Origin of the sequence: Aeromonas sp. 600282, assembly GCF_049175755.1 — a bacterium.
GTDB lineage: Bacteria > Pseudomonadota > Gammaproteobacteria > Enterobacterales > Aeromonadaceae > Aeromonas > Aeromonas veronii_A.
Map to the genome: position 1 here is coordinate 56534 of NZ_JAAKVR010000012.1, position 57671 is coordinate 114204.

Genomic DNA, 57671 nt, shown 5'->3' on the forward strand with positions numbered 1-57671 from the left:
AAGCCTGTTGCCCGGCCAGCATCCCTGCGCTGTCATCACAGCCCATCAAGAGTAAAGAAGAAGTACAGTCATGGACAAGGTGTTTATTCGCGGACTCGAAGTTTTGACCACCATAGGTGTATATGAATGGGAGAAGGGCATTCGCCAAAAGCTCCGTTTTGACCTCGAGATGGGGTTCGACAACCGCCCCGCGGCAGCAACCGACGACATCAATCTGGCACTGGATTATGCCGACCTCTCCAACAAGATTTGCGAGCATGTCAGCGGCAAGGTGGTCGAGCTGGTCGAGACCATGGCCGAGCAGGTCGCCATGCTGGTTCTGATCGACGAGCGGGTGCAGTGGGTCAAGGTGACTCTCACCAAGCCGGGCGCAGTGCCCAATGCCGCCGGGGTCGGCGTCGAGATCCTGCGTCATCGCACGCCGGCCGCGAGCAGCAACTGATGACCACCATCTATATCAGCCTGGGCTCCAACATCGAGCGGGATCGCCATATTCGCGCCGGGCTCGATGCCCTGCACGCCGAATTTGGCGAGCTGCGGGTCTCCCGGGTATTCGAGAGCGAGGCGGTCGGCTTCAACGGCCGCCCCTTCTACAACCTGGTAGCGGCTGCCGAGACCGACCTGCCGCTGGCCACCGTCTGCCAGCGACTGCGGGCCATGGAGTTCGCCCACGGCCGCGAGCCGGATGCCAAGAAGTTCGCCCCGCGCACCCTGGATCTCGACCTGCTGCTCTATGGCGATCTGGTCTGCGACACCCCGCTGGTGCTGCCGCGCGGTGAACTGCTCACCAACGCCTTCGTGCTGTGGCCGCTGGCCGAACTGGCCCCCAATCTGCACCACCCCGTCGATGGCCGCACCATGGGCGAGCTGTGGCAAGCCTATGACAAGGCCTCCCAGCAGCTGTGTCCCATTCCCTTTCACTGGGAAGCGTGCGAATTGCAGCATCACTGATCCGCAAGGGCGCCTCACGGCGCCCTTGTTGTTTCCACAGACAGGGTTGCTTATCACGGATAAGAAAGTGTCATTGGGCCTGACCCTGCGAGGCTGGCAGGATAACGCCCACTACAGGAGAACCCCATGCCACTCGATACCATTCACCATTTCAACTGCCAGCTACTGGCCGAACTGCCCCACCAGCGCTATGAGCATGAACCCATCCTCGACTACGCCACCGATGAAAAGGTCAAGGCCCGCCTCGGCTGGCAGGCGGAGTTCAGCAAGACCCTGTTTCTCAAGTTCAAGGATGGCCGCTTCGCCCTGCTGCTGACCCACAGGGATGGACGGCTCGACAACAAGGCGGTCAAGGCTGCGCTCGGTGCCAAGCCCTCCATCTGCACCGCCGAAGAGATGCAGACGGAGATCGGCTGCCTGCCGGGGGCGGTCTGCCCCTTCCTGCCCCGCGCCGATATTCCGCTACTGGTGGATCCGCAACTGCTCAACCACACCGCCTTCACCTGGACTCCGGGCCACCCGGAGCAGACCTTTCTGCTGGCTACCACCCATCTGGCCGAGGTGCTGGCGCAGCTCCCCTGCGAGGTCAGCTATCTGCCCGCGCCGACGGCGTAGCACCATCGCGCGCCAGCTGGGCGAAGATCAGCGCCGCCAGCATGGAGAGCAGCCCGACACAGAGGTAGGTAAGGTGGAACCCGGCCAGCCACTGGCCGTTGGCCGCTGAGGTGCCCGCCGAGAAGAGCCCGAGCAGGCTGGCGGCAATCGCCACCCCCAAACTCATGGAGAGTTGCATCACTACCGAGAGCAGACCGTTGCCACTGCTGGCTAGGATCGGGCTGAGATCTTGCAGCGTGAGAGTGTTCATGGCGGAGAACTGCAGCGAGTTGATGGCGCCGAAGATCGCCAGCCAGCCCAGCAAGACCCCGTAGGGGAGCTGGTTGTCGATAAAGTAGAAGCTGGCGATCATCGCCCCCAGCAACAGGGTGTTGCCGATCAGGATGCGGCGATAGCCCACCTTCGGAATAAGCTTGTTCACCAGCGTCTTGGTCAGCATGGCACCAATCACGGTGGGGATCATGGTCATCCCCGCCTTGCTTGGCGAGAAACCGAGCCCCAGTTGCAGAAACAGCGGGGTGAGGAAGGGCATGGCGCCGCTGCCGAGGCGGGCAAACAGGTTGCCCCAGATGCCGATGGCAAAGGTGGCGGTCTTGAACAGGTTCAGGCTAAAGAGCGGCTGCTGTGCATTGGCGGCATAGAGCCAGTAGCTCGCCATCGCCGCCAAGCCGAAGATCAGTGCAAACAGCGCCCAACCGGTAGAGATGCTGTGCTCCCCCAGACCCTGCAAGCCGACCGACACCAGCACCATGCCGACGCTGAACATCACAAAGCCCTGCCAGTCGAACCGGGCGGTCTGCTGCCGCAGCTCCGGCATAAAGTGCCAACTGGCGATAAAGCCGAGCAGCCCCACCGGCAGGTTGATGAGAAATACCCAGTGCCAACTCGCCACTTCCACCAGCCAGCCACCGAGCGCCGGCCCCATCAGCGGGCCAAGCAGCCCCGGAATGGTGACAAACGACATCACCCGCAGCAGCTCGTGCTTGTCATAGACCCGCAGCACCGCCAACCGTCCCACCGGCATCAGCAGCGCACCGCCAATCCCCTGAAGCACCCGGGCGGCAACCAGCATGGAGAGCGAATTGGAGGCGGCACAGGCGAGCGAGCCCAACGTGAACAGCGAGATGGCGGCCAGATAGATGCGACGGGTGCCGAATCTGTCAGCCAACCAGCCGGAGGCCGGGATCAGCAGCGCCACCGTCAGCATGTAGGCAATGATCACCGACTGCATCTGCAGCGGGCTCTCTCCCAAGGTCTCGGCCATGCTGGGCAGGGCGGTGTTGAGAATGGTGCCATCCAGCGCCTGCATAAAGAAACCGACCGCCGCCAGCAGGGGCAGCCATTTGCGCTGGGCATCTGTCACTGTGTGGCTCATTGCCACCTCCATTATTTTTGCGGGGGAGCGGCGGCGGTCAGGAAGAGATCGACACAACTCAGGGTCCAGGCATCCTGCTCGGCAGCGCTCTGGGTCAACGGCAGACCCAGCTCACGGAGCATGCGCTCCTTGCCCTGCCACATCAGCAACAGCTGCAAGGCGGCCTGTTCGCTGTCTTGATGGCACAGCAGGCCTTGCTGCTTCTGCTGCTCCAGCCAGTTGGACAGCATCTCGGTCACGTAGAGCGGGCCCGCCTCGAAAAAAAGGGTGGCCAGCTGGGCATCGTTGCAGCTGATGCAGGTGCGAAAGATATTGATGGCATCATCGCTCAGGATCAACTTGCGAAAGCTGCGACCAAAGGCAATCAGGCTCTCCCGCACATTGTTGCCACGCAGCAACACCTCCGGCATCAGCTCACTACTGACGCACTTGCTGCCCACCGCTTCGGCAAACAGCGACTCCTTGTTGGCAAAATGGCTGTAGACCGTCTGCTTGGAGACGCCCGCTTCACTGGCCACCATGTCCATGCTGACCAGATGCAGACCGTGCTGACAGAAGAGCCGCCCGGCAGCATCGAGGATCGCAGCCCGCTTCTGCTGACTACGGGGTGAAATGTTCATTTTTCCTCCACAATCAAACTGGACAGTCTAGTTTCGAAAAACTAGACTCACCGGTGTGATTTGATGTTATGTCAACCAGAGGATGATGTCATGACACTTTGCTTAATCCTGCTGGCGCTGTTACTGAGTGGCTGCAGCCCGGTCACAGAGTCAGAAGAAACACCCGCCCTGACCCGGGTGATCGCCCAGCCGCTGCAAGCCAGCGATCACTACCCGGTGCTGCACCGCTTCAATGGCCGGGTGATCGCCCCCGAGCACAGCCAGATAGGCTTCGAGCTGGCAGGGCGGATCGCCACTCTGCACAAGGGACGCGGAGAGCCGGTAGCGGCCGGTGAACTGCTCGCCACACTGGACACCCGGCTGCTGGCAGTGGAAGCCAAAGAGCTGGCCGCCCGGGCTTCCCAGAACGAGGCAGAACTGACCCTTGCCCGGCAGACGCTCGATCGACTCACCGCCCTGCGCCAGCAGCAGTTCAGCTCCCGTCAGGCGCTGGATGAACAGCAAGGCAAAGTCCGCATGCTGGAGGCAAGCGCCAACCAGCTGGCCGCCGCCCTCGAAGCCAACCGGGTCAAACAGGAGAAATCACAGCTGCGCGCCCCTTTCAACGGGATCGTAGTCAGCCGCGAGCAGGCATTGGGGGCCGTGGTGGCAGCAGGCCAGCCTCTCTTCTCCCTGACCCGCAGCGGCCAGTGGGAGGCCGATATCGGCGTGCCGGTGAAACAGGCCGAGTCCCTGATCGTCGGCCAACGCTACCCCCTGCAAAGCGGTGCGCAATCACTGGAGGGGCGCCTGCTTAATCTGGGGGTACAAGTGGACGGGCAGACCCACACCCGCACCGCCCGCTTCCAGCTGACCCGGGGCGGCGAACAGCTGGCAGAGGGGCAACTGATCACCCTGTTGCATCAGACCCGCGAGCCCACCCGCGCCTACGAGGTACCGCTCACCGCGCTGACCCAGGGATTGCGCGGCAGCTGGACCCTCTATCTGCTCAACGACGAAACGCCACCCCGGGTGGTCAGTCGGGACGTCACCCTGCTGCAGCAAGATGGCGAGCGGGCCTGGATCAGTGGTGCCCTGAATGGACAGGAACAGCTGGTGACCGATGGCCTGCATAAACTGGTGCCGGGCCAGCAGGTCACCCTGACAACCAGCGTGGATCATCAAACGGCGCATCCGGAGCCACAGTCATGATCCGCCCGTTTATCGAGAATGGCCGCCTGCTGCTGTTGACGGTCGCGCTGCTGCTGACGGCCGCCCTTGCGGCATTGCAGACCCTGCCCAGAACAGAAGATCCCCAGCTCACCAGCCGTTTTGCCAGCGTGGTTACCCACTTCCCCGGGGCCAGCGCCGAACGGGTGGAAGCGCTGGTGAGCGAGCCCATCGAGAACCGGCTGCGGGCCCAGAGCGAGATCAAGCTGATCGAGTCGAGCTCTCGCCCCGGCCTCTCCATCATCAATCTGGAGCTCAAGGATGAGGTCAGCGATGTCGAACCTGTCTGGTCCAGAGTCCGTGACCGGCTGGCAGATCTTGCCGCCGGGCTGCCAGCTGGCGCCAGTGCCCCCAAGCTGGATGACGAGAAGGGCTACCCCTTCACCCGGCTGGTCAATGTAGTCTGGCGCGGGCCGGGCCAGCCACAGCTGGATCGCCTCGCCCGCTACAGCGCCGAGCTGGAACGCCGGGCTCGCCAGCTACCGGGCACCGAATACGTCGAGCGGGTCGGGGCACCGCAGGAGGAGATCGAGGTGCGGTTCGATCCCCTCGCCCTCAGTGCCAGCGGCATGAGTGGCGAACAGCTTGCCCAGGCGCTGAGTGGTGCCGATGCCAAAGTGGCCGCCGGGGAGCTGCAGGGTAGCCACAATCGCTTTCAGGTGGAGATCCGCGGCGCCCTCGATACCCTGGAGCGGATCCGCCAGATCCCGCTGCGTACCGGCGAGCAGGGCCAGACCCTGCGCCTTGGCGATCTTGCCGAGGTAAGACGTACCCTGCACCAGCCGGAGAGCCAGCTGGCCTTTGCCAATGGTGAGCGAGCCGTGGTGGTCGGCCTGCGCATGGCACAGGATCACCGCATCGACCTCTGGTCGGCACGGGTCGACACCATGCTGGCCCAGCTGCAACAAGACTTGCCGGATAATATCGGCCTCGTCACCAGCTTCGATCAGCAGCGTTATACCGATCAGCGGCTCGACACCCTGCTCATCAACATTGTGCAGGGCTTCCTCATCATAGTGGCCGTGCTGCTGGTGACCTTGGGGGTCAAGGCCGCCATTATCGTAGCCCTGTCGCTGCCGCTTACCGTGGCGTTCTCATTCGCCTGCATGAACCTGATCAATCTGCCCATTCACCAGATGTCGGTCACCGGTCTGGTGGTGGCGCTCGGGATCATGGTGGACAACGCCATCGTCATGGCGGATCGGGTGCAGTATCAGCGCCGCCACGGCATGGCCATGAGTGCCGCCGCACTGGAAGCCATCGGCCACCTCTGGCTGCCACTGCTGGGCTCCACCCTCACCACCATGCTCGCCTTTATGCCGATCATTCTGATGCCGGGCCCGGCGGGCGAGTTTGTCGGCGGCATCGCCTGGGCGGTGATCTGCTCGCTGCTGGGATCCTACCTCATCGCCCACACCCTGGTGGCTGGCCTCGCAGCCCGCTGGATTGGCCGTGATCAGGGGGGACGCTGGTATCAGGATGGCTTGCACCTGCCCCGGGTGAGCGCCCGTTTCCAGCAGAGCATCGCCATGGCGCTGGCTCACCCCTGGCGCACCCTGCTGCTGGTCAGTCTGCTGCCCCTGCTCGGTTTCTGGGTGGCGGGCCGCCTCACCGAACAGTTCTTTCCCCCTGCCGATCGGGACATGATCCACATCGAGGCCAGCCTCTCCCCACAGGCGAGCCTGGCGCACACCCGCGAGCTGGCACTGGGGATCTCCGCCGAGCTGGACAACCTCCCCGAGCTGGTTCGTCAGGACTGGGTGGTGGGCGACAACGCCCCCAGCTTCTACTACAACCTGGTGCCCAGAAAACAGGGGCGGGCCGATTACGCCCAGGGGATGATCACTCTGCAGGATGCCGATGCTGCCGAGCGGCTCATTCCACAACTGCAGCAGCGGCTCGATGCAAAATTTCCCGAAGCGCAGATCCTGGTGCGCAAGCTGGAACAGGGGCCGCCCTTCAATGCCCCGGTCGAGCTGCGGCTGTTTGGCCCCGACCTTGAACAACTACACCGTCTGGGAGAGGAGCTTCGCAGTCTGCTCGCCAATACCCCGGCAGTGGTGCAGACCCGCGCCACCTTGCAGGCCGGGGCCCCCAAACTCTGGTTGCAGGTCGATGAGGAGGCCGCCCGACTGGCAGGCATGAGTCTGACCGATGTTGCCTCCCGGCTGGCGGGCGCACTGGATGGCAGGTTGGGCGGCACTGTGCTGGAAGGCACCGAGTCAATACCGGTACGGGTACGGCTGGCCGAGCCCTTGCGTCAGGATCCGGATGCGCCGCTCAATGTGCCGCTATCGCTCACCGGCACCGGCCAGCAAGAGGCAGCCACTCTCACCTTGCGGGCACTGGCCACTCCCGAGCTGCTGCCAAGTTGGGGGGAGATCAGCCGTCGGGATGGTGAGCGGGTCAATGTGCTGGAGGCCTATCTGGCGGTCGGCGTACTGCCGCAAACCGTGCTGGAGCAGGTCAAAGAGAGGCTGGCCGCCAAGGCGCTGGCGTTGCCGCCGGGCTATCGACTGGAGTTTGGCGGGGAAGCCGCCAAGCGGGATGAATCGGTGGGCAATCTGATGGCCCATGTCAGCCTGGTCGCCGTGCTGCTGGTGGCCGTGCTGGTGCTCAGCTTCAACTCGTTCCGGCTGGCAGGCATCGTCACCCTGGTGGCGATCCAGTCGGCGGGGCTCGGCCTGCTGTGGGTCTGGCTACTGGGCTACCCCTTCGGGTTTACGGTGATCATCGCCCTGCTGGGACTGATGGGGCTGGCCATCAACGCCGCCATCGTCATTCTGGCCGAGCTGAAGGCAGACCCACAGGCACAGCAGGGCAATCTGCCGCAGATCCGCGATCTGGTGGCCGGTTGCAGCCGCCACATCGTCTCGACCACCATCACCACGGTGGGCGGCTTCATCCCGCTATTGCTGGGGGGCGGCGGCTTCTGGCCACCCTTTGCCATCGCCATCGCCGGTGGCACAGCGCTGGCGACCCTGCTCTCGTTCTACTTTGTGCCGGTGGCGTTCGTGCTGTTCAACCGTCGCCGTCCTGACCCGGTGCAGGAGAGCTGCAACGCGCAAGATCAGTTGTCGGGCTGACCCAGCATGGCTTTGAGCCGCTCTTCCAGAGTGGGCTCGGGGGCCTTGAGGGTCGCCATAAAGAGCTGCTCGATACCGGCCTTGTCCTGACTTTTCACGATAAACACCAGTCGGGACTGGGCCTTGCCCTCCGGCCACTCACCCAGTGCCTGCAGCGGATAGAGCTGACCGTGGACGCCGTGGATCACCACCGGCTGGCTCTCCCCTTCCAGCTGCAAGATCCCCTTGAGGCGCAGCAGGGCATCGCCGTATTGGGCCTGCACCGCATCGATGGCGGCCAGCAGACGAGAGGGTTTGAGCGGCTCGCCGATGCGCAGGGAGAAACTCTCGATGTTGCCGTGCTCGAAGTGGGTGGGCGCAGCTGTGCCCACCTTGGCGGCGAACGGCTGCATCTTCGGCTGCATGGGTGACGCCAGCCCCTGCTTGGGGGATTCGGTGCGCAGCCAGGCCAGCAGCTGGCGCACATCGCGCCCCGCCGCTTCGTTGTAGGCACCGAGCTTCTCCAGCACCGCTGGCGACAGTTCGCCATTGGTCACCTGCTGGATCGGGGCCGCCGGATTGAGTGCAGTCAGCTGGGCTTCGACCCGTGCCAGCTGCTCGTCCTCCACCAAATCCCCCTTGCTCACCACCAGCAGATCCGCCAGCGCCACCTGTTTCACCGCCTCATACTGGGCCGCCAACTGCTGCTCGATATGACCGGCGTCCACCACGGTGACAGTGCCATCGAAGCGGTAGCGCTGGGCGATAAAGCCCTCTTCGCGCAGGGTAAATAGCACGGGGGCAGGATCTGCCAGACCGGTGGTCTCGATAATCAGCCGCTTGAACGGTTTGATCTTGCGCTGGATGGCCTTCATAAAGAGCCCCTGCAGCGCCTCCACCAAAGAGCCCTGCACCGAGCAGCAGATGCAGCCGGAGTCGAGCAGCATCACCTGCTCATCCACCTGTTGCACCAGATGGTGATCCAGCCCCACCGAGCCGAACTCGTTGATCAGCACGGCGCACTCACCGAGCTCCGGCTGCTTGACCCAGTGGTTGAGCAAGGTGGTCTTGCCGCTGCCGAGAAAGCCGGTCAGCAGAGTCACTGGGATACGGGTATCTTGCATATCGGTCATGTCAGATCCTTACCGGTTGGCAAACAGGTCGCTGAGCCAGCGGTTTTCAAAGCGGCCGTGGGGGTCGAGCTCGGCTTTCAACGCCACAAAGTCGTTCCAGCGCGGCAGCAGGGCCGGGAAGTCATACAGATCCATCGCCAGATGCTTGCCGAAGTGGGGAATGCCGCCAAGGGGCGCCAGCAGTTGCTGCAACTCGCGCATCTGCTCCATGGAGCCGTTGACGAAGGTGCCGTCCGCCGCCAGATAGACCAGAAAACCGATCCAGCAGACCGGCTGGCCGTAGGCGGCACTGAGCCAGGCCTCGGAAGAGCCGGTGCAACGCAGGATAAAGGGGTAGTGCAACACGCCTGGGTTGGCCTGCTGCCAGGCCTGCAGGGTCTCCAGTGCCTCGTTCATGCGATTAAGCGGCACCGCCACTTCGCAGTTGATCTGGGGCGCAGGGATCCCCTTGCAGAGAATTTGGTAGACGTTGCCCACCAGATCGGAGGCATCCTTGAAGCGGCGCACCGTCTCGAAGTGCTCACCCGCCAGCGCCTCATCCTTGGTGTCCTTCGCCATCTTCTGCAGGGTGGCGTCGATGGTGGCGTTCATGCGGGCGTCGATATCGCCATCCAGCAGCAGCGGCTCGCTGCCACCGGCACGATAGCGGGCCACCTCTTCATCAGAGGCGGGATCCACCAACCAGATGTGGCTCTCGCCGGTCCAGGCAAACCACCAGCTCTTCACAAAGCCGTGCTCACGATTGAGCCGCTCGTTGTGCTCCAAGAGGAAGGGGTAATCGGTGGTGAACTTGGTGCAGCGCATGATGCGGTTGGGCACGGTGCGCAGGGTGACGTCGAGCAGGATGCCGAGCATCCCCATCCCCATCACGAAGGCACCGAAGCGCGGATCGGTGCGATCCACCCGGATGATGTCGCCATTGGCCAGCATCACCGTCATCGCCTCCACCGCATCGCAGAGGGCTGACTGGTGCAGCCCCTGACCGTGGGTGCCGGTGCTGAGGGCGCCGCCCAGGGTCTGGATGCCGATAACGCCCGGGGATGCGGGCAGCATCCGCTCCATGGCGATCAGCTCGGCATAAACGGTATCGAGTGGCGTCCCCGCCTGATAGGTCACGGTATCGGCAGTTTTCGCCAGCTGGCCGCGCAGGTGGTGCAAGTCCACCAGCAGCGCCTGACTGCCTTCGGCATAGACGCTGTGGATGGGTTCGAAAGAGAGGCCGGAGCCGATAAGGCGCAGCTTGCGCTCGGGGTGTTCCCGCAGCAGAGCTTGCAGCTCGTCGCGGGTTTTCGGGCGCCACACCTGATCCAGCGCCCCGAGGGGATTGGTTCTCGACCAGTTGAACAGCACCTCCCGATTACCGATCGCCTTGATGCTGTGAAATGCCTGGAACTGAACCGTCATACCGCGCCTCATCTTTTACTGACGTCAAAATGAGCGCTGATTCTACCGAAAAGCGAGCCGCAAGGCATGAAAAACAAGCCCCTGCACTCGAGGGGGGATAGGGAGAGAGCACTTCCCTACCCTGCCAGACGGGAGCTTGTCCGCCCGTCTGTCACCGATAGATCAGGTGGCGTTCGGGATGCCTCGCACCCCATCTGGCTGGCGGGTCTGTGCCTCTTCCGGCAGCAGCTCCTCGCAGAACTGGCGCAGCGGCATGGGGCGGGCAAACAGATACCCCTGCAGATAATCGACCCCTTTGGCCCTGAGGTAGTCAGCCTGACGCTCGCTCTCCACCCCTTCCGCCACCAGCGCCAGACCGAGCCGGGTCGCCAGGTCGATCACGTTGTCCACGATATGCTCCGAGAGCGACTCGGTACCGATGCGGGCAATAAAGGATTTGTCGATCTTGAGGTAATCCACATGAAACTGCTGCAGGTAAGCCAGGCTGGAGTGGCCGGTACCAAAGTCGTCGATGGCGAGTTTGACCCCCATCTCGTCCAGCTGGCGGAACAGGGAGAGGGTCTGGGGATCGGACATCAGCAGCTCCCGCTCGGTCAGCTCCAGCACCAGTACCACCTTGCCGGGGAGGAAGTGACCGAGAAAGGCGCGGCACTCGGCCAACAGGGCAAAATCGTGGCAATGGGCGGCGCTGATGTTGAAGCTGATATGAAACCCATCGGGCAACTGCTCCTGAGAGCGGTTCAACCGTGTCGCCACCTGCTTCATGATATGGGTGGTCATGGGGACGATCAGTCCCGACTCCTCTGCTTGCGGAATAAAGAGATCGGGCCGGATCACTCCTTCATTGACATGTTCCCAGCGCATCAGCACCTCGGCGCCCATCATCTTGCCGTCGTGGCTGGCAATCAGCGGCTGCAGATAGGGAACAAACTCCCTGGCCCGCAGGGCTCGTCGCAACTCATCTGTTGGCGAGCCGGGCCGCCCCAGCACCCACCACACCAGCCAGGCCAGCAAAAGCGAGGAAACCGCCAGCCACGACAGCGCCACATGCCGCGCGGCCCACAGCGACTTCCAGTAGACCGGCATGGCATAACCGGCATGGATGGTGAAAGGATAATGGGATGAGGTGAGGGCCTGGCTGATCCCGCGATGGAGGGTGGGCGCCTCGCTCAGATAGCGGCCCGACTCATTGAGCCAGGCAGACCCCACCTGCAGATAGAGCGCACTGGATTTTCCGCTCATGGAGAGCATGAAGCTGAGCTGGGTACTGTCGATGGCGCTCAAGGCGGCATCCTTGCCCTGCTCGGTGCGCACTACCAGCAGCGGGTGATTTTGCCGCACCCGGTTGCCACTCATCAGCAGCAGCTTGCGGCCGGTGTAAATGGAGCCGTCATCGGCATCATTGGCCTCACCAAACAGCGAGGTGCAATTGATGATGCCGTTTCGCACCAGATTGACCGAACGCAGGAAGGGCTCGATGGCGACCTTCTTGCGCAGCACCAGCAGGTTGTCGCGACAGGGAGCATTCACCAGAGGCAGCACGTAGCGGTTGGCCTGCTCCGCATGATCCAGCATCGACTCCATCAGGGTTCTGGCCTTGTGGGCCGAGGCGCTGGATTCCGCTTTCAGCTCCTGCACATAATTGCTGTGGATGAGCCAAGCTCCCACCAGCAGCGGCAGGGTAAAGACCAGCAAGGCACCGCCGAAGCGTAACCCGGTTCGGGAGAGATCGATCCTGAACAGAAACATAAAGAACCACGCCGCAATTCGTCAGGCCTGCCAACGCAAGCACCCAGTGAACAGATATCCACTTTCCCTCGATAACGATGCCTCATCATTACCGCACATAACCGAACAACATAACCCAAAGCGTTTATAAAACGAACCACCAAACAGGTGGTTGGATCTCTCTAGCAAGGATCGTGCAAACAATCTTCAAAAAAGACGGTGAATAACACACAAATAAATAATGCCGCGTAAATACGCGGCATTATTGGCTTCTTATCGCGCAAATCGCGCAAGAACTCCGTTAAACGGCTTGCTGCAGGATCACCGCATCGGCCTTCTTGGTGTAGGAGGCGATCTCGTTGAAGTTGAGGTAGCGGTAAGTATCTGCCGCAGTGGCATCGAGCGCCTTGGCGTACTGCAGGTACTCCGCCACAGTCGGGATCTTGCCGAGGATGGCGGCAACGGCGGCCAGCTCCGCAGAGGCCAGATAGACGTTGGCACCTTTACCCAGACGGTTCGGGAAGTTACGGGTGGAGGTGGAAACCACGGAGGCCCCTTCCGCTACCCGCGCCTGGTTGCCCATGCAGAGGGAGCAGCCCGGGATCTCGATGCGGGCACCGACGCGACCAAAGATGCCGTAGTAGCCCTCTTCGGTCAGCTGATCCTTGTCCATCTTGGTGGGCGGCGCGATCCACATGCGGGTAGGCAGCTCGCCCTGATACTTCTCGAGCAGTTTGCCGGCGGCACGGAAGTGACCGATGTTGGTCATGCACGAACCGATGAACACCTCGTCGATCTTGTCGCCAGCCACGTCGCTCAGCAGACGGGCATCGTCCGGATCGTTCGGCGCACACAGGATCGGCTCCTTGATGGTGGCCAGATCGATCTCGATGATTTCGGCGTACTCGGCATCCTTGTCCGCTTCCATCAGGGTCGGGTTGGCCAGCCACTCTTCCATCCCCTTGATGCGACGGGTGATGGTGCGTACGTCGCCGTAGCCTTCGGAGAGCATCCATTTCAGCATCACGATGTTGGACTTCAGATACTCGATGATCGGCTCTTTATCCAGCTTGATGGTGCAACCGGCTGCGGAACGCTCGGCGCTGGCATCAGCCAGTTCGAACGCCTGCTCCACCTTCAGGGTCGGCAGACCTTCGATCTCGAGGATACGGCCGGAGAAGATGTTCTTCTTGCCCGCTTTCTCGACGGTCAGCAGCCCTTTCTGGATGGCGGCATAGGGGATGGCATGGACCAGATCACGCAGAGTGATGCCCGGTTGCAGTTCGCCCTTGAAGCGCACCAGCACCGACTCCGGCATATCCAGCGGCATCACGCCGGTGGCGGCGGCGAAGGCCACCAGACCGGAGCCCGCCGGGAAGGAGATACCGATGGGGAAACGGGTGTGGGAGTCACCACCGGTACCCACGGTATCCGGCAGCAGCATGCGGTTCAGCCAGGAGTGGATGACGCCGTCACCCGGACGCAAGCTCACACCACCGCGGTTCATGATGAAGTCCGGCAGGGTGTGGTGAGTCTGTACGTCGATGGGCTTCGGATAGGCCGCGGTGTGGCAGAAGGACTGCATGGTCAGATCGGCGGAGAAGCCGAGGCAGGCCAGATCTTTTAGCTCGTCGCGGGTCATCGGGCCCGTGGTGTCCTGAGAGCCGACCGTGGTCATCTTGGGCTCGCAGTAAGTGCCCGGGCGAATGCCCTTCACGCCGCACGCCTTGCCCACCATCTTCTGGGCCAGGGTGAAGCCTTTACCGGTATCGGCCACCGGCTGCGGGCGACGGAATACGGTGGAGAACGGCAGACCCAGCGCTTCGCGGGCCTTGTCAGTGAGGCCGCGACCGATGATCAGCGGAATACGGCCACCGGCGCGCACTTCGTCGATCAGCACGTCGGTTTTCAGTTCAAACTGCGCCAGCACCTGTTCGGTGCCGTGTTTGCAGATCTTGCCGGCATAGGGGTAGATGTCGATCACATCGCCCATTTCCAGCTTGGAGACGTCCACTTCGATAGGCAGTGCGCCGGCATCTTCCATGGTGTTGAAGAAGATCGGGGCAATCTTGCCACCCAGACAGACACCGCCAGCGCGCTTGTTCGGCACGAACGGAATGTCGTCACCCATGAACCAGAGCACCGAGTTGGTGGCGGATTTACGGGAAGAACCGGTACCGACCACGTCACCCACATAAGCCAGCGGGAAGCCTTTCTCTTTCAGGGCATCGATGGTCTTGATGGGGCCGACGGCGCCATCCTTGTCCGGAGTAATGCCGGGACGGGCGTTTTTCAGCATCGCCAACGCGTGCAGCGGAATGTCCGGGCGGGACCAGGCGTCCGGTGCCGGCGAGAGGTCGTCGGTGTTGGTTTCGCCAGTCACCTTGAACACGGTGACGGTGATCTTCTCGGCCAACTCCGGGCGGGAGAGGAACCACTCGGCATCAGCCCAGGATTGCATCACCTGTTTGGCGTGGGCATTGCCCGCCTTGGCCTTCTCTTCCACGTCGTGGAAAGAGTCAAACATCAGCAGGGTGTGGGAGAGCCCCTTGGCGGCCAGCGGCGCCAGGGTGGCGTGATCCAGCAGGTCGATCAGCGGCTGAATGTTGTAACCACCCTGCATGGTGCCCAGCAGCTCGACAGCTTCGGCGGCAGTCAGGATGGGAGAGTGGGCTTCGCCCTTGGCGACGGCGGTGAGGAAGCCGGCTTTGACATAGGCCGCTTCATCAACACCGGGGGGAATACGGGAGGACAACAGCTCTTTCAGAAAGTCTTCTTCGCCAGCGGGCGGGTTCTTGAGCAGTTCAACCAGGGCGGCGACCTGCTCTGCATCCAGAGGTTTGGCGACCACGCCCTCGGCAGCACGTTCTGCGACGTGTTTACGGTATGTTTCAAGCACGACTAATTCCTCTTTGGTCTTTTTTTGGGGTTCGCCCAAGCTCGCGGCGATCGTCCTTGCGGGACACCCCGTAGGGTGCTCCCCACTATATAAGTTTTAACGACTAATTAAAATCCAAACCCTGTTTACTTATTCACCACAAAATCATAACCAATTAAACATGCTGGTATTTTTTGATAATTAATTGAACGTCATCAATCAGAGTTAACAAATTGGCATCATTTCGGCATTATTCGAACGTACTACCCAATTGCAGATAGAAGACGTCATTGCCCCCCTCCGCCATGCCGTAGCCGAGGAACACAGGGCCGAGGAAGCTCTCCACCCCGACATAAAGCGACCCGGCGGTAAACGAGCTCTCCAGACTGATATCCTCCCCCTTGTTCCAGACCCCGCCCTGCTCCAGAGATCCGCCCAGATAGAGCGGCATCTTGAGGGCACCGAAGTCATTGTCTGCCACCCGATAGATGTAACGCAGGCCACCAAACAGGCTGTAGCGACCGCTCAGCTGGTAGCGCTGGAAACCTGAGAGGCGGAACAGCCCGCCCAGATCCTGAATATGCAGTGGCACCACCTCTTCACTGCCCGAGCCACCCCCTTCGAGGATCAGGTTGAGGCTGTGCCTGTCCCATGACCAGGGCTTGATCATGGAGAGTTGATAATTCCAGCCTTCACTGCGGCCATCTGCCGACTCGAGTCCATCCACACTGACGTGGGAGTGGCCCAGTTTCATATCCCACTTCACCCCCTGATAGGGGAAATAGCGGCTATCCAGATTGTCGTGTTCAAAGCGGACATAGGGGCCCCACGCCGTGGCATCCCCTTGCAGCTCTTTGAAGTTTTTGATCTCGATACTGCCCGTCTGCCCTTCCAGCCCCATAGACAGGCGGCTCCAGGGCTGACGATTCCAGCCGACCGCCAGATCGGCGCTGAAGAAGGAGTACTCGGTATCGAGATAGGTAAATATAGGTTCGTCCGGATCCGGATTAAAGAGGCTTCTCTGGGTCTGGTCATAGGCCAGGCTCGCCTCGCCATAGAAGGTCTGGGAGGGCTCCAGCGGTGTATAGAAGTCGGTCTTGATATGTTTGGCCGTGCCCAGTGATGCCTCGGTCAACCACTCGGCCCCCCACTCGTTGACGTTGGTGAGGGTGTAGGACATGCCGACGTTGTAGTTGGAGGTATTCTCGAAGTCATCGGTGAAACCGAACTGGAAGTTGAGGTAACCAGGCCCCCAGTTCTTCTCGCTGGCATCCACTACCAGCACGTTCTCCCCATCGCGCTCCTCCACTTCATAGGTGATGCGGTCAAACGACTCCAGCGCATAGAGGCGGCGAATGCCAGCCTCCAGACTCTCGTTGGTCTGGATCTTGTCCGGCCGAACCTTCAGCATGGCGTGCACCGTCTCGTCGGAGAGGCGCGACTTGTTGATGATCTCCACCTTGTCGATGAAGTAGGCGGGTTGACCACTTCGCTCGGCACGGCGGCTCAGCTTCTGGTTGCGATAGGCGTTGTACTGCGCCTTGGTGAGCGACAGCTTATCGAGTTGCAGCGACGCCTTGTACGCCGCCGCCTCACCCATTTTGATCCCCTCCGGCATGCGGGCAAAGTCGGCGATCCCCATATCGCCAAACTCGGGAGCGATCAGTATGTCTTTCGGCCCCATCAGCGCCTTCTGCTTGTCGGTACCCACCTGGGTCATGTAGGTGGTGAGCTGGTCGATCATCGCCAACCCTGACTTGAGTGATTCACGGGTACGCAGCTTGGCACCGATATCCACCGCGATCACCACGTCGGCCCCCATTGCCTTGGCGACATCCACCGGCATGTTGTTGACGCTGCCGCCGTCCGCCAGGATGTGCCCCTCCCACTCCACCGGCTTGAGGGCACCGGGAATGGACATGGAGGCCTGCATTGCCTTGGCCAGGCTGCCGTGATCCAGCACAAAGGGGGTGACCGTCTCCATGTCGGTCGCCATGGCGCGGTAGGGAATGGGGAGATCGTCGAAGCTCTCCTGTACCGGCAGGTTGGAGGTGGCCCCCCGCAGCAGGCTGGCCATGGATTGGCCCTGGAAAAAACCGTCCGGCAGCTGGGTGGTGTCGCCATTCACCCCGATATCGGTGCGCAGCTGATACTGCTCGTTCTGCTGCTTTTTACGCAACGACAGCTCGTCGCGGCCCACCTTGTCCTGATAGCCCTTGTTCCAGTCGATGGCCAGGGTAGTGCGCTCCACCTCCTCGGCACTGAGCCCCATGGCGTACATCCCCGCCACATAAGAGCCCATGCTGGTGCCGACTATGATGTCGACCGGAATCCGTTTCTGCTCCAGCACCTTGAGGATGCCGATATGGGCCGATCCCTTGGCGCCGCCGCCGCTGAGCACCACCGCAATTTTCGGGCGCTCCCCCTGTGCCGCCACAGCCAGCAGTGGGCAGGCCGCCAGCATCACCAAAAGCAGACGGGTCCATCCCGCACCTAAGCTGCGCATCATATTTTCCATATTATTCAGAGGGTCAGTCACCAAGGATGGCCTCTACTATAAGGGGCCCGGCAGTTAGCGCAACCGTCAATCCGCATCCCGCCTGTGCTGCATGGCGAAGGGGCACGCCGCCGCCCCTGTGAGCGCAAACGTAATCCGCAAATAAAGGGCTGCAAGCCTCATGGGTAGCGCCGCGCTGCCGCTAATATGAGCGTCGTCAATCTCAACCTTTTGAGCACCTTTATGCTGGCAACCCTCACTCTTAAACAGAAAATACTGGCCACGGTCACCCTGGCCGTGGTCGTCTCCTGCCTGCTGGTAGGCTACTTCAGCCAACGCTCGGCCCAGCAACTGATCGAAAACCGGATGTTCGAGCAGGAGCTCCCCAACCTGACCCAGCGGATCAGCAAGGAGATTGAACAGGATCTCCACGGCATCGCCCAGGCCGCCCGCCAACTGGCCACCGACCGCTTCATCCTCGACTGGGTGGATCGGGGCATGCCCAAAGAGCAGGAGCCAATCCTCATCAACCAGCTCAAGGATGTGGCCAACCAGTATGGTCTGGTGACTGCCTCCTTCGCCGATCGCCAGAGTGCCGCCTACTACAACCAGGATGGCTTTCTGCGCAACCTGACCCCCACGCAAGATGCCTGGTTCTATGACTACACCAAGAGCCAGAAGGAGATGACCCTCAGCATCTTCCGCGAGAGCAACGGCGAGGTGAAGCTGTTCGTCAACTTCCAGCAGCTCAACGGGCGCGGGCTGGCCGGCTTTGCCAAATCCCTCGACACCATGGTGACCATGGTCTCCAACTTCCGGCTGGAAGAGAGCGGCATCGTCTTTATGGTCGATGGCAGCGGCAAGGTGAAGCTGCACCCCGAGGCCAACCGCATCGAGCGTGACACGCTTGGCAACATTGCCAGCGGTGATACCGGCAGCCTGCTGGCCAAACGTCCCTTTGCCGTTATCAACGCCGAAGTCAATGGCGAGCCCATGGTACTGGCCAGTAGCTATATCCCGCTGCTCGACTGGTATCTGGTGGCCCAGGTGCCAGAAGCCGAGATCTATGCCGAGCTGGATCAGACCCGCAACGAGATCCTGATGATCTCGCTGGTGATTGCGCTGGTCATGGGGCTGATGGGGATGCTGCTGGCAGGTTCGGTCAGCCGCCCGCTCAACGAGCTGGCCCGCCTGTTCAAGGAGCTGGGCAGCGGCGATGGGGATCTCACCCAGCGCCTCAAGGTGGAAGGACGTGACGAACTGAGTCAGGTCGCCACCGGCTTCAACAACTTCGTCGCCAAGATCCACGGCTCCATCGAGCAGGTGGCGGAGAACTCCCGCCAGCTCGCGGCCACCGCCAACGAGGTGGCCAACAAGGCGCAGCTGACCCAGCACAACTGTACTGCCCAGCGCGATCGCACCGTGCAGGTGGCCACCGCTATCCACGAAATGGGGGCCACGGTGAGCGAGATCGCCGGTAACGCTTCGCTGGCAGCCGAAGTAGCCAGACAGGCCAACGATCAGGCCGATGCAGGGGCAGTAGTGGTAGCGCAGGCGCGCCACGGCATCGTCGACCTCTCCGGCGAGATTGAGCAGGTGGCAGGGGTTATCGAGTCGCTGGCGAGCCAGACCGACTCCATCGGCAGCATCCTCGAAACCATCCGCAGCATCTCGGAGCAGACCAACCTGCTGGCATTGAACGCTGCTATCGAGGCCGCTCGTGCCGGTGAACAGGGTCGCGGTTTCGCCGTGGTAGCAGATGAAGTGCGTAACCTCGCCAACCGCTCCGCCGCCTCGACCGCCGAGATCCAGGGGATGATCAACCGCTTGCAGGAGCAGAGTGCCCGCGCGGTCAGCGCCATGGCGCAGGGGCGCAACCAGAGTCTGGAGGTAGTGAGCCAGGCCGATGAGGCCAACGCAGCCCTCGGACAGATCACCGCGCACATCACCCAGATCAACGACATGAATATCCAGGTCGCCACCGCCACCGAGGAGCAGTCCAGCGTGGTCGGCGAGATCAACCGCAACGTGGAAGATATCAACCAGCTCACCATGGAGACCGCCGATATCGCCCACCAGCTGACCGAATCGAGCCGCAGCCTGCAGCAGCTCTCCGGTCAGCTGGACAAGCTGGTTGGCAACTTCCGGTTGTAGTCTGCATCCCACTTATGAAGACTCACCAGAGGGCGCTGCGGCGCCCTCTGTCATAGCCACGGCAAACGGTGACGCACGGCCATTCAACCGCCGTTATGCGGCTCTCGAAATGCCTCATAATCAGGGAAATATGAGGAGGAGTTATGGGCAAACTGATAGTGATGGTGTTGCTGGGAGGAGTGCTCAGCGCCTGCAGCAACGGGCCGGTGCGGGTACACGGGGCGGATGTGAGCGTCGATGACACCCGCATTCGAGTCTCGGATGGCAGCAGTGGCGGCTATGGCACCTTCTGCCCGCCCGGTCAGGCCAAAAAGGGGCGTTGCTAACCTCTGCGCCAAATCCCAAAAACAAAAAGCCGCTCATTCGAGCGGCTCTTTCATGAAGCTGGCAGAAGATTACTTTTTCTTCTTGGCCTTGGCGTTCGGCAGGTCGGTGATGGAGCCTTCGAACACTTCGGCAGCCAGACCCACGGACTCGTGCAGAGTCGGGTGAGCGTGGATGGTCAGCGCGATGTCTTCGGCGTCCGCACCCATTTCGATGGCCAGACCGATTTCACCCAGCAGTTCACCGCCGTTGGTACCCACGATGGCACCACCGATGACGCGGCCGCTCTCCTTGTCGAAGATCAGCTTGGTCATGCCGTCGGAGCAGTCGGACGCAATGGCGCGGCCGGAAGCAGCCCACGGGAAGGTGGCGACTTCGAAGTTCAGACCCTGTTGCTTGGCTTCCTTCTCGGTCAGACCAACCCATGCCATCTCTGGCTCGGTATAGGCGATGGACGGGATCACTTTCGGGTCGAAGTAGTGCTTCTTGCCGGCGATCACTTCGGCGGCAACGTGACCTTCGTGAACACCTTTGTGTGCCAGCATCGGCTGACCCACGATGTCACCGATGGCGTGGATGTGGGCCACGTTGGTACGCAGCTGCTTGTCCACCTCGATGAAACCGCGCTCGGTCACGGCAACGCCTGCCTTCTCGGCATCCAGCATCTTGCCGTTCGGCACACGGCCTACGGCAACCAGCACGTTGTCGTAACGAACCGGCTCGGCCGGGGCGTGCTTGCCTTCGTAGGAGACGTACAGGCCGTCTTCGCGCGCTTCAACTGCGGTGACCTTGGTCTCCAGCATGATGTTGAATTTCTTGGCCACACGCTTGGTGTAGATCTTGACGATGTCTTTGTCGGCAGCCGGAACCAGCTGGTCGGCAAATTCCACCACGTCGATCTCGGAACCCAGAGAGGAGTAAACGGTACCCATCTCCAGACCGATGATGCCGCCACCGATAACCAGCAGTTTGCCAGGAACGGTTTTCAGCTCCAGCGCATCGGTAGAGTCCCATACGCGCGGGTCATCGTGGGGAATGAACGGCAGCTTCACCGGACGGGAACCGGCCGCGATGATGGCGTTGTCGAAGGTCACGGTAGTCTTGCCGTCGGCACCTTCAACTTCCAGGGTGTTCGGGCCGGTAAATTTACCCAAGCCGTTAACAACCTGAACTTTACGCATCTTGGCCATGCCAGCCAGACCGCCGGTCAGCTGGTTGATAACCTTCTCTTTCCACAGACGGATCTTGTCGATGTCGGTCTGCGGTGCACCGAAGACAATGCCGTGCTCGGCCAGCGCCTTGGCTTCTTCAATCACTTTGGCAACGTGCAGCAGCGCCTTGGAGGGGATGCAGCCCACGTTCAGGCAGACGCCACCCAGGGTGGAGTAACGCTCGACGATAATAGTATCCAGACCCAGATCGGCTGCACGGAAAGCAGCGGAATAACCGGCAGGGCCAGCACCCAGTACTACGACCTGGGTTTTGATTTCTTTACTCATCATGACCTCTTTGTCGTTCTTATATCCCCGGACAGCGCAGTCTTATACCGAAACGGGTGGCTGCAGCCGTGAAAAAAACGGGGCAAGTTTACGATCATGTTAATGAAATGAGAAGTAAAAAGGGCAGGCTCTGGGCCCGCCCTCTCACTTACAGGACCAGTCGACGAATGTCGGACAGCACGCCGTTCATGGTGGTGATGAAGCGAGCCCCATCGGCACCATCGATCACGCGGTGGTCGTAGCTCAGAGCCAGCGGCAGCATCAGGCGCGGCGCGAACTCTTTGCCGTTCCACTTCGGCTTCATCTCGGACTTGGAAACACCGAGGATGGCCACTTCCGGCGCGTTGACGATCGGGGTAAAGCTGGTACCGCCGATGCCACCCAGGCTGGATATGGTGAAGCAACCGCCCTGCATGTCGGCAGCGGTCAGCTTGCCGGCACGGGCCTTCTTGGAGATCTCGGCCAGATCGCGAGACAGCTCCATGATGCCCTTCTTGTTAACATCGCGCACCACGGGCACAACCAGACCGTTGGGGGTATCTACCGCCACACCGATGTGGATGTACTTCTTCATGATCAGCTTGCTGCCATCTTCGGACAGGGAGCTGCAGAAGCGCGGGTGAGCTTCCAGCGCCTTGGCGGCGGCTTTCAGGATGAACACCAGCGGGGTGATCTTCACGTCAGCCTTCTGCTTCTCGAGCATCGCGTTCTGCTCTTTGCGGAACGCTTCCAGCTCGGTGGTATCGGCTTCGTCGAACTGGGTGACATGAGGGATCATGACCCAGTTGCGGTGCAGGTTCGGACCGGAGATCTTCTGGATCCGAGTCAGCTCGACCTCTTCCACATCACCGAACTTGCTGAAGTCTACTTTCGGCCACGGCAGTACGCCCAGACCGTTGCCACCGGCTACGCCGGCAGAGGCAGGAGCGGACTCGGCACGCTTGATGGCATCCTTCACGTAGGCTTGCACGTCTTCTTTGACGATGCGGCCCTTGCGACCGGAGGCCTTCACCTTGGCCAGGTTGACGCCAAACTCGCGCGCCAGACGGCGTACCGCCGGAGAGGCGTGTACATAAGCGTCGTTGGCAACGAAATCGGTCGCAGCGGCAGCAGCCTGAGCAACCGGAGCCGGAGCAGCGGCAACAGGGGCTGCAGCGACCGGGGCGGCAGCTTGAGCAACCGGCGCGGCGGCAGGAGCAGCGCCAGCCACTTCGAATACCATGATCAGGGAACCGGTGGAGACCTTGTCACCCGCCTTCACCTTGATCTCTTTGACCACACCGGCGAACGGCGCAGGCACTTCCATGGAGGCCTTGTCACCTTCCACGGCGATCAGGGACTGGTCAGCTTCAACCTTGTCACCCACGGCAACCATGATCTCGGTGACTTCCACTTCGTCGCCACCGATATCCGGTACATTGACCTCTTTGGCAGCGGCGGCAACCGGGGCAGCAGCCACGGGCGCGGCAGCTTGAGCCGGAGCAGCAACGGCAGCAGGCGCAGCGCCAGCCACTTCAAATACCATCACCAGAGAACCGGTAGAGACCTTGGCACCAGCGGCAACCTTGATCTCGACCACGCGACCGGCAAACGGCGCTGGCACTTCCATGGAGGCCTTGTCACCTTCCACGGCAATGATGGACTGGTCGGCTTCAACCATGTCGCCCACGGCAACCATGATCTCGGTCACGTCCACTTCGTCGTCACCGATGTCCGGCACGTGCACATCTTTGCGCACGGCAGCGGCAGGAGCGGCGGCCGGAGCAGCGGCAGCCGGTGCAGCCACTTCAGCAGGGGCGGCAGCGCCTTCGGCTTCGAAGATCATGATCTGGGAACCGGTGGCAACCTTGTCGCCTACCTTGATCAGGATCTCTTTGACGATACCGGCAGACGGGGCCGGTACTTCCATGGAGGCCTTGTCGCCTTCTACCGCGATGATGGACTGGTCCAACTCGACCTTGTCACCCACGGCCACCATGATCTCGGTGACTTCAACTTCATCGGCGCCGATATCCGGCACCATAATCTGTTTGGACATTGTGCTTTATCCTCTTGCGTCGATCCGCGTGACTGGCTGATGCCGCCACGCACATCTCGCGTTAACCGTTTTAAATCCTGGCAGGGTCACGCCGCATGACGGCGCGACCCTTGATCCACTTACGCGTACAGCGGGTTGACCTTGTCGGCATCGATGCCGTACTTGGCGATGGCGTCGGCCACAACCTGCTTGTCTACCTCGCCGCGCTTGGCCAGTTCGGTCAGAGCAGCAACCACCACGTAGAACTCGTTCACTTCGAAGTGACGACGCAGGTTGGCACGGCTGTCGGAACGGCCGTAGCCGTCGGTACCCAGCACGCGGTAGTTCTCGGTCGGAACGAAGGCGCGAACCTGATCGGCGAAGGACTTCATGTAGTCGGTCGCAGCGATGGTGGCTTCGGAACCCAGTACCTGAGCGATGTAGGGAACACGCGCTTCAGAGGTCGGGTGCAGCATGTTCCAGCGATCCGCGTCCTGACCGTCACGGGCCAGCTCGTTGAAGGAGGTGACGCTGAACACGTCGGAACCGATGCCGTACTCGCTGGCCAGGATCTGGGCAGCCTTGCGCACGTGCCCCAGGATGGAACCACAACCCAGCAGCTGAACTTTCGCCTTGGCACCGGCGACGGATTCCAGCTTGTAGATACCCTTGCGGATGCCTTCCTCGGCGCCTTCCGGCATGGCCGGCATGGCGTAGTTCTCGTTCAGGGTGGTGATGTAGTAGAACACGTTCTCCGGGTTCTCACCGTACATGCGGCGCAGGCCGTCCTGTACTATCACCGCCACTTCATAGGCATAGGACGGGTCGTAGGAGATGCAGTTCGGGATGGTGTTCGCCAGGATGTGGCTGTGACCATCTTCGTGCTGCAGACCTTCGCCGTTCAGGGTAGTACGACCGGAGGTTGCACCCAGCAGGAAGCCACGGGCTTGCTGGTCACCGGCTGCCCACGCCATGTCGCCGATCCGCTGGAAGCCGAACATGGAGTAGTAGATGTAGAACGGGATCATCGGGCAATCGTTGGTGCTGTAAGAGGTCGCAGCAGCCAGCCAGGAGGACATGGCGCCCAGCTCATTGATACCGTCTTGCAGAACCTGACCCTGCTTGTCTTCCTTGTAGTAGGAGACGATGTCGCGGTCTTGCGGGGTGTACTGCTGACCGTGCGGGCTGTAGATACCGATCTGGCGGAACAGACCTTCCATACCGAAGGTACGGGCTTCGTCAGCGAGGATCGGAACGATGCGCTTGCCGATGGACTTGTCTTTCAGCATCACGTTCAGGGAACGCACGAACGCCATGGTGGTGGAGATTTCGCGCGCTTGCTCGCCCAACAGCGGGCCGAAGGCATCCAGCGCCGGGATTTCCAGCTTGGTGGTGCTTTCGCGCAGACGGGTCGGCAGATAGCCTTTCAGGGCTGCACGACGAGCATGCAGGTACTTGTGCTCTTCACTGCCCTCTTCGATCTTCAGGTACGGCAGATCGGCCAGCTGCTCGTCGGCCACCGGCAGGTTGAAGCGGTCACGCAGGTGACGCACGGAGTCCAGCTCCATCTTCTTGACCTGGTGAGCGATGTTCTTGCCTTCAGCCGCTTCACCCATGCCGTAACCCTTGATGGTCTTGGCCAGAATAACGGTCGGCTTGCCCTTGGTCTGGGTCGCCTTGTTGAATGCGGCGAACAGTTTGCGAGGATCGTGACCACCGCGGTTCAGAGCGAAGATCTCCTCGTCGGTCATGTCTTTGACCAGCGCGGCAGTTTCCGGATAACGGTTGAAGAAGTGCTCGCGGATGTAGCCACCGTCGCGGGACTTCATGGTCTGGTAGTCACCGTCCACGGTCTCGTTCATCAGCTGGATCAGCTTGCCAGAAGTATCCTTGCGCAGCAACTCATCCCACTTGCGACCCCAGATCACCTTGGTCACGTCCCAACCGGCGCCAGCGAACAGGCCTTCCAGCTCGTTGATGACCTTGCCGTTACCGACAACCGGACCATCCAGACGCTGCAGGTTGCAGTTAACCACAAACACCAGGTTGTCGAGCTTTTCACGCACGGCAACAGTCAGGGCACCTTTGGCTTCCGGCTCGTCCATCTCGCCGTCACCCAGGAAGGCGTAAACGGTCTGCTCGGAGCAATCCTTGATGCCACGGTCGGTCAGGTACTTCAGGAAGCGAGCCTGATAGATGGCGGCGATGGGGCCCAGACCCATGGAGACGGTCGGGAACTGCCAGAAGTCCGGCATCAGTTTCGGGTGCGGATAGGAAGGCAGACCCTTGCCGTCCACTTCCTGACGGAAGTTGTCCAGCTGCTCTTCGGTCAGACGACCCTCAGCAAAGGCGCGAGCATAGATGCCCGGGGAAATGTGACCCTGGAAGTAGACCAGATCGCCACCATCCTTCTCGTTGCGAGCACGGAAGAAGTGGTTGAAGCAGACATCATAGATGGTCGCAGAAGAAGCGAAGGAAGACATGTGACCACCCAGGTCCAGGTCTTTCTTGGACGCGCGCAGCACGATCATCATGGCGTTCCAGCGGATGATGGCGCGAATGCGGCGTTCCATCTCCAGGTCACCCGGGTAGTCCGGCTCATCGCTGGACGGGATGGTGTTGATGTAATCGCGATTTGCCTTGGCAGCCACGTCCACACCGCTTGCGCGGGCTTTCTCGGCCAACTGTTCAAGGATGAACTGAGCGCGTTGCGGACCCTCTTCACGCAGCAGGGATTCCAGAGAGGCAAGCCACTCCAGCGTTTCTATCGGGTCCACATCGTTCTTCAGGATATCAGACATGGCTGGTTCCTATGTTGTTGTGATTGCACGGCATTGCACGGCGAAGGGCGCAAGCATTCGACAATAAAGCCTTGTGGGATTAGTTTTCCTGCTGACGGATCCGACGCATGGATCGCTGGATCCGGCTGTCTTCCCTCTGCATATCCAACAAGGTGTCCTCGATAAAGGCCAGATGCTCATGACAAGCTGTTCTGGCCCGCTCCGGAGCCCCCGAAAGAATAGCCTCGATCAGATTCGCGCGATGGCGACGTATCTTGGCTACCACTCCCGGGCGGCGATTCAAAATCTCGTTATTCTGCAGAATGTTCTGTTCGAGCATCGGGCTCATGGCCCGCAGCAGGTGCAGCAGCACCACGTTGTGGGACGCCTCGGCCACCGCCAGATAGAACTGGGTCACGGCTGCCGATTCGGCCACCAGCGAGCCCAGCTGGCCCGCCTCTTCGATAGTGGTTTGCACCTGACGAATACGCTCGAAATCAGACCCGGTTCCCCGCAAGGCCGCGTAGTAGGCACAGATGCCTTCCAGCGCGTGGCGAAACTCCAGCAGGTCATACTGGGCTTCCGGGTGGGTACTGAGCAGTTCGAACAGAGGATCGGCGATCCCCTTGCTCAGGGCATTCTGCACATAAGTGCCGCCGCCCTGACGGCGATAAAGCAATCCGCGCGCTTCCAGTCGCTGGATGGCTTCGCGCAGGGAGGGGCGCGATACCTGAAACTGGATGGCGAGTTCCCGCTCGGGAGGCAATTTCTGTCCCGGCTGCAGGCTGCCTTCCAGAATCATCTGTTCCAGCTCGGCGACAATGGAGTCGGCCAACTTGGGTTGCGTAATCTTGCGATAGGGCATGAGGCTACTTTGTTAAATTGGTATTACCAATTTCATGGATGGGGCGAAAATTAGCAGAGGCCTTTTGAAAAGTCCACTCAAAAGATGATCTGAGTCAAGAATCAGCCCTGCCACTTAAGAGGTAAAGCAGGGGAAACATGATTTAGCTCATAGAAAATGGTCTGACCAATATTCTTGACTTCGCTCACAAATAACATTTGCGCAACCAGAGACAAAAATGGCCTGCCAGATAGGCAAGCCATTGATTTTAAAATCCAAACTAAATTTGAATGTTTACTTTAGCTGTTTAGTAGTTGCCGGTAGTAATCCCACTGGAAACTGGCTCCGGGATCCGTCTTGCGCCCTGGCGCGATATCGCAATGGCCGACAATTTTTTCGTGGGTGATGGCCGGATAGCGCTCCGAAATAGCTCGAGTGAGCCCTGCCAATGCCCGGTATTGAGCCTCGGTATAGGGGGTTTCGTCAGTCCCTTCCAGCTCGATGCCAATGGAGAAGTCATTGCATGCCTCCCTTCCCAGCCAGCTCGATACTCCCGCATGCCAGGCACGCTCGCCGAACGGCACATACTGCACCAGCTCGCCATCACGGCGGATCAGGCAATGAGCCGAGACCCGCAGCTGATGGATACCGGCAAAATAGGGGTGAGCCTCCGGGTCGAGTCGTCCCATAAAGAGATCGTCGATAAAGGGACCGCCAAACTCCCCAGGCGGCAGGCTGATGCCATGAACCACCAGCAGGGAGATGTCATCCGGCGCTGCCCGTTCGTTGTGATGGGGAGAAGGCACCCGGCGCGCCTGCTGGCACCAGCCTGCGGCATCGATAGAGAAACAAGGTTGCGAAGCGAGTTGAGTCATCGGCTACTCGAGTTGGCTGATAAATGGCGAGAAAACGAAGATACCTGATAGGCAACCCGGCACCAACTCACTGAATCAACGGGAAATGGTATGTTAGGCTGAGTCATCTTCCGCTCGATATGGATGGGGTATGCAGCACACGGCACGCTGGATGTGGTTACTGGCCTGGCTCTCTTTGATGGGCCTGCTGACCCTCTATTTTCACTCCCGCAACCAACCAAGTGTCACTGCCAGCGGCGAGCTGTTGCTGCGGGCCGACCAGAGCGGCCACTATCGTCTGGAGGGTGCCATCAACGGCCAGCCGGTGCAACTGCTGCTCGATACCGGCGCCACCCGTATCACCATCCCGCAGCAGGTTGCCGAGCGGCTCGGCCTGACCGCTCATGGCAGCAGCCAGGTCAATACCGCCGCGGGGCAGATCCGGGTCGGCAACGGCACCATCGAAACGCTGGCGATGGGGCCATTGACCTTGTACGATCTGGCCATCTTTATCAATCCGGCGGCAGACGGTGACGAAGTGCTGGTTGGCATGAACGCCCTCGGTCGGCTGGAGCTGGTTCAAAAGGAGCGGCAACTGCTGCTCAGACCCTTGCAGGAATAAGGCATGTTTCAACAGGATGTCAGCCGCGCCGTGCGCGCCGCACTACTCGAAGATCTGGGCGATGCCCTCACCACGCTGGACCAACCGGACGCCAGTGCCGATATCACCGCCCAGCTGATCCCGGCCAACCGGATGGCCAGCGCCCGGGTCATCACCCGCGAGGCCGGAGTGTTCTGCGGCCAGCCATGGGTGGATGAAGTGTTCGTACAACTCGGCGGCGACGTGAAGGTGGAGTGGAAGGTGCAGGATGGGGAAGTGCTCTCCCCCAATCAGGAGCTGTTTCGCCTCCACGGCCCTGCCCGCCTGCTGCTGACCGGCGAGCGCAATGCGCTGAACTTTGTCCAGACCCTCTCCGGCGTCGCCACCCTCACCGCTCGCTATGTGGCGGAGCTGGAGGGCACTGACTGCCGCCTGCTCGACACCCGCAAGACCATACCGGGGCTGCGCACCGCCCAGAAGTACGCGGTCGCCTGTGGCGGCGGCAAGAATCACCGCATCGGCCTCTATGACGCCTATCTCATTAAGGAGAACCATATCCTCGCCTGTGGCGGCATTGCCGAGGCGATTAATGAGGCTCGCCATCTCAATCCGGGCAAACCAGTAGAGGTGGAAGTGGAATCGCTGACCGAGCTGGAACAGGCGCTGGCGGCCAACGCCGATATCGTGATGCTGGACAACTTCGACGTGACCATGATGCGAGAAGCGGTCGCCATCAATCAGGGCCGCGCCAAGCTGGAGGTCTCCGGCAATGTGACCCTCGACACTCTGGCCGAGTTTGCCGCCACCGGCGTCGATTTTATCTCGGTCGGGGCACTGACCAAGCATGTGCGGGCACTCGATCTCTCCATGCGCTTTATCCAACCGTGAGACGCCCCCCACAGGCTTGAGCAAACACTCGATATAACCGGACAAACAACTTGCAAAAGGCGCCAGAGGCGCCTTTTCTTTATGCAGGATCCCTCGGCAAAGGAGTGTACAGACGGACCCTAATTCGGCCATAGAAAGAGTCATAGGAGGCCACTTCTTTTATGACACGCATCAAGTTTTTGCTAAATGAAAGAAGTGTGATTAACAAAATGGACAATCTCTGTTGCCACCCCTGACAGCTCGGATAAGATACTGACGTGCAGATGATTTTCCACCGGCACTTCCCAGGAACCAAGGATAAAAGGATATTTTCCATGAACAGCAAAATGAAGAAACAATCAGGCTTTACCCTTATTGAATTGATGATCGTGGTTGCGATCGTGGCCATCTTGGCCGCCGTCGCGCTGCCGGCATATCAGAACTACACCAAAAAAGCCAAAATGACTGAGGTTGCTTCTGCTACCGGTAAATACAAAACCTCTATTGAAGTCTGTGTGCAAACTAAAGGTACTGCTTGCGTCTTAGCCGACATTCAAAGTGGTGCTGTTGCGCAAGGAAATGTCACAACAACCGTGACTGGTGGAGGAACCTCTGCTTGGGTTGTAACTTCAGCACCAACAGCGAGCGCCGCAGCAGGCTCACTTGCACCTCTTGTCGTTGGAGACACTGCAATTTTGACAAGCTCAACCCCTTCCAATACAGACCCATTAACATGGACTCTTACTTGTGCAGCAGCGGCAGCAGATTATTGCCCAGCTAAATAATGACCTCTAGCCCTAATAGCGGCCTGGCGTTAAGCCTGGCCGCCTCTTCACTGATCAGTGAAGAGGATTCCCAGCGCTATCTGAGCCAGGCCAAGGCCCAGCGCAAACCCTTTGTGACCTTTCTGATAGAAAACGACATCCTCGACAGCAAAGCGCTCGCCGATTTTTGCGAGCTGGAGTATGGGGTGCCTCTGCTGGATCTTGCCGCCTTCGATTTGGCCGAGATCCCGCAGAAGTACCTCAATCAGAAACTGATTGAGAAGCACCACGTCCTGCCCATCTATACCCAGGGCCACACCCTCTATATCGCCATGTCGGATCCGACCAATGTCTCGGCCCTGGAGGACTTTGGCTTCAGTTTCGGCCTTCATACCGAGGCGCTGCTGGTGGAGGAGAACAAGCTCACCGCCGCCATCGGCAAGCTGCTGGAGAGCGAAAACGACGCCCTCGGCATGGAGGATATCGACGAGGCCGAGATCTCCGACCTCGAGGTAAGCGACGAGAGCAGCCGGCTCGACGAGAGCGTCAATACCGCCGATGACGATGCCCCCATCGTCAAGTACATCAACAAGATCCTGATGGATGCCATCAAGCGCGGCGCCTCCGACCTGCACTTCGAGCCTTACGAATTCAAGTATCGGGTGCGCTTTCGCATCGATGGTATTTTGCACGAAATCGCAACCCCGCCGGTCAATCTGGCCAACCGCTTCTCTGCCCGCCTCAAGGTGATGGCACGGCTCGATATCGCCGAGCGGCGGCTGCCGCAGGATGGCCGCATCAAATTGAAGCTGTCGCGCAACAAGTCGATGGATATGCGGGTCAATACCCTGCCCACCATGTGGGGGGAGAAGATCGTTATCCGTCTGCTCGACTCCTCGGCAGCCCGCCTCAATATCGAGCAGCTTGGCTTCGACGACCGCCAGAAGGCGCAGTACCTGCGTGCCCTCTCGAAACCGCAGGGGATGATACTGGTCACCGGCCCCACCGGCTCGGGCAAGACGGTATCGCTCTATACCGGCCTCAATATTCTTAACACCACCGAGGTGAATATCTCTACCGCTGAAGATCCGGTGGAGATCAACCTGCCGGGCGTCAATCAGGTGCAGGTCAACCCCAAGGCGGGGCTTACCTTCGCCAGCGCCCTGCGCTCCTTCTTGCGGCAAGATCCGGATGTGGTGATGGTGGGGGAGATACGGGATCTCGAAACCGCCGAGATCGCCATCAAGGCGGCCCAGACCGGCCACCTGGTGCTCTCGACCCTGCATACCAACTCGGCTGCCGAAACCCTGACCCGGATGATGAACATGGGGGTGCCCGCCTTCAATATCGCCTCTTCGGTCACCCTGATCATGGCCCAGCGGCTGGCCCGCAAGCTGTGTGACCACTGCAAGGCGCCGGAGGTGGTGCCGGAAGCCGAGCTGCTGGAGCTGGGTTTTACACCGCAGCAGCTGGCAGCCGGCTTGCGACTGTTCAAACCGGTTGGTTGCAAGGAGTGTTCCGGCGGCTACAAGGGGCGAGTCGGCATCTACGAAATCATGCTAATGTCGGAAAATATCGCAAAATTGATCATGCAGGGGGCCAACTCCCTGCAAATTGCGGCGATTGCCCAGAAAGAGGGCATGCGCACCCTGCGCACCTCGGGACTGGAGAAGGCACGGCTCGGTGTCACCAGCCTGGCCGAGGTCAACCGGGTCACCACCAATTAAACCTCGCCAAGATGCGAGCAAGATGATCTACCAGCAAGCGACCAGATGGTGCCAAGCCGTTTGAGGATATTTATCAGGTCAGATGGTTCAGGGGCTCCCTGACCATCCGCCCAATTGCAGGATGCAAAGATGGCAACCCTAACGAAAAAAAACACCCCCCCGAAAAAAGTCTTCGCCTTCCGCTGGCACGGGGTCAATCGCAAGGGGCAGAAGGTCTCCGGTGAGCTGCAGGCTGACAGCATCAATACCGTCAAGGCGGAGCTGCGCAAGCAGGGGGTAAACGTCACCAAGGTGGCCAAAAAATCCCAGGGGCTCTTCTCCAAGGGCGGCGCCAAGATCAAGCCGATGGATATCGCGATTATCTCCCGCCAGATCACCACCATGCTCTCCGCCGGCGTACCACTAGTACAGAGCCTGCAGATCATCGCCCGCAGCCACGAGAAAGCCGCCATGCGCGAGCTGATGGGTGAGATCGCCTCCGATGTTGAGACCGGAACCCCCATGTCGGAGGCGTTGCGCCGCCACCCTCGCCATTTTGACGATCTCTACTGCGATCTGGTTGAGGCGGGGGAGCAATCCGGTGCACTGGAGACCATCTACGACCGTATCGCCACCTATCGGGAAAAGTCGGAAGCGCTCAAGTCGAAGATCAAGAAGGCCATGTTCTATCCCACCATGGTTATTCTGGTGGCCATAGTGGTGACTTCCATCCTGCTGCTGTTCGTCATCCCCCAGTTCGAGGATATCTTCAAGAGCTTTGGCGCCGAGCTGCCGGTGTTCACCCAGTTTGTCATCGGCATCTCACGCTTTATGCAGAACTGGTGGTATGTCTTCTTCGGCGGAGCTGCGCTCGCCATCTTCCTCTATGTGCGCGCCTGGCGCGCCTCCCAGAAGGTAAGGGACAATACCGACAAGTTTGTGCTCACCATCCCGGTAGTCGGTATGATCCTGCACAAAGCGGCGATGGCCCGCTTTGCCCGCACACTCTCAACCACTTTCTCGGCCGGTATCCCGCTGGTGGATGCTCTCATCTCGGCGGCCGGAGCCTCCGGCAACTATGTCTATCGCACCGCCGTTATGGCCATTCGCAACGAGGTGGTGGCCGGTATGCAGATCAACGTGGCAATGCGCACCGTCGATCTCTTCCCGGACATGGTGATCCAGATGGTGATGATCGGCGAGGAGTCCGGTGCCATTGATGATATGCTCTCCAAGGTTGCCACCATCTTCGAGCAAGAGGTGGACGACCTGGTCGATGGCCTTACCAGCCTGCTGGAACCCCTCATCATGGTGGTGCTCGGGGTGCTGGTCGGCGGCATGGTTATCGCCATGTACCTGCCCATTTTCAAACTTGGCGACGTGGTGGGTTGATTCATCAGGGCATGGAGCCAAAGCCATGCCCTTCACTCATTCAATAACTGACGGTTTGTTATGACACTTCTTCTCGAGCTGGCTCACGGCTTGCCATGGATCTTTTTTTCGCTGGTTTTTATCTTTTCCCTGATGATCGGCAGTTTCCTCAACGTAGTGATCCACCGCCTGCCCATCATGCTGGAGCGAGAGTGGCAGGCCGAGTATCGCAGCTACTTCTCCCCCGACGAAGAGGCCATCGCACCAGAGCGCTACAACCTGATGGTACCGCGCTCCGCATGTCCTCACTGTGGTCACCCCATTACCGCCATCGAGAACATTCCGCTGCTGAGCTGGCTCTGGCTCAAGGGGCGTTGCCGCGACTGTCAGGCGCCCATCTCGGCCCGCTATCCGCTGGTAGAGCTGATAACAGCCCTGCTCTCGGTGGCCGTTGCCATGGTCATAACGCCGGGCTGGGGCACACTGGCCGCCCTGCTGCTGACTTGGGTATTGGTGGCCCTCACCTTTATCGATCTCGACAAGATGTTGCTGCCAGATCAGCTCACCCTGCCCCTGCTGTGGGGCGGTCTGCTGTTCAATCTGGCAGGTGGCTTCGTACCGCTGGCGGATGCCGTGATTGGCGCCATGGTCGGCTATCTGGTGCTCTGGAGCCTCTACTGGGCCTTCAAGCTGCTCACCGGCAAGGAGGGGATGGGCTATGGCGACTTCAAGCTGCTGGCGGCGCTGGGTGCCTGGCTCGGCTGGCAGGCGCTGCCGATCATATTGCTGCTCTCATCCCTGGTCGGCGCCGTGATCGGCATCAGCCTGATCGCCTTGCACAAACACCATCAGGGCAAGCCCATCCCCTTCGGCCCCTACCTCGCCATCGCGGGCTGGATTGCCCTGCTGTGGGGCGATACCATCACCAACTGGTATCTCTCTACCCTGCTTTGAGCAAGAGGCCCCCCATGTATGTAGTTGCTATTACCGGTGGTATCGGCAGTGGCAAGACCACCATCGCCAATCAGTTTGCCGAACTGGGTATCGAGGTGGTGGATGCCGATGTGATCGCCCGCGAGGTCGTAGAGCCGGGCACCCCGGCCCTTGCCACCATCGCCGACCATTTTGGCCCGGATGTGATTGAGCCGAGCGGTCAACTCGACCGTCGCACCCTGCGCGAGCGGGTATTCAGCGACCCGCAGGCCAAGGAGTGGCTCAATACACTGCTCCATCCGCTGATTCGCAGTGAAATGCTGCGCCAGTGTGCCGCAGCCAGTTCTCCTTACTGCCTGCTGGTGGTGCCGCTGCTGGTGGAGAACAAACTCACCGGCCTCGCCGACCGGGTGCTGGTGATCGATGTGGACGAAGCGACCCAGATTGAGCGCACCTGCCGTCGTGATGGCGTCAGCACCGAGCAGGCCAGAGCCATCATCGCAGCACAGGCCAGCCGGACAGAACGGCTAGCTGCGGCGGATGATGTCATCGAGAACGCCAATGGCAGCGAAATGGCGATAAAAACGCGGATTTTGGCACTGCACGAGACATATCTGGCATTTGCCTCTCAACAACCCCGTCAACAGTGAGTACACTAGGCCGGTTTATGGCTGGCCAGGATTAGGCATGATTTACGATTTTCCCCTCAATGAAAAAAGCCGGACCTACCTGCGTCTGGAGTCCCTGTTTTCCCAAATTCGCGACAATCTGGAGAGCGAGCAATCCTGGGCCCATATCGCCTTCTTCAAAGGGCTGTTCGATCTGCAGGAGCTGCTGGAGCGTGGTGACTTGCGCGCTGACCTTATCAAGGATCTGGAGCGTCTCGGCCAACGTCTGAGCCACTGGGCCAGCCTGCCCGACGTCGATCTGGAGCAGATCAAACAGATGCAGCAAGAGAGCAGCCAGCTCTCCCGCAACCTGCTCAACTCGCCACGCCCGGGAGCCCGCCTGAAAGAGGATCGTCTGCTCGGTTCCATTCGCCAGCGCTTCTCCATCCCGGGTGGCCTGTGTGCCTTCGACGTGCCCCAGCTGCACCACTGGCTCGGAACCCCGGCCATCACCCGTCACCAGCAGATGCAGGGCTGGCTTAGCGACATCACCCTGCTGATGAACGCCATCACCCTGTTGCTGCGTCTGTGGCGTGAATCGGGCAGCTTCAGCGAGCAGGTGGCGACCAACGGCTTCTTCCAGGACACCGCCGAAAGCGCCGAGCTGATCCGCATCAAGCTGCCGGGCAATCTGTTCTGCTACCCGACCCTGAGCGGCCACAAGAATCGTTTTGCCCTGCGCTTCCTGCCTACGGGCGAGCAGCAGATTGGCGATGTGCCATTCCAGCTCGCCTGCTGCTAAGGAGTACTTATGGTCACCAAGGTAAAGTGTCCGACCTGCCAGAGCGAAGTGGAGTGGGGCCCGCAGAGTCCGTTCCGACCTTTCTGCAGCAAACGCTGCCAGCTGATCGATCTCGGCGAGTGGGCCGATGAAGAGAAGCGGATCCCCGGGGAGATCAACCCGGATCTGCTGCCGGAGCCGGAAGAGGGCGATCAGTGGCTATAAGCCCCTGGTCACTCTCCGCTATAAAATAAAAAAGGGCCGATGGGCCCTTTTTTGATGCTTGTTGTTGCAACCGGTTCAAGCCAGCAGGCCTTGAAGCCGCGCGACAATCGGACCGTTGGCATCGGGAAAGTGGTAGTTGTGCAGCTCGGACACCGGCACCCATAGACACTCCTGCCCCTCTTTGCCGAACGGCTCGCCGCTGAAACGGGTCACCTTCCAGATATCCAGCAACACCTGCTTCTCGGGGTAGTCGTGCTGCAGCTCCATGAAAGGGGCACAATCCTGCACCCGGATGCCGATCTCTTCCCACAGCTCCCGATCCAGTGCGGTGAGAAGATCCTCGCCCGACTCGACCTTGCCACCTGGAAACTCCCAGCGATCCCCCTGATGGCGATCGGAGGAGCGTCTGGCGATAAAGATATCGCCCTGTTCATTCTCGATGACGCCAACCGCTACCCAGATCCGCTTTTTCTGTTCCATCTTGTTACCTTTGTACGCTATGGCTGACCAGGCCGTTCAATGTGCCCAACCTCCGGCTGGATGAACGGCCGATGATGCCTGATATCCGATAACCCTTGGTCAGATGGCGCCACCACAGTGACGTCGCCACCCTCTGACAAAAACAAGGCGGGCACCGGGCCCGCCTTGTCATAGCACTGCATCGATCAGGTCAACTGACCGTGGCAATGCTTGTATTTCTTGCCTGAACCGCACGGGCAGGGATCGTTGCGACCAACCTTCTGCTCATCGCGCACGAAGGTGGTGTGGCCCTCTTCACCTGCGGCCTGTTCATCGGCCAGCTGGCTCTCAGCCGCGGCATGGGTGTAGGTACGGGGAGCGGCTTCCGCCTGCTGGCGCTGCTGCTCTTCCATCGCTTCCACATCGCGCTCCTGCACCTGAACACGGCTCAGGATGCTGACCACGTCGCGCTTGAGGGTTTCCAGCATCTGGGTGAACAGATCGAAGGATTCGCGCTTGTACTCCTGCTTGGGGTTCTTCTGGGCGTAGCCGCGCAGATGGATGCCCTGACGCAGGTGATCCATGGCCGCCAGATGCTCTTTCCACAGACCATCCAGAGTTTGCAGCATCACTGCCTTCTCGAAGTTGCGTAGCACCTCTTTGCCAACCAGCTCCTCCTTGTGGGCATAGAGCTTGGTGGCTTCGTCCAGAATGCGCTCGCGCAGCTTCTCTTCATACAGCTTGTCATCTTCCGCCAGCCACTGCTGCAGCGGCAGATCCAGCGCGAAGTCTGCCTTCAGGCGCGCTTCCAGACCCGGCACATCCCACATCTCTTCCAGAGACTGGGGCGGGATGTACTCGTCAATCACGCTGCCGTAGACATCATCACGGATAACGTGGATGGTCTCGGAGATATCGTTGGTATCCAGCAACTCGTTACGCTGCTCGTACACTACCTTGCGCTGGTCGTTGGCCACGTCGTCAAACTCCAGCAAGCTCTTGCGGATGTCGAAGTTGCGACCTTCCACCTTGCGCTGGGCATTTTCGATCGCCTTGGTGACCCAGGGGTGTTCGATGGCTTCGCCCTCTTCCATGCCCAGCTTCTTCATCATGCCGGTGACGCGATCGGAGGCGAAGATCCGCATCAGAGTATCTTCCATGGAGAGGTAGAAACGGGAGGAGCCCGGGTCACCCTGACGACCGGAACGGCCGCGCAGCTGGTTATCGATACGGCGGGACTCGTGACGCTCGGTACCGATAATGTGCAGACCACCGGCGGCCAGCACCGCATCGTGACGCACCTGCCAGGCGGCTTTCAGCTCGGCAATCTGCTCGCTGGTCGGGTTCTCCAGCTTGGCAATCTCAGCCTGCCAGTTGCCGCCCAACACGATGTCGGTACCACGACCGGCCATGTTGGTGGCGATAGTGACCGCGCCAGTCTGACCGGCCTGGGCAACGATCTCCGCTTCCATGGCGTGGAACTTGGCGTTCAGCACCTTGTGCGGGATCTTCTCCTTGGTCAGGATGCCGGAGAGCAGCTCGGAGTTCTCGATAGAGACAGTACCAACCAGTACAGGCTGGCCCTTGGCCACGCACTGACGGATATCTTCGATGATGGCGGCATACTTCTCGTTGGCGGTCAGGTAGACCAGATCGCCCATGTCCTTGCGCACCATCGGCTTGTTGGTCGGGATAACCACGGTATCCAGGCCATAAATCTGCTGGAATTCAAAGGCTTCTGTATCCGCAGTACCTGTCATCCCCGCCAGCTTGTTGTAGAGACGGAAGTAGTTCTGGAAGGTGATGGAGGCCAGCGTCTGGTTCTCGTTCTGGATCTTCACCCCTTCCTTCGCTTCAACGGCCTGATGCAGACCATCAGACCAGCGACGACCCGGCATGGTACGACCGGTGTGCTCATCGACGATGACGATCTCGTCTTTCTGGACGATGTAGTCCACGTTGCGCTCGAACAGGGTATGAGCACGCAGACCGGCGTTCACGTGGTGCAACAGACTGATGTTGGAGGCGGAGAACAGGGAATCGTTCTCATCCAGCAGCCCCTCTTTCTTGAGCAGCTCTTCCACGAAGATCTGGCCGTTTTCGGTCAGCAGCGCCTGACGGTTCTTCTCGTCTACCGTGTAGTGACCGTCACCGGTGTACTCTTCGGTATCTTCCTTGTCCTGCTTGACCAGCAAGGGGATCAGCTTGTTGACACGAATATAGAGCTCGGAGCTGTCTTCGGCCGGGCCTGAGATAATCAGCGGGGTACGAGCTTCATCGATAAGCACCGAGTCAACCTCATCCACCAGCGCGTAGTTGAGCGGACGCTGTACCCGTTGCTCCGGCGAGAACGCCATGTTGTCGCGCAGGTAGTCGAAACCGAATTCGTTGTTGGTACCGTAGGTGATGTCGGCGGCGTAGGCGTCACGCTTCTGGGACGCATCCATGCCGGGCACATTGCACGCAACGGTCATGCCGAGGAAGGCGAACAGCGGGCGGTTCGCCTCCGCATCACGTTTGGCCAGGTAGTCGTTTACCGTCACCACGTGGACGCCACGACCGCTCAGGGCATTCAGGTAAGCTGGCAGGGTTGCGGTCAGGGTCTTACCTTCACCGGTTTTCATTTCCGCGATGCGGTTGGAGTTCAGCACCATGCCGCCGATCAGCTGCACATCGAAGTGACGCATGCCAAACACCCGCTTGGAGGCTTCACGCACGGTCGCGAACGCTTCCGGCAGCAACTGCTCCAGAGTCTCACCCTGCTCGATACGCTGACGATATTCAGCCGTTTTGGCCTGCAACTCAGCATCGGAGAGAGCCTCGAACTGCGGCTCCATGGCATTGATCTGTTTTACAATTTTGCGCAAAGCCTTGAGCGTTCTGTCGTTCCGGCTGCCGATAATCTTGGTAAGCAGTGTGCTAATCATGGGTACCAACTATTTCTGGTTATATAAAGCGTTCCGTCACTGGAACCTGAAGAAAAAAACCTAACCCCGGCTGGCACTGAGAAAGCGTGCGGGGTTGACCTGACGACCATCTTTCAACACTTCGTAATGCAAATGGACCCCGGTCGCGCGACCGGTGCGCCCCATCAAGGCAATTTTCTGCCCCTGATCAACCAGGGTGCCCACCTCGACCAGCAACCTGGAATTGTGGGCATAGCGGGTGACCAGACCATTGCCGTGATTAATCTCCACCATATTGCCAAATTCCGGATGACGGCCGGCCCAGCTGACAATGCCGGGCCCGGTGGCCAGAATCGGGGTTCCGGGTTTGCCACGGAAATCGACCCCTTTATGCATCTTGGCACGCCCATTGAACGGATCGACCCGTCCGCCAAAGCCGGATGAGACCCAAACTCGCTCTTGTTTGACTGGCGTGCCGGAAATAAAACCGGCATCGGTGATATGGTGATTCATGATGAAAGATTCAAGTACCGACAGCTGCTCTTCGCGGCTGCTGAGCTGCTGGCTGAGGTGTTTCATCGAAGCCTGCAGCTCGTTGAGGCTCACTTCCAGATCTTCATCGTAAGAGGGACCGCCCATGGGGGGCAGCTCTTTGAAATTGAACTCGTCGGGATCGAGGTCGGCCTGTTCGGTCAGTCGCTCGCCAAGGGCATTGATACGACCCAGCTGCCCCTGCATGGTGCCCACCTGAGCAGCCAACATGGCCAGCTGTTCGCGCGCTTCATCACCGCTCTGCTCGGCGGAGCGCTGTTCGGCCATGGCCAGCGCTACTTCCAGCGCCTCCATTTTCTGGTGCCAACTCTGCCAGAGCCAGCCACCACCAAGGGCCAACAGGGAGAAAACAATACCGCCGACCCATGCCAGACGTTGTTTGGGCAGGTGCAACTTGCGTCGCTGCTTGCCGTGGAGGATCAGGGTAATGCTCATAGAAATCAGTCTGCTCGGTCAGGTGCGGCCAGGAGCCTGCACGGGAAATAAAACCGGGAGATAATCGGTATTAAAGGATGGAGTAAACAAATGACGGAACGTCGGTGCGGAGAGAGGACCGACGTTCCGTTGCACAGCTATCAGGCCAGAACCAGACCGTTATCGTAGTAAGCGATAGGCGCTTTGTCGCCCTCACCCTCGAAGGTCACCAGTTCCCAAGCCTCCTGCTCGGCCAGCAAGGCACGCAGCAGCTTGTTGTTCAGGGCATGTCCGGTCTTGTAGGCACGGAACTCACCGATGATGCTGCGGTTACACATATAGAGGTCACCGATCGCGTCCAGCATCTTGTGCTTGACGAACTCGTCCTCATAACGCAAACCGTCTTCGTTCAGCACTCGATAATCGTCCAGTACCACGGCGTTTTCCAGGCTTCCGCCCAGCGCCAGGTTCTGGGAACGCAGGTACTCGATATCGCGCATGAACCCAAAGGTACGGGCACGGCTGATCTCTTTCACGAAGGAGGCACCGGAGAAGTCCAGTACGCAACGCTGATTGCGCCCTTCAAAGACCGGATGCTGGAAATCGATCTCGAGATCCATCTTGAAGCCGTTGCGATAGGGGTGGAATTCCGCCCACTTGTCGCCGTCTTCAACCCGGATGCTCTTCTTGATCCGCACAAACTGCTTGGCAGCATTCTGCTCACGGATCCCGACTTCCTGCAGCAGGTAGATAAAGGGATGCGCACTGCCGTCCATCACCGGGATCTCGGGCGCGTCAACCTCGACATAGAGGTTGTCGATCCCCATCCCGGCCAGCGCGGCGGAGAGGTGCTCAATGGTAGAGACACGGACACCGGCTTCGTTGACCAGAGCGGTACAGAGCACGGTATCGCGCACCTGATCGGCATTGGCTGGCAGCTCCACCACAGGATTCAGGTCGGTACGCAAGTAAACGATTCCTGTGTTCACAGGCGCCGGACGGAACGTCATGGTGACTTTCCGGCCCGAATGCAGGCCGACACCAGTCGCCTGAACACTCGTTTTCAAGGTTCTTTGTCTAATCATGGGTGTACCCTAAACAGCTTAAAATCCGGACCAGATGGTCGTTGGCAGGCCATCTTAGCACATTCCTTAAGCAACAGACAAACACGCCTCATAAGAGACTTAGTCTGCCTGCTTGCGCAGGAACGCCGGAATATCCAGATAATCCGGTTCACGACGGGCTTGCGGCTCGGCGTTAACCACCTTGGCCGGGGCTTCGTCCATCACGCGGCCTTGCATCATGTCGCTGACCAGCGGCTGACGTACCGGGCGCTCTTGCACCTGGCTGCTCTTGACTAGCGTGATGTCGGGCTTGCGCTCGGCACCGATACCGGTGGCAACCACGGTCACACGCAGTTCGTCGTGCATTTCCGGATCGATTACGGTACCCACTACTACAGTGGCGTTCTCGGAAGCGAAGGCCTTGACCGCGTTACCCACGGTTTCGAACTCTTCGATGGTCATGTCCATACCGGCGGTGATGTTAACCAGGATGCCACGGGCACCAGCCAGATCCACATCTTCCAACAGCGGGCTGGAGATGGCTTTCTCGGCCGCTTCCTCGGCACGGTCATCACCAGAGGCGGAACCGGTTCCCATCATGGCGGTACCCATTTCACGCATCACGGTACGCACGTCCGCAAAGTCGACGTTGATCAAACCCGGACGGGTGATCAGCTCGGCAATGCCCTGTACCGCGCCAAGCAGCACATCGTTGGCTGCCTTGAAGGCATCCAGCAGGGAGATACCGCGACCCAGCACCTTCAGCAACTTGTCGTTGGGGATGGTGATCAGGGAGTCGACGTTTTTGGAGAGCTCTTCGATACCGTGCGCAGCGAAGCCCATCCGCTTCTTACCTTCAAAGGAGAACGGCTTGGTCACCACAGCAACGGTCAGGATGCCCATCTCGCGTGCCACTTCAGCCACGATCGGCGCAGCACCGGTACCGGTACCACCGCCCATACCGGCGGCGATGAACACCATGTCGGAACCGGTCAGCAGCTCACGCAGTGCTTCGCGATCTTCCATGGCCGCATCACGACCCACTTCCGGATTGGCGCCGGCACCCAGACCCTTGGTGATGCCACCGCCGATCTGCAGGGTAGTGTTGGCGCTGGAGTTACGCAGTGCCTGGGCGTCGGTGTTGACGGTAATAAACTCAACACCCTCAATATTTTGACGAACCATGTGTTCGACAGCGTTACCGCCGCCGCCACCTACACCGATCACTTTAATGACGGCTTCGTCAGTGTGGCTATCCATAAATTCAAACATGTTGTCTCTCCGCTTTATTTGCCTGACTCAGCAAAATTCTTAGAACTCGCCACGCAGCCAGTTGCTAACCCGTTTGACCAGGCCACCGACGCTTGCCTTGGCGGCATATTCTTTGTTGCTACCTGTGGCTTGATGGGTGCGGCCATATTGCAGCAACCCGACCGCAGTCGAGTACACCGGTGCCTGCACGTAATCACTCAAACCACGTATGTTCATGGGCTCTCCCACCCGGACCTGGCTCTGGAAGATCTGCTCTGCACACTCCACAATACCTTCAATCTGGGCAGCGCCGCCGGTCAAGACCACACCGGCTGCCAGCTGATGCTTGACCCCCTGCGCTTTCAACTCGCTTTGTACCCGCACCAGCTCATCATTCACCATGGAGAGCAACTCGGTGTAACGGGGCTCAATCACTTCAGCCAGTGTCTGCCGTTGCAGGCTGCGCGCCGGGCGACCACCGACACTGGGTACTTCAATATTGTCTTCCTTGCTGACCAGACGACCGAGGGCGCAACCGTAACGCACCTTGATCGCTTCCGCGTCGAGCGGCGGCGTGCCGAAGGCGTAGGCGATGTCGCTGGTCACAGTGCTGCCAGCATACGGGATCACCTTGGTGTGGCGCAGGGCACCGCCGGTAAACAGCGACATATCCATGGTACCGCCACCGATATCCACCACGCAGACACCCAGCTCTTTCTCGTCTTCGGTCAATACGGCATAGCTGGAGGCCAGCGCGGAGAAGATCAGTTGATCCACGCGCAAACCGACCTTCTCCACACACTTCTCGATGTTGCGAGCCATGTCGTTGTGGCAGGTGATCAGGTGAACCTTGGCCGCCATCCGCACGCCGGAGAGGCCGACCGGATTCTTGATCCCTTCCTGATAGTCGATCGCAAACTCCTGGGGCAGCACGTGCAGCACACGCAGCTCGTCGGAGAGGCGAACCGACTTGGCGGTGTGGATCACGTTGTCCACATCCTCCTGGGTCACCTCCTCATCGGAGATGGGCACCATGCCGGTCTCGTTGCGGCAGTCGATATGCTTGCCGGACAAACCCAGATAAACCGAGCTGATCTGGCAGTCGGCCATCATCTCGGCCTCTTCCACCGCACGGCGCAATGACTTGACCACGGAGTCGAGATCGTTGACCCCACCCTTCTCCATCCCGCGGGAGGCGTGACTGCCCATACCGATGACGTTCAGCTCACCGTCCGGCAATACTTCCCCGACCAGAACCGCCACCTTGGTTGTGCCGATATCCAGTCCGACAATCAAATTCCTATCTGCGGTGTTGGTCATGCACTTTCTCTTCGCTCTTCTTCCAGCCAACTGCCACACCGGTATCGTATCGAAGATCCACATACGCAACCTGCGAACGGGGTTCGATAACCGGGAAGGCATCGATAAATCGCTGCAACCTGAGCGCTATGTCGTTGCGACCCAGAAACAGCTTGATATTGCCATCCAGGGTCAGCTCCCAGGCATGGCGGGGAGTCAGATTCACTCCCAGCAACTTGTATCCCTTGGCAGCCAGTTGCGACTCGTACTGCCGACTCTCTTTCAACACCATGGCGGCCTGGTCATCCGGCCCCGACAACTGCATCAGCGGCGTCTTGACCCGATCCGGGGCGCTGAACACCTTGCCCTTGGTGTTGACGAAGCGGTTGCCGTTCCAGCGCGCCGCTACGTCCTGTTCCGTCAGGTAGACCTTGATCTTGTTCGGCCACTTCTTGCGTACCGATACCGAGGCCACCCATGGCAAGGCATTGAGCCTTGCCTGCAATTCATTGACATCCAACTCGAAGAAGTTGCGTAATTCGGCACCATCCAGTACCGCTAACCGCAGCTCCTCCGTCTCCAGATACTGATGTTGCCCTTGCAGCAACAATTCGCTCATGGGCAACCGATTGGCATCCGTCAGCCAATCTTTAACATCCAGCGCAGTCCGGTAGCAGCCCCATATCACCAGCAGGAAAAACATCACCCCTGCGATGAAGCCACCCTTGGTGCGCCCCTGTGCCCTTGCCTCCACCCGTTCGATCCCCGTGTAACGCGCTAAACCGGCCTTTGACAGACCGGTTCGCCATTATATAGGCCCCGGCTTGGCGGTCAAAATACTCATTGGGCCCTCAGGCACCAGATTTCATGCTATCTATGCTCAATTTCATCTCGCCAAGACGACGGGCCAGTGCCCCGACGTTCCCGGCGCCTTGAGTCAGCACCAAATCCCCCTCGCCAATCAGGTCGGCCAGCACGGCTGGCACGTCATCCGGTGTAGCGACGAAGATGGGTTCCAGGTTGCCGCGCGAGCGAATGGAGCGGCACAGTGCCCGTCCATCAGCGCCCGGGATCGGCTCCTCACCGGCAGCATAAACCTCCAGCATCACCAGCACGTCTACCTTGGAGAGCACATCGGCGAAGTCCTCGTAGAGGTCGCGGGTGCGGGTATAACGGTGCGGCTGGAACACCATCACCAGACGCTTCTCGGGCCAACCGGCACGGGCGGCATTGATAGTGACCTTCACTTCGCTCGGGTGGTGGCCGTAATCGTCCACCAGCATCGCCTTGCCACGACCAGTTTCGAACTCGCCATACTGCTGGAAGCGACGGCCGACACCTTCAAACTTGGCCAGCGCAGAGATGATGGCCTCGTCGCTGACACCGTCTTCCGTCGCGACAGCAATCGCCGCGGCGGCGTTCAAGGCGTTGTGAATGCCCGGCAAATTAAGGGTGACCTGCAGTTCACCCGCCTCTTTGCGGCGCACCCGGAAGCGGCTGTGGTTGTTGGTCTGGACAAAATCCAGTACCTGCACGTCAGCGTCTTCAGAGAGACCGTAGGTCAGGGTCGGGCGGGCAATCTCCGGCAACATGCCACGGATCACCGGATCATCGATGCAGACCACCGCCAGTCCGTAGAAGGGCAGATTGTGCAGAAACTCGATGAAGGTGGCCTTCAGCCTGGAGAAGTCACCGCCGTAGGTGTCCATGTGATCCGCTTCGATGTTGGTCACGATAGAGACCATCGGTTGCAGATGCAGGAAAGAGGCGTCGCTCTCGTCCGCTTCGGCAATCAGGTAGCGGCTGCTTCCCAAGCGGGCATTGGTGCCGGCACTGTTGAGCAGGCCACCGATGACGAAGGTCGGGTCGCGATCGGCTTCGGCATAGATGCTCGCCACCAGACTGGTGGTGGTGGTCTTGCCGTGGGTACCGGCAATGGCGATACCGTGCCGGAAACGCATCAGCTCGGCCAGCATCTCAGCACGCCGTACTACCGGGATCCGCAGTTCGCGGGCAGCCAGCAACTCCGGGTTGTCCTGCTTGATGGCAGTAGAAACCACCACCACGCTGGCGCCGTTGACGTGCTCGGCGTTGTGGCCAGTAAAGATATGGGCGCCCAGAGCCTCAAGCCGCTCGGTCACCGCATTGCGAGCCAGATCAGAACCCGTTACCTGATACCCTTCGTTGGCAAGTACTTCGGCGATCCCGCCCATACCGGCACCACCGATACCGATAAAATGGATGCGACGCACGCGGCGCATTTCGGGGATCACAGTACGCAGTTTTGCCAGTTCAACCTTGGTCATAATCATCTCTTTAGTCTGCCGCAGGCCATGTACCGTCAAAGCTCGGCTGCACAGCGGCATCAATACATACAGGTACAAGGCTGCACGGAGTCACCACTGCAACCTTGCTCATTAATCTTTACCACTCTGCCCACTGGCGAGCCGCTTGCACTCATCAGCAACCCGCTCGGCCGCATCGGTAATGGCAACGCGACGGGCGGCCTGAGCCATGCTAAACAGGGTCTCCCTGCGGCCAGCCAGCCAGGAGAGGCGCGCCGCCAGCGAGGTGGTGGTCAGCTCGGACTGGGGCAGGAATTCGGCCGCACCACCGTCGACCAGAGTCAGAGCGTTACGGGTCTGGTGATCATCCACTGCATGGGGCAGCGGGACGAAAATGGCTGCCACCCCGGCGGCGGCCACCTCGGATACCGTCAGGGCTCCCGCCCGGCAGACAACCAGATCGGCCCAGGCATAGGCGCCGGCCATATCCTTGATAAATTCACTCACCTCGGCATTGATGCCGTGCTGGGCATAGGCAGCAGACACTGTCTCGGCATTGCCCTTGCCACACTGGTGACGCACCTCGATAGGCACACCAGCCGCCGCCACCGCAGCGGGTACCTGCTGGTTGAGCACCCGGGCACCCAGGCTGCCACCGACGATCAACAGATGCAGCGGCTCGGCTTCGCTGCGAAGCTGCGGATCCGGCAGGGCGACCACTTCGGGACGCACCGGATTGCCTACCACGGCGGTACGGCGGCTCGGCGCGAAGGCGCCCGGAAATGCCATCAGCACCCGCTTGGCAATACGCGCCAGCAGCTTGTTGGTCATGCCTGCAGCAGCATTCTGCTCATGGAGCAGCAACGGGATGCCGGAGAACCAGGCAGCCACTCCCCCCGGACCGGAGGCAAAGCCCCCCATACCGAGCACCACATCCGGGCGAACAGTCTTGAGCACCTGACGCGCCTGCAAGATTGATTTGACGATGCGATAGGGCGCCATCAGCAGTCGCTTGATGCCGTTGCCACGCACCCCCTGAATATCGATGAAGGAGATGGGATAACCATGGGCGGGCACCAGCTCCGCCTCCATCCGGTCCGCCGTCCCCAGCCAGTGGACAGTCCAGCCCTGCTCCCTCAGTCGATCGGCCACGGCCAGACCGGGAAAGACATGCCCCCCGGTACCACCTGCCATCACCAACAGCGTCTTGCTCACTAAACCTCCCGCACCCGCGCCTGGGCAGTCGCCTGACGCAACTCAAAATCGATTCGAATCAACATGCTCACCGCCACTGTCATGATGATGAGACTCGAGCCGCCGTAACTGACCAGCGGCAGGGTCAACCCCTTGGTCGGCATCATGCCGCTGGCTGCGCCAACGTTGACGAAAGTCTGGAAACTGAACCAGATGCCGATACCGATAGCCAGATAGCCATCATAGAGGCGGTCGGCTTGCAGGGCGCGATGCCCCAGCTTCAACGCCTTGATCGCCAACGCAAAGATGAGACACAGGGCGCCCAGTACCCCAACGTAACCCAGCTCTTCGCCGAGGATCGCAAACACGAAGTCGGTATGCGCTTCCGGCAGGTACTCCATCTTCTGGATGGAGTTGCCGAGCCCTTCGCCAAACCAGCTGCCACGGCCAAACGCCATCAGCGACTGGGTCAACTGGTAGCCACTGCCAAACGGATCGGCCCAGGGATCCATAAAAGAGGTCACCCGACGCATCCGGTATGGCTCGACGATGATCAGCATGATCACCCCACCAAGACCGCCACCGATAAGGATCATGAACTGCCACAGTTTGGCGCCAGCCAGAAACAGCATGCCGAACGAGGTGACGAACATCACCACGGTCGACCCCAGATCCGGTTGCAGCAGCAACAGGATCGCCAACACCCCGAATACTGCCAAGGGCTTCAGGAAGCCAAGCCAGGCTTCACGCACCTCGTTCTGACGCCGCACCAGATAACCGGCCAGATAGACGAATAGGGCCAGCTTGCCAAACTCGGCCGGCTGCAGGTTGAAGGGGCCCAGTGGCAGCCAGCGCACCGCACCGTTGACATTGCGCCCGACCACCAGCACCAGTACCAGCAGCAGAATGGCCAGCAACAGCATGGGTCCGTTGTACTCCTGCCAGCGCGCCATCGGCACCTGCAACACAAACCAGGAGATACCGAGCGCCATCACCAGAAACATGGCGTGACGCTTCACAAACATGAAGGGATCATCCCCCAGGGAGATCCCCTCCGGGATCGAGGCTGATGCCACGATCACCACCCCGACCGCCATCAGGGAGAGCGCCAGCAACACCAACTGCCGGTCATAGAGGCCGGCAGGGCGCGCCGGCAATAGCCAGCGCTGGAACAGACCTGCGGCTGCGCGAAGGGCATTCATAGCGCCATCACCATCTCGGTAAAGCGATCGCCACGCACCTCGAACGACTTGAACTGATCGAGGCTGGCACAGGCTGGCGCCAGCAGCACCCAGTCACCGGGCTTGGCATCGGCAGCCGCCTTGGCAACCGCAGCGGCCAGGTCGGCCACCCGTTCGGTCTGCTCACCCAGCGCCAGCAGCACCTCGGCATCCTGACCGAAGCAGTACATGTGATCGATCTGGTTGCCCAGCAGCGCCTGGATCGGGCCAAAATCCTGCCCCTTGCCCTGACCACCGGCCAGCAGCAACAGGCGCCCCTTGACCGACTCGCGCACACCGGCAACGGCAGCTAGCGTAGCTCCCACGTTGGTGGCTTTGGAGTCGTTGATCCAGCGCACCCCGTTCACTTCGCGCACGAAACGGGCACGGTGGGGCAAGCCTTCAAAGCGGCGCAGCACGGTGAGCTGGGCAGCGCGGGGAATACCGACCGCATCGCACAGCGCCATGGCGGCCAGCGCGTTGGCCTGATTGTGGGCACCGACGATCTTCATCTCGTCCACCGCCAGCAGCGGCTCGCCGTGCAGGGTCAACCAGTAGCGGCCATCCAGCAGGCAGCGGCCATAGCCATTGCAGTCAAGACCGAAGCTCTGCCACACCTGACCCACATCGGGCAAAGTCTGGGGATCGTCGCGATTGACCAGAATGTGTTTGGAGTGCTGATGGATCTCCATCTTGGCGGCACGGTAGTCGGCCATACCCTGATAGCGATCCATGTGATCTTCAGAGAGGTTCAGCACCACAGAGGCGGCAGCACGCAGGCTGTGAGTGGTCTCCAACTGGAAGCTGGATAGCTCCAGTACGCAGAGATCCATCGGCTGCTTGAGCAGCTCCAGCGCAGGCGTACCGATATTGCCGCCCACGCCCACCTTGAGCCCGGCTTCGGCAATCATCTCACCCACCAGGGTCGTGACAGTGCTCTTGCCATTGGAACCTGTGATGGCGATGACCGGTGTCTCGGTCTCGCGAACGAACAACTCGATATCGCCGACGATCTGCACACCACATTCGGCAGCCGCTTTCAATTCAGGGGTAGCCAGGGCAATGCCCGGGCTCGCGACGATCATATGCGCCTGTTTGAGTCGCTCACCATCCAGCCCGTAAATGAGTTCCACCTCGGCAGGTAGTTGATCCTTGCCGGGCGGGTTGGCGCGAGTGTCCATCACCAGTGGGGTGACACCACGGCCGAGGAAGTAGTCGACGCAGGAGAGTCCGGTTTTGCCGAGTCCGATAACGATGACCATGGCCTTACCTCACCTTCAGGGTGGCAAGACCCAGCAGCACCAGCACGAGGGTGATGATCCAGAAACGCACGATAACGCGCGGCTCCGGCCAGCCCTTCTTCTCGTAGTGGTGATGGATCGGCGCCATGCGGAAGATCCGCACGCCGCGCAGCTTGTAAGACCCCACCTGCAGGATCACCGAGACAGTCTCCATCACGAAGACACCGCCCATGATCACCAGCAGGAACTCCTGGCGTACCAGCACGGCGATGGTGCCGAGCGCGCCGCCCAATGCCAGGGAACCGACGTCCCCCATGAAGACCTGTGCCGGATAGGTGTTGAACCAGAGAAAGCCCAGACCTGCCCCGACGATGGCAGTACAGACGATCACCAGCTCGGAGGTATAGGGAACATAGGGAATATGCAGGTAACTGGCGAAGTTGACGTTGCCGGTTGCCCAGGCGATAAACGCAAAGCCGCCCGCCACCATCACGGTCGGCATGATGGCCAAGCCATCCAGACCATCGGTCAGGTTGACCGCGTTGGAGGTACCAACAATGACGAAATAGGTGAGCAGGATAAACATCAGGCCAAGTTGCGGCATCACATCCTTGAGGAAGGGCACCACCAGCTGGGTCTGACCATCATGGGTGGCCGTGGCGTAGAGGAATACAGCCACTCCCAGCGCAACGGCGGATTGCCAGAAGTACTTCCAGCGGGCGATCAGGCCGTCGGTATTCTTGCGCACCACCTTAAGGTAGTCGTCGGCAAAGCCGATGGCGCCATAGGCACCCAGCACAAACAGCACCAGCCAGACATAGGGGTTGTCGAGGCGGCACCAGAGCAGCACAGACGTGAAAATCGCAGCAATGATCATCAGACCACCCATGGTCGGAGTGCCCCGCTTGCTGAGGTGGGACTCGGGACCATCGTTGCGGATCACCTGACCGAACTTCAGGATCTGCAGGCGACGAATGAGGCGCGGCCCCATCCAGAGCGCAACTCCCAGACCGGTAATGATCGACAGGATGGCGCGAAACGTCAGGTAGGAGAAGACGTTGAAGAAGGTGAAGTGCGGGGTGAGCAGTTCGGCCAGCCAGACTAGCATGTGGCTGACTCCTGATGGCCTTTGACCATCTCGACGATATCTTCCATGCGGGAGCCACGGGCACCCTTGACCAGAATCGAAATTTCCTGATGTGTATTTATCATTTGCGCAAGCACTTCAAACAACGACGCCTTGTTATCGAAATGTCGGCCAGCCGCGGCATCTGCGGTATAGCGACTATGTTCCCCTACTGTCAGCACGGCATCCAGACCGCACTCGCGGGCATGACGGCCAACCCGGGCATGTTGCTCGGCAGACTCCTCACCCAGTTCCCGCATGTCGCCAAACACCAGCACCTTAAAGCCGCTCATGGCGGTCAAGGCATCGATGCCCGCCAGCACGGACTCCACGCTGGCATTGTAGGTATCATCCACCAGAGTCAGACCGCCCCAGCGCTGGACGCAGAAGCGTCCCTTGACCGGTGCCATCTGCTCCAGCCCCACCTTGACGGAGTCGAGGGATGCGCCGAGGGCCAGACAGCCCGCGGCGGCAGCCAGCGCATTGGCCACGTTATGGCGGCCGGGGATCGCCAGAGTCAGGCTCACCTCACCCTCCGGGGTTACCATGACGAACTCGGCACAACCCTGAGCGTTGAGAACCACATCGCGAGCATGGAACGGCTGGCTCTGATCCTCGATGGAGAAGGCGCAGCGAATGCCACGCTCGCGCCACTTCGGCCAGAATTCGTTGTCGGCGTTGACGATGGCGGTGCCGCCTTCGCTCAAGCCCTCAAAAATTTCGCTCTTGGCGTGGTAGATCCCCTCAAGAGAGCCGAAGCCCTCAAGATGGGCAGCTGCGACGTTGTTGATGATGGCGGCATCGGGCTTGGCCAGCGAGGTAGTCCAAGCGATTTCGCCCTTGTGGTTTGCTCCCAGCTCCATCACCGCAAACTGGTGTTGCGGCTCGAGGCGCAGCAGGGTGAGCGGCACGCCCACCTCATTGTTGAAGTTGCCAGCGGTGGCCAGCACTTCCCCTTCGTTGCGCAGGATGGCAGTTGCCATCTCCTTCACCGTGGTCTTGCCGCAGCTGCCGGTAATGGCCAGCACTTTCGGGTTGATGCGCTCACGCACCAGTTTGCCAAGGCGGCCCAACCCCTTGAGGGTATCGGCTACCACCAGTTGGGGAATGGCCAGCGGCAGCTCACGCTCGACCAGCAGAGCAGAGGCCCCTGCCTGAACAGCCTGCTCGCAAAAATCGTGGGCATCGAAACGCTCGCCGCGCAGGGCAACGAACAGGGCACCCGCGCCCAAAGTGCGGGTGTCGGTACTGACAACGGTGATCTCGCCATCGTCACCAATCAGACGGGCATCGAGTACCTGCGCCAGCTCGGCAAGCCTGAGGGTCATCATTTGAATGACTCCAATAATGTGTGCAAGGCGGCCGCGACGGTTTCCCGGTCGCTGTAGTGCCGCTTGTCGGTTCCAATGATCTGATAATCCTCATGGCCCTTACCGGCCACCAGGATGATGTCCTGCTTGCTCGCCTGACCGATGGCCAGCGCAATCGCCTTGACCCGGTCGTGCTCCACCTGCACCGCAGCAGGATCGCGAAGACCCGCCACCATGTCGGCCATGATCCGGGCCGGCTCCTCGGTACGGGGATTGTCGTCGGTCAGGATCACGCGATCCGCATACTGCTCGGCCATGGCGGCCATCATGGGACGCTTGCCGCGATCGCGGTCGCCACCACAGCCAATCAGACACCAAAGCTGGCCGGTGCAGTGCACCCGCAGGGCCTGCAATGCCTTTTCCAGCGCATCAGGGGTGTGGGCGTAATCGACCACCGCCAGCGGCGTATCACCACCGCCGAAACACTCCATACGACCGGTCACTGGCTGCAATTTCGGGGCAGTTGCCAGTAGCTCGTTGAAGTCGTAACCGAGCACCAGCATTACGCCCATCGCCGCCAGCACATTGCTGACGTTGAAGCGCCCGAGCAAGGGGGCGGATAATACACCATTCCCCCAGCTGGAGTTAATCTGCGCGCGAAAACCTTGCTGGTGAAAATCGAGCTGCTGCGCCGTTAATTGACGGCCAAAATGGTGTTCAATCGGGCCATTCACACTGAAAGCCACCGCTGCCGGGTATTTTTCGAGCCACTTGGCACCCAATTCGTCATCTCGGTTAATCACCGCATTCGACTCGTCGACCAGCTGCAGCAGCTGCTCCTTGGCCGCGCCATAGGCTTCCATGGTGCCGTGGTAGTCGAGGTGATCCCGGCTCAGGTTGGTAAAGACAGCGGCGGAAAAGGGCAGCGCGGCGACACGGTGCTGCACCAGACCATGGCTGGAGACCTCCATCGCCACCAGATCCGCCCCCTGCTCTTGCAGCGCAGCCAGATTGGCTTGTACCTGCACGGCGCTGCCAGTGGTATTTTCCGCTTCGATCAGATGGCCAAACAGGCCGTTGCCGATGGTGCCCATCACCCCGGCCTTACCACCCAGCAGGGTGCGCCAGTTGGCGACCAGCAAAGCGGTAGTGCTCTTGCCGTTGGTGCCGGTGATCCCGACCAGATCCAATTTTTGGGCTGGCTGATCGTAGAAATAGCCCGCAAGAGCAGAGAGGTGAGCGGGCAGATCCCGCATCCCGATACAGGGAACCGGAGTCGATGGTGGGATAAATTCACCATCCTCCTCAAACACAACAGCGGTCGCTCCCTGAGCAACCGCCTGTTCGATGAAACGTCTGCCATCCACCTGATGACCGCAAATAGCCACGAAGAGCGAGCCGGGGCCAACCCGCCGACTATCCAGCTGGATATCGGTCAGAGTGAGCGCCGGCGCCTGAATACCGAAGGGGCGCAGTAATGCATCAAGTGCGCGGGACAAGAGGAGCCTCCGTACGGGCAAGTTTGGCGGGCACCGCTGTGGGCACCGCATCAGGACGAATATTGAAGAGTTGCAGTACCCCGCCCATGGCCTCTGCAAACGGCGGGGTCGCCACGGCACCGCCATAGTAGGCGCTGCCTTTTGGCTCGTTAATCACCACCACCATGACGAAACGGGGATTACTGGCAGGGGCAAAACCGGCAAACCAGGCCATGTAATCCTTGCCGTAGCCTCCGGCAACGGCGACCTTGGCGGTACCACTCTTGCCACCGACCCGATAACCCGGAATCTTGGCCTTGGGAATAGCGTTGTCGACTACGTACTCCAGCGCCTGCAGCATGGCGGAGGCGTTGTTGTGATCGATCACCTGCTCACCCTTGGGCGGCGTGGTCACCTTGACGATGGAGATGGGCACTCGCTTGCCCTTGTTGGCCAGGGTGGCGTAGGCGGAAGCCAGTTGCAGCGGGGTAACCCGCAGACCATAACCGAACGAGAGGGTCGCTCGCTCGATATCGGACCAGCGACGACGCTGGGGCAGCATGCCGCTGCTCTCGCCCATCAGCCCGCTGCCAGTATCCATGCCGAAACCGAACATGCTGAGGGTATTGATCATCTCCTGCGCCGGCATCCGCAGCGCGATGCGCGACATACCGATGTTGGAGGAGTAACGCAGGATATCGTAGAGGTTGGTCGCCTTGTGGATACTGACGTCCTTGATCTGCTTGGCACCGATAAAGAGCGGACCACCGGGAATGAAATCTTTCCAGCTGGTGACACCTGCCTGCAAGGCACTGAGCAAAATCAATGGCTTGACGGTCGAACCCGGCTCGTAGGTATCAGTCACCACCCGGTTGCGTACCCGGAAGCTCTGATACTGGCCGCGGTTGTTCGGGTTATAGGAGGGGGTGTTGACCATGGCGAGTACTTCGCCGGTCTTGATATCCAGCATCACCATGGAGCCAGAGGTCGCCTTGTTCTCGTCGGTTGCTCGCTTGAGCGCCCGATAGGCCAGAGCCTGTACCCGCTGATCGATGCTGAGCTGCAGATCGTTGGCGTTCTTGCCCTCTTTGACGATACCAAGACGCTCGATGACCCTGCCCTGCCGGTCCTTGCGCACCCGCATCTCGCCCGGTGTCGCCGTCAGCCACTCGTTGTAGCTGCGCTCGATCCCCTCGATCCCGTTGCCATCGATGTTGGTTACCCCCACCAGGTGGGCACTGATTTCGCCAGTCGGATAGAAGCGGCGCGACTCGGGACGCAGATAGACACCACCCAGCTTGAGCCCCTTGATGTATTCAGAGACAGCGGGCGTTACCTGACGCTGCAGATAGACGAAGCGCTTGCTGGGGTTGGCGATACGTTGCTTGAGAGTATTGATATCGATTTTGAGGACTGCTGAGAGAGCCATCCAGGCCCGCTCATTGTGGATAGCGCCGGACTCGTGCACTGTCTTGGGATCGGCCCAGACCGCCTCGACCGGAACGGAAACAGCCAGCTGTTCACCATTGCGATCGGTGATCATGCCGCGCACCGCCTGGGTGGAGGTGGTTCGCAGAGAGCGCATGTCCCCCTCCTGACGCAGACGATCCGGATTGATCACCTGGATCCAGGCCAGACGGAGGATCAGCCCGACAAAGGCGATGCCGATGAATACGACCAGCGTGCGGAAGCGCCACGGATAGATAGATGGCGCTTTAACGTTCGCTTTAGCGGTTTTGGCTGTAGCCTTCCGTTTCATGGCAGAGTAATTACCTTCTCGGTGGTCACCAGAGGGCGACCCATTTGCAACTTGTCCATGGCCAGCGTGGCGACTCGGGAGTGTTCCGCCAGAGTGCCCTGCTCCAGCAAGAGGTGGCGCCATTCGATATTGAGGCGATCCTCTTCCGCCATCAGGTCATTCTGTTTGGCGGTGAGGCCACGGGTCATGTTGGTCACCAGGATCACGGCAAACGCGGTCACCAGTACGGCAACCGACAGAAAAATCTGCAGCTTGTGCCGCCAGAGATCGGCAACGATCTCCTTGGCTAGGTGGACACGTACTTCGCTCATCGCTTACTCCGCCAGCCGCTCGGCGACCCGCAGCACCGAGCTGCGCGAACGGGTGTTTTCAGAGACCTCATGATCAGAAGGCTTGAGCGCCTTGCCGACCGACTTCAATTTGCGACCGCCAGCCAGCTGGGCCTCGGTCAAGGGAATGCCGTAGGGCACTTCAGGCCCTTTCTCGTGCTTGCGAATGAAGTGTTTCACCAGCCGGTCTTCCAGCGAGTGGAAGCTGATCACAGACAGACGGCCATGTGGTGCCAGCACGTCCAATGCACCGTTGAGCGCGGTTTCGATCTCCTCCAGCTCGCTGTTGATATAGATGCGGATGGCCTGGAAACTGCGGGTTGCCGCATGCTTGCCCTTCTCCTTGCTCGGATTGACCCGGGCAATCATCTCAGCCAGCTGACGGGTACGTACGTAAGGCTCGGTCACCCGGTCGTGGACGATGGCGCGGGCGATCTTCTTGGCAAAGCGCTCCTCACCGAAGGTCTTCAGCACCCAGGCGATATCATCCACATCGGCCTTGGCCAGCCACTCGGCGGCGCTCTGGCCGGAAGTGGGGTCCATCCGCATATCGAGCGGACCATCTTTCATAAAGCTGAAGCCCCGCTCGGCATCATCCAGCTGGGGTGAAGAGACCCCCAGATCCAGCAGGAAGCCATCCACCTTGCCCAGCAAACCGCGCTCATCGAGATAGGAGGCGATGCCGGAGAAGGGGCCGTGCACAATTTCGAAACGGGGATCCTGGATCTTGGCCGCTTCGGCGATCGCCTGGGGATCGCGGTCGATGGCGATCAGGCGGCCATTGGGGCCAAGGTGCTGCAGGATCAGACGAGAATGACCACCACGGCCAAAAGTACCGTCGACGTAGACACCATCCGGCTTGATGGCCAGACCTTCAACGGCTTCGTGCAGCAGCACTGTGATGTGTTCAGCGGCTTGGGTCATTTATAAAGAGAAATCCTGTAGTCGTGGTGAGCTTGCCCAATCGTCCCCGGGCAGACCTAAGATGTCGTCATTGACCTGTTGTTGCCAGCGGGCTTCATCCCACAACTCAAACTTGTTGAGCTGGCCCACCAGCATGATTTTCTTGTCCAGCCCCGCATGGTTGCGCAGTGGCTGACTGAGCAGCAGACGGCCATTGCCATCCAGCTCGCATTCGGTTGCATGTCCCAGCAGCAGGCGCTGCAAACGGCGCTCTTGCGGATTCATGCTGGAGAGGGTCTTGAGCTTGCGCTCGACCTCTTCCCATTCATTCAGGGGATAAAGCAGCAGACAGGGATGGGCAATATCGATGGTGCAGACCAGCTGGCCGTCGCTTTCATCGCGCAGCCAATCACGGAATTTGGTCGGAATTGCCAACCGCCCTTTACTGTCCAGGCTGATGGCATGAGCGCCACGCAACAAATTGCAGTCCCTGAAGGTGAGTGAGCAGGCAGATTGCCCCTCTAAAAACCACTTTGATCCACTTTTCCCCACCTTGAAGTTTAAGGACGTGCAGGGGGCTTTTCAAGCAAGGAGATGAGGCAGAGGGAACATATTGACGCAGCAATTGCATGCTGCGGATTGAGTGGGTTGATTTTCCACAAGTTATTTGGCGTTAAACTCTGGTGATTAATTGAAATAAGTGAATGAACTGAGAACACACACAATATGTGGGTGCGAACAACCATCCTGGGTTCTATCACCATCTATCGCTGCCATCGTGCCAAATACAAAACTATTCGATTGATTTAAAACATATATTTTCATGCAAAATGACAAGGTCGAAAATATCTTGCCAACGAAGCCATATTTTCTCATGCATAAAAAAGAGCCCCGCGATAAATCGCGGGGCTCTTCGGAATGAGGTCGGAGTCGGCCTGTAAGCCGGGTTCTGTACCGGGTTGCCCCGGGTAGCAATCATTCCTCTAGGCCAGCAATCGCTCGCTGGCTCAAGCAACCTACCCGCCCCCAACGCGGGCCGCGCCAATAGGGGCCTATTTGGTCTTGCTTCGGGTGGAGT

46 protein-coding genes and 1 other RNA gene (1 of these 47 cut by a window edge) are annotated in these 57671 nt (G+C 60.0%); 16 read left to right on the plus strand and 31 right to left on the minus strand.

Features of this window, described 5'->3' with window-relative positions; genetic code table 11:
* Positions 1-70: 70 nt before the first annotated feature.
* From folB to G5137_RS12695, 3 genes are all read left to right on the plus strand, one after another.
* A complete protein-coding gene (gene folB / locus G5137_RS12685) occupies positions 71-442 on the plus strand; it encodes a dihydroneopterin aldolase (protein WP_108541652.1) in 372 nt (123 codons plus the stop codon).
* Positions 442-951, plus strand: a complete 510-nt coding sequence (gene folK / locus G5137_RS12690; RefSeq protein WP_421255490.1) for a 2-amino-4-hydroxy-6-hydroxymethyldihydropteridine diphosphokinase — start codon at positions 442-444, stop codon at positions 949-951. The genes folB and folK overlap by 1 nt, the downstream gene beginning before the upstream one ends.
* A 126-nt stretch (positions 952-1077) precedes the next feature.
* Positions 1078-1566, plus strand: a complete 489-nt coding sequence (locus G5137_RS12695; protein ID WP_335818772.1) for a YbaK/EbsC family protein — start codon at positions 1078-1080, stop codon at positions 1564-1566.
* Here the strand turns inward: G5137_RS12695 and mdtD are convergent.
* Positions 1538-2941, minus strand: a complete 1404-nt coding sequence (gene mdtD / locus G5137_RS12700) for a multidrug transporter subunit MdtD (protein WP_335818771.1) — start codon at positions 2939-2941, stop codon at positions 1538-1540. The two genes, G5137_RS12695 and mdtD, sit on opposite strands and share 29 nt — an antisense overlap.
* Positions 2942-2952: 11 nt before the next feature.
* Complete coding sequence (locus tag G5137_RS12705) at positions 2953-3561, minus strand: TetR/AcrR family transcriptional regulator (RefSeq protein ID WP_005355070.1); 609 nt, start codon at positions 3559-3561, stop codon at positions 2953-2955.
* A gap of 90 nt (positions 3562-3651) precedes the next feature.
* Between G5137_RS12705 and G5137_RS12710 the strand changes: the two genes are divergently transcribed.
* Together G5137_RS12710 and G5137_RS12715 are read left to right on the plus strand one after the other, a co-directional pair.
* Positions 3652-4752 carry an efflux RND transporter periplasmic adaptor subunit gene (locus G5137_RS12710; protein WP_421255491.1) on the plus strand — a complete coding sequence of 367 codons (1101 nt, stop codon included), beginning with the start codon at positions 3652-3654 and terminating at the stop codon, positions 4750-4752.
* Positions 4749-7856 (plus strand): efflux RND transporter permease subunit, encoded by a 3108-nt coding sequence (locus G5137_RS12715; protein WP_421255492.1) that lies wholly within the window; start codon positions 4749-4751, stop codon positions 7854-7856. The genes G5137_RS12710 and G5137_RS12715 overlap by 4 nt, the downstream gene beginning before the upstream one ends.
* Here the strand turns inward: G5137_RS12715 and G5137_RS12720 are convergent.
* From G5137_RS12720 to G5137_RS12740, 5 genes are all read right to left on the minus strand, one after another.
* Positions 7841-8968: a CobW family GTP-binding protein gene (locus G5137_RS12720; RefSeq protein WP_421255493.1), complete on the minus strand. Its 1128-nt coding sequence runs from the start codon at positions 8966-8968 to the stop codon at positions 7841-7843. The genes G5137_RS12715 and G5137_RS12720 overlap by 16 nt on opposite strands.
* A 9-nt stretch (positions 8969-8977) precedes the next feature.
* Positions 8978-10372, minus strand: a complete 1395-nt coding sequence (locus G5137_RS12725) for a D-arabinono-1,4-lactone oxidase (RefSeq protein WP_421255494.1) — start codon at positions 10370-10372, stop codon at positions 8978-8980.
* A 162-nt stretch (positions 10373-10534) separates the two neighbouring features.
* Entirely contained in the window at positions 10535-12121 is a 1587-nt protein-coding gene (locus G5137_RS12730) for an EAL domain-containing protein (protein WP_421255495.1), read from the minus strand.
* A gap of 280 nt (positions 12122-12401) precedes the next feature.
* Positions 12402-14999: a bifunctional aconitate hydratase 2/2-methylisocitrate dehydratase gene (gene acnB, locus G5137_RS12735; protein WP_139433417.1), complete on the minus strand. Its 2598-nt coding sequence runs from the start codon at positions 14997-14999 to the stop codon at positions 12402-12404.
* A gap of 229 nt (positions 15000-15228) precedes the next feature.
* The gene (locus G5137_RS12740) at positions 15229-17484 is read right to left on the minus strand and encodes a patatin-like phospholipase family protein (RefSeq protein ID WP_407959346.1); all 2256 of its coding nucleotides are present in this window, start codon (positions 17482-17484) and stop codon (positions 15229-15231) included.
* Positions 17485-17718: 234 nt separating this feature from the next.
* Here G5137_RS12740 and G5137_RS12745 point away from each other — a divergent pair, with 234 nt between their 5' ends.
* Together G5137_RS12745 and G5137_RS12750 are read left to right on the plus strand one after the other, a co-directional pair.
* Positions 17719-19629: a methyl-accepting chemotaxis protein gene (locus tag G5137_RS12745; RefSeq protein WP_128834314.1), complete on the plus strand. Its 1911-nt coding sequence runs from the start codon at positions 17719-17721 to the stop codon at positions 19627-19629.
* A gap of 143 nt (positions 19630-19772) precedes the next feature.
* Positions 19773-19955 carry a hypothetical protein gene (locus tag G5137_RS12750; RefSeq protein ID WP_128834316.1) on the plus strand — a complete coding sequence of 61 codons (183 nt, stop codon included), beginning with the start codon at positions 19773-19775 and terminating at the stop codon, positions 19953-19955.
* A gap of 69 nt (positions 19956-20024) precedes the next feature.
* On the opposite strand, the gene lpdA is transcribed toward G5137_RS12750, so the two are convergent.
* The 5 genes from lpdA to ampD all read right to left on the minus strand — a co-directional run bounded on the left by lpdA (position 20025) and on the right by ampD (position 27968).
* Positions 20025-21452, minus strand: coding sequence for a dihydrolipoyl dehydrogenase (lpdA, locus tag G5137_RS12755; protein WP_005336123.1), 1428 nt, complete (start codon positions 21450-21452; stop codon positions 20025-20027).
* Positions 21453-21600: 148 nt separating this feature from the next.
* Positions 21601-23490: a pyruvate dehydrogenase complex dihydrolipoyllysine-residue acetyltransferase gene (gene aceF, locus G5137_RS12760; RefSeq protein ID WP_204419767.1), complete on the minus strand. Its 1890-nt coding sequence runs from the start codon at positions 23488-23490 to the stop codon at positions 21601-21603.
* Positions 23491-23609: 119 nt separating this feature from the next.
* A complete protein-coding gene (aceE, locus tag G5137_RS12765) occupies positions 23610-26270 on the minus strand; it encodes a pyruvate dehydrogenase (acetyl-transferring), homodimeric type (RefSeq protein ID WP_270905385.1) in 2661 nt (886 codons plus the stop codon).
* Positions 26271-26349: 79 nt separating this feature from the next.
* Positions 26350-27114 carry a pyruvate dehydrogenase complex transcriptional repressor PdhR gene (gene pdhR / locus G5137_RS12770; RefSeq protein WP_005336127.1) on the minus strand — a complete coding sequence of 255 codons (765 nt, stop codon included), beginning with the start codon at positions 27112-27114 and terminating at the stop codon, positions 26350-26352.
* A 278-nt stretch (positions 27115-27392) separates the two neighbouring features.
* Positions 27393-27968 carry a 1,6-anhydro-N-acetylmuramyl-L-alanine amidase AmpD gene (gene ampD / locus G5137_RS12775; RefSeq protein WP_323913139.1) on the minus strand — a complete coding sequence of 192 codons (576 nt, stop codon included), beginning with the start codon at positions 27966-27968 and terminating at the stop codon, positions 27393-27395.
* Positions 27969-28098: 130 nt separating this feature from the next.
* On the opposite strand from ampD, the gene G5137_RS12780 reads away from it, so the two are divergent.
* The 9 genes from G5137_RS12780 (at position 28099) to yacG (ending at position 35803) form a co-directional block, all read left to right on the plus strand.
* Positions 28099-28569 carry a retropepsin-like aspartic protease family protein gene (locus G5137_RS12780; protein WP_040068932.1) on the plus strand — a complete coding sequence of 157 codons (471 nt, stop codon included), beginning with the start codon at positions 28099-28101 and terminating at the stop codon, positions 28567-28569.
* Positions 28570-28572: 3 nt separating this feature from the next.
* Positions 28573-29436 carry a carboxylating nicotinate-nucleotide diphosphorylase gene (gene nadC, locus G5137_RS12785; protein ID WP_421255496.1) on the plus strand — a complete coding sequence of 288 codons (864 nt, stop codon included), beginning with the start codon at positions 28573-28575 and terminating at the stop codon, positions 29434-29436.
* A 314-nt stretch (positions 29437-29750) separates the two neighbouring features.
* Entirely contained in the window at positions 29751-30200 is a 450-nt protein-coding gene (locus tag G5137_RS12790; RefSeq protein WP_421255497.1) for a pilin, read from the plus strand.
* Positions 30200-31906 (plus strand): PilB family type IVa pilus assembly ATPase TapB, encoded by a 1707-nt coding sequence (tapB, locus tag G5137_RS12795; RefSeq protein ID WP_216952199.1) that lies wholly within the window; start codon positions 30200-30202, stop codon positions 31904-31906. The genes G5137_RS12790 and tapB overlap by 1 nt, the downstream gene beginning before the upstream one ends.
* Positions 31907-32035: 129 nt before the next feature.
* Complete coding sequence (locus tag G5137_RS12800) at positions 32036-33277, plus strand: type II secretion system F family protein (protein ID WP_216952200.1); 1242 nt, start codon at positions 32036-32038, stop codon at positions 33275-33277.
* Positions 33278-33337: 60 nt separating this feature from the next.
* The gene (locus G5137_RS12805; protein ID WP_266134900.1) at positions 33338-34210 is read left to right on the plus strand and encodes a prepilin peptidase; all 873 of its coding nucleotides are present in this window, start codon (positions 33338-33340) and stop codon (positions 34208-34210) included.
* 14 nt (positions 34211-34224) lie between these two features.
* Positions 34225-34839 carry a dephospho-CoA kinase gene (gene coaE, locus G5137_RS12810; RefSeq protein WP_421255498.1) on the plus strand — a complete coding sequence of 205 codons (615 nt, stop codon included), beginning with the start codon at positions 34225-34227 and terminating at the stop codon, positions 34837-34839.
* 37 nt (positions 34840-34876) lie between these two features.
* The gene (gene zapD, locus G5137_RS12815; protein ID WP_216952203.1) at positions 34877-35599 is read left to right on the plus strand and encodes a cell division protein ZapD; all 723 of its coding nucleotides are present in this window, start codon (positions 34877-34879) and stop codon (positions 35597-35599) included.
* Positions 35600-35608: 9 nt separating this feature from the next.
* The gene (gene yacG / locus G5137_RS12820; RefSeq protein WP_005336142.1) at positions 35609-35803 is read left to right on the plus strand and encodes a DNA gyrase inhibitor YacG; all 195 of its coding nucleotides are present in this window, start codon (positions 35609-35611) and stop codon (positions 35801-35803) included.
* A 75-nt stretch (positions 35804-35878) separates the two neighbouring features.
* On the opposite strand, the gene mutT is transcribed toward yacG, so the two are convergent.
* The 19 genes from mutT to rnpB all read right to left on the minus strand — a co-directional run.
* Positions 35879-36283: an 8-oxo-dGTP diphosphatase MutT gene (mutT, locus tag G5137_RS12825; RefSeq protein ID WP_257124211.1), complete on the minus strand. Its 405-nt coding sequence runs from the start codon at positions 36281-36283 to the stop codon at positions 35879-35881.
* A 185-nt stretch (positions 36284-36468) separates the two neighbouring features.
* The gene (gene secA / locus G5137_RS12830; RefSeq protein WP_421209460.1) at positions 36469-39189 is read right to left on the minus strand and encodes a preprotein translocase subunit SecA; all 2721 of its coding nucleotides are present in this window, start codon (positions 39187-39189) and stop codon (positions 36469-36471) included.
* 60 nt (positions 39190-39249) lie between these two features.
* Positions 39250-40155: a peptidoglycan DD-metalloendopeptidase family protein gene (locus G5137_RS12835; RefSeq protein WP_257124209.1), complete on the minus strand. Its 906-nt coding sequence runs from the start codon at positions 40153-40155 to the stop codon at positions 39250-39252.
* 140 nt (positions 40156-40295) lie between these two features.
* The gene (lpxC, locus tag G5137_RS12840; protein WP_005336146.1) at positions 40296-41219 is read right to left on the minus strand and encodes a UDP-3-O-acyl-N-acetylglucosamine deacetylase; all 924 of its coding nucleotides are present in this window, start codon (positions 41217-41219) and stop codon (positions 40296-40298) included.
* 99 nt (positions 41220-41318) lie between these two features.
* The gene (gene ftsZ / locus G5137_RS12845) at positions 41319-42470 is read right to left on the minus strand and encodes a cell division protein FtsZ (RefSeq protein WP_005336147.1); all 1152 of its coding nucleotides are present in this window, start codon (positions 42468-42470) and stop codon (positions 41319-41321) included.
* Between the two features lie 39 nt (positions 42471-42509).
* Positions 42510-43769, minus strand: coding sequence for a cell division protein FtsA (gene ftsA, locus G5137_RS12850; protein WP_005336148.1), 1260 nt, complete (start codon positions 43767-43769; stop codon positions 42510-42512).
* Positions 43750-44502 (minus strand): cell division protein FtsQ/DivIB, encoded by a 753-nt coding sequence (locus G5137_RS12855; protein ID WP_216952206.1) that lies wholly within the window; start codon positions 44500-44502, stop codon positions 43750-43752. Before G5137_RS12855 ends, ftsA begins: the two co-directional genes overlap by 20 nt.
* 97 nt (positions 44503-44599) lie before the next feature.
* Entirely contained in the window at positions 44600-46054 is a 1455-nt protein-coding gene (gene murC, locus G5137_RS12860) for a UDP-N-acetylmuramate--L-alanine ligase (protein ID WP_216952207.1), read from the minus strand.
* Between the two features lie 111 nt (positions 46055-46165).
* Complete coding sequence (gene murG, locus G5137_RS12865) at positions 46166-47248, minus strand: undecaprenyldiphospho-muramoylpentapeptide beta-N-acetylglucosaminyltransferase (RefSeq protein ID WP_216952208.1); 1083 nt, start codon at positions 47246-47248, stop codon at positions 46166-46168.
* On the minus strand, positions 47248-48429 hold the full coding sequence (gene ftsW / locus G5137_RS12870; RefSeq protein WP_005341699.1) for a cell division protein FtsW: 1182 nt from the start codon (positions 48427-48429) through the stop codon (positions 47248-47250). Before ftsW ends, murG begins: the two co-directional genes overlap by 1 nt.
* Positions 48426-49709, minus strand: a complete 1284-nt coding sequence (gene murD, locus G5137_RS12875; protein ID WP_216979978.1) for a UDP-N-acetylmuramoyl-L-alanine--D-glutamate ligase — start codon at positions 49707-49709, stop codon at positions 48426-48428. The genes ftsW and murD overlap by 4 nt, the downstream gene beginning before the upstream one ends.
* 4 nt (positions 49710-49713) lie before the next feature.
* The gene (gene mraY / locus G5137_RS12880; protein ID WP_005341701.1) at positions 49714-50796 is read right to left on the minus strand and encodes a phospho-N-acetylmuramoyl-pentapeptide-transferase; all 1083 of its coding nucleotides are present in this window, start codon (positions 50794-50796) and stop codon (positions 49714-49716) included.
* On the minus strand, positions 50790-52145 hold the full coding sequence (gene murF / locus G5137_RS12885; protein ID WP_421255499.1) for a UDP-N-acetylmuramoyl-tripeptide--D-alanyl-D-alanine ligase: 1356 nt from the start codon (positions 52143-52145) through the stop codon (positions 50790-50792). The genes mraY and murF overlap by 7 nt, the downstream gene beginning before the upstream one ends.
* A complete protein-coding gene (gene murE, locus G5137_RS12890) occupies positions 52142-53674 on the minus strand; it encodes a UDP-N-acetylmuramoyl-L-alanyl-D-glutamate--2,6-diaminopimelate ligase (protein WP_421255500.1) in 1533 nt (510 codons plus the stop codon). Before murE ends, murF begins: the two co-directional genes overlap by 4 nt.
* Complete coding sequence (locus G5137_RS12895; protein WP_421255501.1) at positions 53607-55361, minus strand: penicillin-binding transpeptidase domain-containing protein; 1755 nt, start codon at positions 55359-55361, stop codon at positions 53607-53609. The genes murE and G5137_RS12895 overlap by 68 nt, the downstream gene beginning before the upstream one ends.
* A complete protein-coding gene (ftsL, locus tag G5137_RS12900) occupies positions 55358-55672 on the minus strand; it encodes a cell division protein FtsL (RefSeq protein WP_216952213.1) in 315 nt (104 codons plus the stop codon). The genes G5137_RS12895 and ftsL overlap by 4 nt, the downstream gene beginning before the upstream one ends.
* Before the next feature lie 3 nt (positions 55673-55675).
* Positions 55676-56614 carry a 16S rRNA (cytosine(1402)-N(4))-methyltransferase RsmH gene (rsmH, locus tag G5137_RS12905; protein ID WP_421255502.1) on the minus strand — a complete coding sequence of 313 codons (939 nt, stop codon included), beginning with the start codon at positions 56612-56614 and terminating at the stop codon, positions 55676-55678.
* Positions 56615-57073, minus strand: coding sequence for a division/cell wall cluster transcriptional repressor MraZ (mraZ, locus tag G5137_RS12910; protein ID WP_013723406.1), 459 nt, complete (start codon positions 57071-57073; stop codon positions 56615-56617).
* Positions 57074-57515: 442 nt separating this feature from the next.
* Positions 57516-57671: RNase P RNA component class A (gene rnpB, locus G5137_RS12915), an RNA gene on the minus strand; it runs 231 nt beyond the window's last position.

Excerpts from the sequence above, each read along its gene's own strand:
- folB (WP_108541652.1), top strand. The coding sequence starts at position 71 with ATGGACAAGGTGTTTATTCGCGGACTCGAAGTTTTGACCACCATAGGT.
- folK (WP_421255490.1), top strand. The coding sequence starts at position 442 with ATGACCACCATCTATATCAGCCTGGGCTCCAACATCGAGCGGGATCGC.
- G5137_RS12695 (WP_335818772.1), top strand. The coding sequence starts at position 1,078 with ATGCCACTCGATACCATTCACCATTTCAACTGCCAGCTACTGGCCGAA.
- mdtD (WP_335818771.1), bottom strand. The coding sequence starts at position 2,941 with ATGAGCCACACAGTGACAGATGCCCAGCGCAAATGGCTGCCCCTGCTG.
- G5137_RS12705 (WP_005355070.1), bottom strand. The coding sequence starts at position 3,561 with ATGAACATTTCACCCCGTAGTCAGCAGAAGCGGGCTGCGATCCTCGAT.
- G5137_RS12710 (WP_421255491.1), top strand. The coding sequence starts at position 3,652 with ATGACACTTTGCTTAATCCTGCTGGCGCTGTTACTGAGTGGCTGCAGC.
- G5137_RS12715 (WP_421255492.1), top strand. The coding sequence starts at position 4,749 with ATGATCCGCCCGTTTATCGAGAATGGCCGCCTGCTGCTGTTGACGGTC.
- G5137_RS12720 (WP_421255493.1), bottom strand. The coding sequence starts at position 8,968 with ATGACCGATATGCAAGATACCCGTATCCCAGTGACTCTGCTGACCGGC.
- G5137_RS12725 (WP_421255494.1), bottom strand. The coding sequence starts at position 10,372 with ATGACGGTTCAGTTCCAGGCATTTCACAGCATCAAGGCGATCGGTAAT.
- G5137_RS12730 (WP_421255495.1), bottom strand. The coding sequence starts at position 12,121 with ATGTTTCTGTTCAGGATCGATCTCTCCCGAACCGGGTTACGCTTCGGC.
- G5137_RS12740 (WP_407959346.1), bottom strand. The coding sequence starts at position 17,484 with ATGCGCAGCTTAGGTGCGGGATGGACCCGTCTGCTTTTGGTGATGCTG.
- G5137_RS12745 (WP_128834314.1), top strand. The coding sequence starts at position 17,719 with ATGCTGGCAACCCTCACTCTTAAACAGAAAATACTGGCCACGGTCACC.
- G5137_RS12750 (WP_128834316.1), top strand. The coding sequence starts at position 19,773 with ATGGGCAAACTGATAGTGATGGTGTTGCTGGGAGGAGTGCTCAGCGCC.
- lpdA (WP_005336123.1), bottom strand. The coding sequence starts at position 21,452 with ATGAGTAAAGAAATCAAAACCCAGGTCGTAGTACTGGGTGCTGGCCCT.
- aceF (WP_204419767.1), bottom strand. The coding sequence starts at position 23,490 with ATGTCCAAACAGATTATGGTGCCGGATATCGGCGCCGATGAAGTTGAA.
- aceE (WP_270905385.1), bottom strand. The coding sequence starts at position 26,270 with ATGTCTGATATCCTGAAGAACGATGTGGACCCGATAGAAACGCTGGAG.
- pdhR (WP_005336127.1), bottom strand. The coding sequence starts at position 27,114 with ATGCCCTATCGCAAGATTACGCAACCCAAGTTGGCCGACTCCATTGTC.
- ampD (WP_323913139.1), bottom strand. The coding sequence starts at position 27,968 with ATGACTCAACTCGCTTCGCAACCTTGTTTCTCTATCGATGCCGCAGGC.
- G5137_RS12780 (WP_040068932.1), top strand. The coding sequence starts at position 28,099 with ATGCAGCACACGGCACGCTGGATGTGGTTACTGGCCTGGCTCTCTTTG.
- nadC (WP_421255496.1), top strand. The coding sequence starts at position 28,573 with ATGTTTCAACAGGATGTCAGCCGCGCCGTGCGCGCCGCACTACTCGAA.
- G5137_RS12790 (WP_421255497.1), top strand. The coding sequence starts at position 29,751 with ATGAACAGCAAAATGAAGAAACAATCAGGCTTTACCCTTATTGAATTG.
- tapB (WP_216952199.1), top strand. The coding sequence starts at position 30,200 with ATGACCTCTAGCCCTAATAGCGGCCTGGCGTTAAGCCTGGCCGCCTCT.
- G5137_RS12800 (WP_216952200.1), top strand. The coding sequence starts at position 32,036 with ATGGCAACCCTAACGAAAAAAAACACCCCCCCGAAAAAAGTCTTCGCC.
- G5137_RS12805 (WP_266134900.1), top strand. The coding sequence starts at position 33,338 with ATGACACTTCTTCTCGAGCTGGCTCACGGCTTGCCATGGATCTTTTTT.
- coaE (WP_421255498.1), top strand. The coding sequence starts at position 34,225 with ATGTATGTAGTTGCTATTACCGGTGGTATCGGCAGTGGCAAGACCACC.
- zapD (WP_216952203.1), top strand. The coding sequence starts at position 34,877 with ATGATTTACGATTTTCCCCTCAATGAAAAAAGCCGGACCTACCTGCGT.
- yacG (WP_005336142.1), top strand. The coding sequence starts at position 35,609 with ATGGTCACCAAGGTAAAGTGTCCGACCTGCCAGAGCGAAGTGGAGTGG.
- mutT (WP_257124211.1), bottom strand. The coding sequence starts at position 36,283 with ATGGAACAGAAAAAGCGGATCTGGGTAGCGGTTGGCGTCATCGAGAAT.
- secA (WP_421209460.1), bottom strand. The coding sequence starts at position 39,189 with ATGATTAGCACACTGCTTACCAAGATTATCGGCAGCCGGAACGACAGA.
- G5137_RS12835 (WP_257124209.1), bottom strand. The coding sequence starts at position 40,155 with ATGAGCATTACCCTGATCCTCCACGGCAAGCAGCGACGCAAGTTGCAC.
- lpxC (WP_005336146.1), bottom strand. The coding sequence starts at position 41,219 with ATGATTAGACAAAGAACCTTGAAAACGAGTGTTCAGGCGACTGGTGTC.
- ftsZ (WP_005336147.1), bottom strand. The coding sequence starts at position 42,470 with ATGTTTGAATTTATGGATAGCCACACTGACGAAGCCGTCATTAAAGTG.
- ftsA (WP_005336148.1), bottom strand. The coding sequence starts at position 43,769 with ATGACCAACACCGCAGATAGGAATTTGATTGTCGGACTGGATATCGGC.
- murC (WP_216952207.1), bottom strand. The coding sequence starts at position 46,054 with ATGACCAAGGTTGAACTGGCAAAACTGCGTACTGTGATCCCCGAAATG.
- ftsW (WP_005341699.1), bottom strand. The coding sequence starts at position 48,429 with ATGAATGCCCTTCGCGCAGCCGCAGGTCTGTTCCAGCGCTGGCTATTG.
- murD (WP_216979978.1), bottom strand. The coding sequence starts at position 49,709 with ATGGTCATCGTTATCGGACTCGGCAAAACCGGACTCTCCTGCGTCGAC.
- mraY (WP_005341701.1), bottom strand. The coding sequence starts at position 50,796 with ATGCTAGTCTGGCTGGCCGAACTGCTCACCCCGCACTTCACCTTCTTC.
- murF (WP_421255499.1), bottom strand. The coding sequence starts at position 52,145 with ATGATGACCCTCAGGCTTGCCGAGCTGGCGCAGGTACTCGATGCCCGT.
- murE (WP_421255500.1), bottom strand. The coding sequence starts at position 53,674 with ATGCGGTGCCCACAGCGGTGCCCGCCAAACTTGCCCGTACGGAGGCTC.
- G5137_RS12895 (WP_421255501.1), bottom strand. The coding sequence starts at position 55,361 with ATGAAACGGAAGGCTACAGCCAAAACCGCTAAAGCGAACGTTAAAGCG.
- ftsL (WP_216952213.1), bottom strand. The coding sequence starts at position 55,672 with ATGAGCGAAGTACGTGTCCACCTAGCCAAGGAGATCGTTGCCGATCTC.
- rsmH (WP_421255502.1), bottom strand. The coding sequence starts at position 56,614 with ATGACCCAAGCCGCTGAACACATCACAGTGCTGCTGCACGAAGCCGTT.